Here is a 55,542-nt window from a genome sequence, read left to right as displayed (position 1 = left end):
CGCGTTCTGGCGGAAGCCGACGATCATCCCGATGTCGAGGAACTGTATCGCCGCTGCGTTGCGGTGGATGACAAGATCTCGATCTCGACGGTGTATCGCACTGTGAAGCTGTTCGAAGACGCCGGCATCATCGAGCGTCATGATTTTCGCGAAGGCCGCGCGCGCTACGAGACGATGCGTGACAGCCATCACGACCATCTGATCAACTTGCGTGACGGCACCGTTATCGAATTCACGTCTGAAGAGATCGAGAAATTGCAGGCTGAAGTCGCCGCAAAGCTCGGTTACAAGCTGGTCGATCACCGGCTGGAGCTGTACTGCGTGCCGCTCGACGAGGACAAAACCACCAAGTGAGCGAATCAACCAAGTGAGTTCAGTTTCTTCGCGCTTCGATCTCGTCATCTTCGATTGTGACGGCGTGCTCGTCGACAGTGAGTCCCTCGCCTGCGTCGTCCACGCGGATGTCCTGACCCAGTTCGGTTATCCCATCACCGCCGATCAGGTGCATGAGCGTTTCCTCGGCCGGTCCGCGCGCGAGGCGCGCCTGGAAGTCGAGACCGAGCTCGGCCGCGTGCTGCCCGATGACTACACCGCGACGCTGAAAGCCACGATCGACGAGGTGTTCGGCGCGAAGCTGCAGCCGATCCCGCATATCGCCGAGACACTCGCAATATTGTCACAGCCGGTTTGCGTAGCGTCCTCGGGCACACCGACACGCATTCGCAGCAGCCTCACCACGACCGGGCTGCTCGATCGTTTCGATCCGCATCTGTTTTCCGCTCTGCAGGTCGAGCGCGGCAAGCCGCAGCCCGATCTGTTTCTGTTTGCCGCCGCGCAAATGAATGCCGCACCCGAGCGCTGCGTGGTGATCGAGGACAGCATTCCCGGCGTTACGGCGGGCGTCGCCGCCGGCATGACCGTGTTCGGCTATCACGGCGGCGGCCATTGCAGCCCAGCCACCGCGGCAGCCCTGACGGCCGCTGGAGCCCATCTCGTATTCGACGATATGCGGCAGCTCCCTGGCCTGGTGGTCAGGGGCGCACTGGCTGGCGAGCCCGTCGGCCTCGCCTAAGCCATTGCGAGCACTTATATTTTGCAGAAATGCTGGATTTTCCGAGCGTTAGCCTATAATTGAGCGCTGCGCAGCAAGCGCATTTCCAGCCCATTGCAGGTTCCATGACCGCGCCGCGCAAGCTGCATATCAAATCCTACGGCTGCCAGATGAACGTCTACGATGCCCAGCGCATGGTGGACACGCTGGCGCCGGAAGGCTTCGTCGAGACGGCCAATGTCGACGACGCGGATCTGGTGATCCTCAACACCTGCCACATCCGCGAGAAGGCGTCCGAGAAGGTCTATTCGGAGCTCGGCAAGCTGCGCGTGGCCAAGGCAGAAGCCGCGCAGGCCGGACGCAAGATGAACGTGGTCGTCGCCGGCTGCGTCGCGCAGGCCGAGGGCAACGAGATCATTCGCCGCGCGCCTGTTGTCGATGTCGTGGTCGGGCCGCAGAGCTATCACAACCTGCCTGAGCTGCTGAAGCAGGCGAAAGCCGGCGGCCGCGCGCTCGACACCGAATTTCCGGTCGAGGACAAGTTCGGCTTCCTGCCGCCGCCGAAACCGGCAGCGATTCGCGCCCGCGGCATTTCCTCTTTCGTGACCGTGCAGGAAGGCTGCGACAAGTTCTGCACCTTCTGCGTGGTGCCCTATACCCGTGGCTCCGAAGTCTCGCGCCCTGTGGCGAAAATCATCGACGACGTGCAGCGGCTCGCCGACAACGGCGTGCGCGAGATCACGCTGATCGGCCAGAACGTCAACGGCTATCACGGCGAGGGTCCCGACGGCCGCCCGTGGGCGCTGGGCACACTGCTTTATCGCCTCGCCGAGATTCCCGGCATCGCGCGGCTGCGCTATTCCACCAGCCATCCCCGCGATGTCGAGGACACGCTGATATCGGCGCATCGCGATTTGCCGGAGCTGATGCCCTTCGTGCATCTGCCGGTGCAGTCGGGTTCCGACCGGATTCTGGCGGCCATGAACCGGAAACATACAGCCGAAGATTATCGCCGCGTCATCGACCGTTTTCGCGACGCGCGGCAAGACATTGCTTTTACTTCTGATTTCATCGTGGGCTTCCCGGGCGAGACCGAGGAAGATTTTGCAGCCACGCTCGCGCTCGTCACACAAATCGGATACGCTGGCGCTTATTCGTTCAAGTATTCGCCGCGTCCGGGAACGCCGGCCGCGGATTTGCAGGAGACGGTGTCACAGGCTGACATGGACGAGCGATTGGTGCGGCTTCAGAACCTGATCGACAGCCAGCAATCGGCCTTCAACGCGGCCACGATTGGACGCACTGTGGATGTGCTGTTCGAACGCAAGGCGCGCAATCCCGGCCAGATCGTCGGTCGCACCGCTTACCTGCAGCCGGCCCATGTGATGGCTTCTGACGACATCATCGGCCAGGTGCTTTCGGTCACCATTGAGAGCCTTGAGCGCTACAGCCTGCTCGGCAGCCTCGCATCATCTCCAATTGCTAGTTCTCCAGTACCACCAGTGTTGCAGCCAGTCCGTTCTCACACCGTCACGGGAGCCTGAATTCTTGGCCAAAAGCGCATCGGATTCGTCTACGCTCGCTGTTCGCAAACTCGATACTCCACCGCAGGCCGAGACGCAGGTCGTCATCGACTTTGATGACAACCGGGCGGCCTCTTCGCTGGTCGGGCCTTATGGCCAGAACCTCGCGATCATCGAACGCCGGCTGAATGTCGTCGTCGATTCCCGCGGCAACCACATCACCCTCACCGGTACCCGCGACGCCTGCGATGCCGCCCGGCGCGTGCTCGAAACGCTCTATGCGCAGGCAGTGCAGGGCCATGACCTTGCCCCCGGCGATGTCGAAGGCACGATCCGCGCGACGCTGGCGCAAGGCACGCTGTTTCCGTTCGATCCCAAGGGGTCGAAAGCAGCCGCCTCGAATTTCGACACCATCAATCTGCGCAAGCGCCCGGTGCGTGCCCGCACCGCGACGCAAGACGCCTATATCCGCGCGCTGAGAAGCAACGAGCTGGTTTTCGGCATCGGCCCCGCCGGTACCGGCAAGACCTGGCTTGCGGTTGCGCAAGCGGCGATGCTGTTCGAGCGCAAGGAAGTCGATCGCATCATCCTGTCGCGTCCGGCGGTGGAAGCCGGCGAAAGGCTCGGCTTCCTGCCCGGCGATATGCGCGAGAAGGTCGATCCCTATCTGCGCCCTATCTATGACGCATTGTATGACCTGATGGACGGGCGCATTGTCGAACGCGCGTTGCAGACCGGCGAAATCGAAATCGCGCCGCTTGCGTTCATGCGCGGTCGCACGCTGACCAATGCCGCAATCATTCTCGACGAAGCGCAGAACACCACCTCAATGCAGATGAAAATGTTTCTGACGCGTCTGGGCGAGAACAGCCGCATGATCATCACTGGAGACCCCTCGCAGGTCGACTTGCCCAACGGCCAGACCTCGGGTCTCGCCGAGGCCGCGCGTCTGCTCGACGGCGTGCAAGGCATCTCGCAGGTGAAATTCACCGGCGAAGACGTGGTCCGCCACGAACTCGTGGCCCGCATCGTCGCCGCCTACGAAGGAACGCCGCAGAAGGCGGTCGCTACAAAGACCTGATGACACACTCATACGCTGACGACGGACCCGGGATCGGGTCCGTTCGTGAAAGAAGTTCGATACCGATGCCGACCTATTCATCTCCCGCGACAGAGGTTCTTGTTGTCGCCGATTGCTGGTCCGCGGAGGCCGATGCCGACGCCGTGATTCACCGCGCCATCGAAGCCGCCGCCGCCATGGTCGATACCGATACGGCCGACGCCGAACTCGCCATCATGCTCACCGACGACGCCGGCATTCGCACGCTGAACCAGAACTGGCGTGGCATCGACAAGCCGACCAACGTCCTGTCATTCCCGGCGCTGCAGCCGCCGGAAGGCGCGGACGAGCCCGATGACATGCCGCGCATGCTCGGCGACATCGCCATTGCCTACGAGACCACGCGCCGCGAGGCTGACGAAGAAGAGAAGAGCTTCGCCAACCATCTCAGCCATCTCGCCATTCACGGTTTTCTGCATCTGGTCGGTTACGATCATGAGAAGGACGACGAAGCCGAAGAGATGGAAGCGCTGGAGCGCGAGATCCTGGCAACGCTCGGGATCCCGGACCCCTATGCAGATCAGGAACGGGTGACCTGAGATGCCGGACGGCGACACTAGAAGCGATCATTCGAAGACCTCAAGCAATCTGCCTGCGGTGGTTCACGACGGCGAGGTCATGCGCCCGACGTCGGAGACCTGGCTGACCCGCGCGATCCGCTCGCTGTTCGGCTGGAAGCCGGGCTCGGTGCGTGCCGACCTGCAAGTCGTGCTCGACGCCTCCGCGCCGGACGAGACCGGCTTCTCCACCATCGAGCGCACGATGTTGCGCAATATTTTGGGACTCAACGAGCGCCGCATCGCCGACGTCATGGTGCATCGCGCCGATATTATCGCGGTGAAGCAGGACATCTCGCTCGGCGAATTGATGGGCCTGTTCGAGAGCGCGGCGCATTCGCGCCTGGTCGTATTCAACGAAACCCTCGACGATCCCGTCGGCATCGTTCATATCCGCGACCTGCTGGCATACATGACCGTGAAGGCGCGCAACGTCGTGCCGTCGACAGCCAAGAAGAAGAAAGTGTTTCCCGCGGGCCTCGACCTGCGTTCGGTCGATCTGGCGCAGACCGTCGTTGACACCGGCATCATCCGCAAGCTGCTCTACGTGCCGCCATCGATGCGCGCCATCGATCTGCTCGCGCAGATGCAGGCAGCACGCATCCATCTCGCACTCGTTGTCGACGAATATGGCGGCACCGACGGCCTCGTCTCTATCGAGGACATCGTCGAGCAGATCGTCGGCGAGATCGATGACGAACACGACAGCGACGAGCCGCCATCCATTGTCAGGCAGGGCGACAGCTTCATCGCCGATGCACGCGCCAGCCTCGATGACGTGCGCGCCATGATCGGTGAAGAATTCGAGACCGGCGAGGACGGCGAGGAAGTCGAAACGCTCGGCGGCTACCTCGTCACCCATGTCGGCCGTTTGCCCGTGCGCGGCGAAGTGATTTCCGGCCCTGGTAATTTCGAGATCGAAGTGCTCGATGCCGATCCGCGCCGCGTCAAGCGATTGCGCGTCGGCCCCCGCAAGGAGCGGCCTGCGCCGCGCACCCGCGAGCCGCGCCGCCGCGATACGACGTCAGACACAGGCGCAGCACCGTCCAATGACAATGTGAATACGCCTCCATCAGGCGACAGCGCGGGAACGCCGTGACATCACGCAGCCTGCGCTCGGTCGCACTCAGCATCATTCTCGCTTGGGGTTGGAAGCGCGCAGGCATCGCGCTGCTGGCCGGCGCGGTATCGTCGCTGGCAATGGCGCCGTTCAACGCCTGGCCGGTACTGTTCATCACGTTCCCCGTCGTCGTCTGGCTGATCGATGGCGCCGCCGCCGGCAAGATGCGCGGCATTCCCGCGGCCGCCATGGCGGGCTGGTGGTTCGGCTTCGGTTATTTCGTGCCGGGCCTGTACTGGATTGGCTACGCGTTCCTCGTCGACGCGCAGACCTTCGCATGGCTGTTGCCCGCCGCGATCTGCGGCCTGCCCGCCTATCTCGCGCTGTTCACCGCGATCGGTTTCGCGCTAGCGCGCTTGCTCTGGACCAAGGATGCCAGCCGCATCTTCGCGCTCGCCGCCAGCCTGACGATCGGCGAATGGCTGCGCGGCCACGTGCTGACGGGCTTTCCCTGGAATGCGTTCGGCTATGCACTCACCGAACCGCTCGCGCTGGCGCAGAGCGCATCGCTGGTCGGCCTCTGGGGACTGACATTTATCACTGTAGCGATCTTTGCATCGCCTGCGGTTCTGATCGACGGACGCTCGCGCACGCAGCGGCCGTGGCTAACGCCGGCGCTTGCGCTGGTGCTGCTCGTCGTGATGGGCACCTATGGCATGGCCCGGCTATCGCGCACCCCGACGCAGCTCGTCGCCAATGTGAAGCTGCGCATCATGCAGCCGAACCTGTCGCAAGACACGCGCTTCAACTATTCCGCCAAGGCGGATGTCATGAGCAGATATCTTGCGCTATCGGACCGCGCGACCGGTCCGCAGAATTCAGGCGTCGGTGCAGCCAATATCCTGATCTGGCCGGAATCCGCATTCCCGTTCTTCCTGTCGCGCGAACCCGATGCGATGGCGCAGATCGCCAATCTGCTGCCGAAGGGCACCGTGCTGGTCACCGGCGCGGTGCGCCCGCCGGATGCGCCGCTCGGCGTACGCATCACGCAGGCCTATAATTCCATTTACGTGATCGACCATGACGGCAGCATCCTGTCGACCTACGACAAACTTCATCTGGTGCCGTTCGGCGAGTATCTGCCGTTCCAGAGCTTCATGGAGAAGATCGGCTTCCAGCAATTGACCAAAGTCCATGGCGGCTTCATTCCCGGCACGCGCCGGAAGCCAATGGACATTCCCGGCGCGCCGCGCATGCTGCCGCTGATCTGCTACGAGGCGGTTTTCCCGGACGATATCACCACGCGCAACGATCGGCCGGGCTGGATCGTCAATCTCACCAATGATGGCTGGTTCGGGATTTCCACGGGCCCCTATCAGCACCTGCAGCAAAGCCGCGTCCGCGCCATCGAGGAAGGCCTGCCGCTGGTTCGCGCTGCGAACACCGGCATTTCCGTCGTGGTCGACCCTGTCGGCCGCCTGATCGCGCGGCTCGATCTCGGTGTCGAAGGCGTGCTGGATTCGGGATTACCAGCGGCCATTTCGCCGACGGTCTACTCGAAAATCGGCGATATTCCCGCCGCGATGTTTGTCGCGCTCGCGATCATTTTCGCCGTTCGGCGGCGTACGCCGGTACGTCACTAGCTTGATACTTGAAGCATTTGATATAGCTTGCAAGCTAGCTTTCGCCGCCTACCGAACAACCCTCTCGATGTGATTGCTTTTTAAGCTAGCTTTGTAAGCTTTATTTCTCACCTATTGAGAAATAAAGGTGCAGTGGCTTAAATTTTCCGCTTAGGAAAATTTGCGCGGTTGTTATAATCCACTAGGATACCTTTGGTTACAACCGAAGCCGCCCTAAATGACGGATTGCCACGCATGATCCGTCTCCCTTGATGTGATCCAGGAGTAATTGAGATGTCGACGAAAGCGCCCAATCCTGTTGACAAATATGTCGGCAGCCGTGTGCGCATGCGGCGCATTATGCTCGGCATGAGTCAGGAAAAGCTGGGCGAAGCCCTCGGTCTGACGTTTCAGCAAGTTCAGAAATACGAGAAGGGCACCAACCGCGTCGGCGCCAGCCGGCTGCAGCAGATTTCGGAAATCCTGCAGGTCCCCGTCTCGTTCCTGTTCGAAGGCGGCCCCGGCGCGATCCATAACGGCGAAGGCTTCGCTGAAGCGTCCTCGCCTGCCTATGTCTCCGACTTCCTCGCCACCTCCGAAGGCCTCGCTCTGACCCGCGCCTTCACGCGCATCACCGATGCCAAGCTCCGCCGCAGCATCGTCGACCTGGTCGAACAGATCGCTTCGCGCGAAGCCCCGGATCAGCGCTAAAATCACGGTACTTTCAACGGAAATTCGTCATCGCGCCTGATGGCGCCGATGGCGTTTCGGCTGTATCACTCGCGCGCGATGACCACAGCCAATTCCAATCATAACGATCACGATGCCCCCGCTGATGCGGGTGCGTCCACGCCTGCCGAGAGCGGCCATTACACCGGCTCGTTCTTCGGACGCCGCAAGGGCCACAAGCTGCGCGACCATCAGGCCGACCTGATGGCGACGCTGCTGCCGGCGCTCACCGTCGACATCGCACACGCGGCACCTGACGATATCCGCACGCTGTTCGGCACTGATGTCGAGACCGTGCGTCTGGAGATCGGCTTCGGCGGCGGCGAACATCTGGTAGCGGAAGCGCTGGCGCATCCCGACATCGGCTTCATCGGCTGCGAGCCCTATATCAACGGCATGGCGAAGATTCTGACGCAGATCGAGGCGCAGAACATCGGCAATATCCGCCTCGTCGCCGGCGACGCCGCTGAACTTCTCACATGGGCACCGGCCCAATCGCTGTCACGCATCGACCTGATCCATCCGGATCCGTGGCCGAAGAAGCGTCACTGGAAGCGCCGCTTCGTACAGGACGCAACACTGGCTGCGATGGCGCGCGTGCTGAAGCCGTTAGGCGAATTTCGTTTCGTGCATGACATTCCGGATTACGTTGCGTGGACACTCTGGCATGTGTCGCGATCGCCGGATTTCATCTGGACCGCAGAGCGCGCCGATGACTGGCGCCTGCCATGGCCGAACTACACCATGACGCGCTACGGCCGCAAAGCCACGCGCGAGGGCCGCATCGCGGCCTATCTCATCTTCAAGCTGATCTCGTAAGATAAGCGGCGAGCGTAAGCGCTTCGCCTCACAGCATGTTCGGAAGCACACGATCCGGCGGCTTGTGATTGTCGAGGAAGGCACGGATGTTGATGATGACTTTCTCGCCCATCTCGACACGGCCTTCGATCGTCGCCGAGCCCATATGCGGCAACAATACCACCTTGCCGGCGCGCGCGAGCCGCACCAGCTTCGGACTCACCGCGGGCTCATGTTCGAACACGTCGAGCGCGGCACCGGCAATGTCGCCCGACTCGATCAGCTTGATCATCGTCTCTTCGTCGATCACCTCGCCGCGCGCGGTGTTGACGATATAGGCGTCCTTGCGGATCAGCTTGAGACGGCGTGCTGACAACAGGTGGAACGTCGCCGGCGTATGCGGACAGTTCACCGAGATGATGTCCATGCGCGCCAGCATCTGGTCGAGCGAATCCCAATAGGTCGCACCGAGTTCTTCGGCGATCTTCGGGGCGACGGGTTTGCGGTTGTGATAGTGGATCTGTAGCCCGAAAGCGCGGGCGCGGCGCGCGACGGCCTGGCCGATGCGGCCCATGCCGATGATACCGAGCCGCTTGCCGCCAAGCCGCTTGCCCAGCATCCAGGTCGGCGACCAGCCCTGCCAGTCCTTGCCTTCGGTCAGGATCGAGGCACCTTCGATCAGCCGGCGCGGCACTGCGAGGATCATCGACATGGTCATGTCGGCGGTGTCTTCAGTGAGCACCTTCGGCGTGTTGGTGACGGTGATACCGCGGGCATGGGCCGCGACGACATCGATATTGTCGACGCCGTTGCCAAAATTGGCGATCAGCCGGAGCTTGCAGTCGGGGTGCTCGAGCAGCTCTTTGGTAATTTCGTCGGTGACGGTCGGCACCAGCACATCGGCGGTGCGGGTCGCTTCAGCGAGTTGCTCGGGCGTCAGAGGCGTGTCGTCGAGATTGATGTGCGCATCGAACAGTTCGCGCATGCGGGTCTCGATCGAGTCCGGCAGCTTGCGCGTGACGATGACGAGAGGCTTTTTCTTGACCGACATGTCCTGCTCACTCGCGCTTTGGCTAATCCGTTCAGTCCGCATTAACCCGGTTGTTCGAAACTGCCGCAGCCGCGAATTCACCGTTTCCTCGGGTTCCCCGACACCCTTTTTGGTGCCTTGGCCTTCGGTCCTCTCTAGCAGAAGACCAAGCCAAAACAAGAACCCAACAGGCGCGTGCGGCGCGGCGGCACTTGCGTTCTTTGGATTGGGTTGAGGTGGGGTTGATGGCGTTCCGGCGATTTGCGTGTGCGATGTTGGCGATGGGTACTCTGATCGCGGCAGCAATCGATCCGGCTCTCGCTGCCAAGGACACGCCGCTGGGCGCCAGCGGCCTGCCGGTGCCGCGCTACGTCAGCCTCAAGTCGGATCACGTTAATGTCCGCGCCGGCCCCACCAAGGACAACGATGTCGCCTGGGTCTATACTCGCTCCGGCCTGCCGGTCGAGATCACCGCCGAATACGAGAACTGGCGCCGCGTCCGCGATTCCGAGGGCGCCGAGGGCTGGGTCTATCACTCGCTGCTGTCCGGCCGCCGCACCGCGGTCGTGACCATGAAATCCAAGGACGAACTCGCCTCGATCTACGACAATCCGGATGCGACCAGCGCCGTCGCAGCGCGGTTACAGGCGGGTGTCGTGGCGCAGGTAAAGCGCTGCAATAATGGCTGGTGCCGGGTGATCGGCAACGGCTTTGATGGCTGGATCGAACAGCAACGGCTATGGGGCGTCTACGCCGACGAGAAGGTGAACTGAGCACATCCCGCATCGGGAGCCTGGCCTGCGCCGGCGCAGTGGTCGCCATGGCAGCGCTGTCATGGTCCGGCCCGGCTCGTGCGCAATCCGCCACTGAGACGTGTCTGGCTGTGGATCAGCGGCTGTCTGGTGATGCGACCCTTCCGCGCACCGTGGCTGCGCTCAAAACCGGTGGCCCGCTCAAGATCGTCGCCATGGGCTCGTCCTCGACGCTCGGCCTGTGGCAATCCGACCCCGCCAAAACCTATCCCGGCATGCTGCAGAGCGAGCTGCAACACCTGAAGCCGGGACTGCGGCTGGAGGTCATCAATAGTGGGCGGAACGCCGACACGATCCCCGGCAATATCGCCCGCTTCGACCGCGATGTGCTGGCGCATCGCCCGGATCTCGTGATTTGGCAGATCGGCACCAATGACGTGACCTGGCTGCAAAGCGCTGACAGCCTGACCGGCAGGATCGTCGAGGGCATCCGCCTGCTGAAGGCTGACGGCGCCGACGTGATCCTGATGGATCAGCAATACGCGCCGGTCATTCTCGCATCGCAATATTCCAAGATGCAGGCGAGCATAGCTGACGCCGCCCGGCAGGAACGCGTACCGCTGTTCTCACGCTTCGAGCTGATGCGCCGTGCAGTAGACGCAGGGCTCTCCATGGGAGCGCTAACGGCCTGGGACGGACTACACAATTCCGCAGCCGGCTACGAATGCACCGGCCGCTCCCTTGCCCGCGCGATCGTGGCGACGACTGCAGCTGGCGAGCAAACGCCGCCGAAAACGGTTCGGCGACGCAAATAACTTCAGAATTTGGATAAAGCCGTTAGCGCTTTTTGCGCAGACGAACGACCATGTCGATGCGGCTGATCTCGAAGCCCTCGGGGACTTCCGGCATCTTGGTCAGCACGAGGTTCTGGTCCGGAATATCGACCAGCTCGTGGTTGTTCTCGAGATAGTAGTGGTGATGCGAGGTCACATTGGTATCGAAATAGGTCTTCGTACCATCGACGCTGACCTGACGAAGCAGGCCGGAATCCGTGAGCTGATTGAGCGTGTTGTAAACGGTCGCCAGCGACACCGGCACCTTGGCGAGGGTCGCTTCCTCGTAGAGCATTTCCGCGGTGAGATGACGCGCGCCCTTGCCGAACAGCAGCCAGCCCAGCGCCATGCGCTGACGAGTGGGACGCAGACCGACTGATTGCAGCATCTCGTTGACGTCATGCCACGGGCAACCAGTCAAAGCCGGCTGGCGGCCGTGATTGATTTCCGCAACCGCAGCTGCGTCATCCAGAACTGAAACGCTGTCGCTCATATCCACGTCAGTAATCCTGCCGTTCACACTCAAAAAGAACACTGAATTAGCCTTCTATTATAGAAAGGCGGGGCCTCAGATGCAAGGTTTTCGCAACTAGGAGCCATGCATCAGAAGGGATGCTTCCGCAGTGCATCGCAACATGGTCAATAACCCGCCAAAAGCAGGCGATCCGCCGCTTTGCCGCCCCATAAGCCTATGATAGAGAGCGCCCAGCCGGGGCAAGTTCCCGTGTCATTTGGAACAATTCTATATGTGGCGACTCGACCCGGGCAGCCACCACCATCGATGGACCCAGAAAGCCGGCATGATCCAGGAACAACGCAACAGCTACGCATATGAAGACCTGCTGGCCTGCGGCCGCGGCGAGCTGTTCGGACCCGGCAATGCGCAATTGCCGCTGCCGCCGATGCTGATGTTCGACCGCATCACCGAGATCACGGCTGATGGCGGCGAATTCGGCAAGGGTCTCGTGCGCGCTGAACTCGACGTCAATTCGGACCTCTGGTTCTTTGCCTGCCACTTCAAGGGCGATCCGGTCATGCCGGGCTGCCTCGGCCTCGACGCCATGTGGCAGATGGTCGGGTTCTTTCTGGGCTGGTCGGGCGGCATCGGCCCCGGTCGCGCGCTCGGGCTCAGCGAGCTGAAGTTTTCCGGCCAGGTTCTCCCGAACGTCAAAAAGGTCGTGTACACCATCGATATCAAGCGCGTGATGCGTTCAAAATTGTGGTTGGGGATTGCCGACGGCTCGCTTTCGGCCGATGGCGAGATTATCTATCGCGCCAAGGACCTGAAGGTCGGCCTGTTCAAGCAGGAAGCACCTGCCGCATTGCAGCCGGGAACGTGATCTACCGGGTGCCATTCAACGGCGGTCTCCGAGGGGGCGACCGCCAGTTCCACAACAACGTAATTCAAAGGGCGAGGCGATCATGAGGCGGGTTGTCGTCACGGGGATGGGCATTGTCTCATCTATCGGAAACAACACTCAGGAAGTGCTTGCGAGCCTCCATGAGGCAAAGTCGGGCATCACGCGCGCCGACAAATACGCAGAGCTCGGTTTCCGTTCGCAGGTGCAGGGCGCACCGACCATCAATCCGGCCGATGTGATCGACCGCCGCGCGATGCGCTTCCTCGGCGAAGGCGCCGCATGGAATCACATCGCCATGGAGCAGGCGATTCAGGACTCGGGTCTCGAAGAGTCGGACATCTCGAACGAGCGCACCGGCATCATCATGGGCTCGGGCGGACCTTCCGCACGCACCATCGTCGAAGCCGCGGACATCACGCGAACGAAGGGTCCGAAGCGCGTTGGTCCGTTCGCGGTGCCGAAGGCGATGTCCTCGACGGCATCCGCCACGCTCGCGACCTGGTTCAAGATCAAGGGCGTGAACTATTCGATCTCTTCGGCCTGCGCGACCTCGAACCACTGCATCGGCAATGCCTATGAGATGATCCAGTGGGGCAAGCAGGACGTCGTATTCGCCGGCGGCTGCGAAGAGCTCGACTGGTCGCTCTCGGTGCTGTTCGACGCCATGGGCGCAATGTCCTCTAAGTATAACGACACCCCATCGACGGCCTCGCGTCCCTATGACGTCAGCCGTGACGGCTTCGTCATCGCCGGCGGCGCCGGCGTGGTCGTGGTCGAAGAACTCGAGCACGCGAAAGCACGCGGCGCCAAGATCTATGGCGAAATCATCGGCTACGGCGCCACCTCGGACGGCTACGACATGGTCGCTCCATCCGGCGAAGGCGCAGAGCGTTGCATGAAGATGGCGCTGGCCACCACCGGCGGCATCAAAATCGACTACATCAACCCGCATGCGACCTCGACACCCGCCGGCGATCCGCCGGAAATGCAGGCGATCCGCAACGTGTTCGGCACTGGCGAGAAATGCCCGCCAATCTCGGCGACCAAGGCCCTCACCGGCCACTCGCTCGGCGCCACCGGCGTGCAGGAAGCAATCTACTCGCTGCTGATGATGCAGAACGGGTTTATCTGCGAGAGCGGCAACATCACCGAACTCGATCCGGTGTTCGCCGACATGCCGATCGTGCGCAAGCGCATCGACAATGTGAAGGTCGGCACCGTGCTGTCGAACTCCTTCGGCTTCGGCGGCACCAACGCCACGCTGGTCTTCAAGCGGATGGACGCATAACGCGATGCCATCACTGATGCAGGGCAAGCGCGGATTGATCATGGGCGTCGCCAATGATCATTCGATCGCGTGGGGAATCGCCAAGGCCCTGCATGCGCAGGGTGCCGAACTGGCTTTCACCTATCAAGGCGATGCGCTTGGCAAGCGCGTCAAGCCGCTGGCGGAATCGCTCAATGCGGATCTGATCCTGCCCTGCGACGTCGAGGACATCACCAGCGTCGATGCTACGTTCTCTGCGATCAAGGAGAAATGGGGCAGGCTGGATTTCCTGGTCCACGCCATCGGTTTCTCCGACAAGAACGAACTCAAGGGCCGCTACGCCGACACCACGCGTGCGAACTTCTCGCGCACCATGGTGATCTCCTGCTTCTCCTTCACCGAAATCGCCAAGCGCGCGTCGGAAATCATGAAGCCCGGCAGCGCAATGATCACGCTAACTTTTGGCGGATCGACCCGCGTGATGCCGAACTACAATGTCATGGGCGTTGCCAAGGCCGCTCTCGAAGCCTCGGTGCGTTATCTCGCATCTGACTTTGGCCGCCAGGGCATTCGCGTCAACGCTGTGTCGGCTGGCCCGGTACGTACACTGGCCGGCTCGGGCATCGGCGATTCCCGCGCGATGTTCGCATTCCAGCAGAAGCATTCGCCGCTCGGCCGCGGCGTAACACTGGAAGAACTCGGCGGCACTGCGCTGTATCTGCTGTCGGATCTTTCCGGCGGCGTGACCGGCGAAACGCATTTCGTCGACTCCGGCTACAACATCATCTCGATGCCGCATCCGGATGCGTTGAAGGCAGACCCAAGCGAGTAATTCGCCTTACGTCTTTTCCCCCGATGCAAATTCCATTGCCCGCTGGAAGGCCGGACGAGCGCTGCAACGGTCGAGATAGCGCTCGAACGCCGGGCGCGACGGGACCATCTTGAAATTGCGCACGGCAAAGTTCAGTCCTGAACCGATCGCGATATCGGCGGCAGAGAATTGTGCGCCAAGAATCCATGGACCTTCATCAAGCGCGGCTTCGAGCACATCGAACACGCGCTGCGCATCGCCCCAGCCCGCGGCCACCGGATTCAGCTCCATCTTGGTCGCGATCTGTGCGATCGCCGGTTCGATACAGCCCGGCGCAAAGAACAGCCAATAGAGATATTTCGCGCGATGAGAATCGCCGAGTGGAGGTGCCAGCTTCGCCTCGGGGTAGCGTTCGGCAACATAAGCGCAGATGGCCGCAGCCTCGGCCATGGTGGCGTCGCCGTCCTGCAGAGCCGGCACCTTGCCCATCGGATTGACGGCGAGGAATTCCAGCGTGCGCTGCGCACCGGTGGAGATATCGGTCAGCACGCGCTCATAGGCGACGCCGGTTTCCTCCATCAGCCAAAGCGCCGTGAATGAGCGCGAGCGCGGCGACCAGTAGAGTTTCATCATCTGGAGATCCTCCGGAGAAACATTTTGCCATTTGTGCGGGGATTCGGAGAAAGCTGCAAGACGCAGAGCGCTCAGACTCTTTGAAACTCTCATCGCCGCGAAAGCGGGATCCAGTAACCGGCAGTGTCAGTGATGACAGTTGAGTATGACGCGGCGCGACAAGAAAAAGCCCCCGCGACATAGTCGCAGGGGCTTTCATATTCACGGTGGCGGGCCGAGGTTACTCAGCCGCCTGCAGTATCGGCCTCTCGACGAGATCGAAACGATCCGCGTTCATCACCTTGACCCAAGCCTTGACGAAGTCCTTCACGAACTTCTGCTTGGCGTCGGTGCTTGCATAGACCTCCGCGAAGGCACGCAGCTGCGAGTGCGAACCGAAAACCAGATCGGCGCGTGTACCGGTCCACTTGACTTCGCCGCTCTTGCGATCACGTCCCTCGTACACGTTGTTCGAGCCATCGACTGCCTTCCACTCCGTGCTCATGTCGAGCAGGTTGATGAAGAAGTCGTTGGTCAACGTCTCCGGTGTCTTGGTGAAGACACCGCGCACGGACTGCCCGGAATTCGCACCAAGTACTCGCAAGCCGCCGACGAGAACCGTCATTTCCGGAGCAGTCAGCGTCAGCAACTGCGCGCGATCCACCAAAGATACTTCGGCCGGTACGGCAGACGTGCCCTTAAGGTAGTTACGGAAGCCGTCCGCGACCGGTTCCATCACCTCGAAGGATTCCACATCGGTTTGCGCCTGCGAGGCGTCGCCACGTCCCGGAGAGAACGGAACGGTCACATCCAGGCCGGCATCCTTCGCGGCTTTCTCGACCGCCGCACTGCCGCCGAGGACGATCAGGTCGGCAAGCGAAACCTGCTTGTCACCGGATTGCGCCGCGTTGAACTCCTTCCGGATTCCATCGAGCACCTGCAACACCTTGGCTAGCTGAGCCGGCTGGTTAACCTCCCAGTCCTTCTGAGGGGCCAGACGGATGCGCGCGCCGTTGGCACCGCCACGCTTGTCGCCGCCACGGAAGGTGGAGGCCGAAGCCCAGGCCGTGCTGACCAATTCGGACACGGTCAGGCCCGATGCCAGCAGCTTGGCCTTGAGCGCAGAGACGTCGGTGTCGTCGATCACCGGATAGTCAACCGCAGGGATCGGATCCTGCCAGATCAACTCTTCCTTGGGCACTTCCGGACCGAGATAACGCACGCGCGGACCCATGTCGCGATGAGTCAGCTTGAACCAGGCCCGAGCAAAAGCTTCAGCGAAGGCCTGCGGATTCTGCAGGAAGCGGCGTGAGATTTTCTCATAGGCCGGGTCCAGACGCAGGGACAGATCCGTCGTGAGCATGGTCGGCTTGTGCTTCTTCGATGGATCATGCGCGTCGGGGATCACTTCCTCGGCGTCCTTGGCCTCCCACTGGATGGCCCCACCGGGGCTGCGGGTCTGCACCCATTCATACTTGAACAGGTTCTCGAAGAAGAAGTTGCTCCACTGCGCCGGCGTCTGCGTCCAGGTGACCTCAATGCCGCTACCAACGGCGTCTGCACCGGATCCAGTACCGTAGTTGCTCTTCCAGCCCAGGCCCTGCGCTTCCAGGCCGGCAGCTTCAGGCTCCGGACCCTTGTGGGACTCAGGCGCAGCGCCATGGGTCTTACCGAAGGTGTGACCGCCGGCGATCAGCGCCACGGTTTCCTCGTCGTTCATCGCCATGCGCTTGAAGGTCTCGCGGATGAAGCTGGCGGCCGCTACCGGATCGCCGCTGGCACCTGGACCTTCCGGATTCACGTAGATCAGGCCCATTTCCGTGGCACTAAGCGGAGCTTCGAACTTGTCGAGCGACCGGTGGGACAGCCACGTGGATTCGGGACCCCAATTCACGTCCTGATCAGGCTCCCAGACGTCGGCGCGACCGCCGGCGAAACCGAAGGTGCGAAAACCCATGGTCTCCAGCGCCACGTTGCCGGTCAGGATCAGCAGGTCGGCCCACGAGATCTTGTTGCCGTATTTCTGCTTGATCGGCCACAGGAGGCGGCGTGACTTGTCGATGTTGACGTTGTCCGGCCAAGAATTGAGCGGAGCGAAACGCTGCTGACCGCGACCGCCACCGCCGCGGCCATCGCTGAGCCGATAGGTGCCGGCAGCGTGCCACGACATGCGGATGAACTGCGGACCGTAATGTCCGAAATCAGCCGGCCACCAATCCTGCGAATCGGTCATCAGCTTGCGCAGGTCGTTTTTCAACGCCTCGTAATCAAGCTTCTTGAATTCCTCGGCGTAGTTAAACGCATCGCCCATCGGATCGGACAGCGACGAGTGCTGGTGGAGAATCGACAGGTCTAGCTTGTTCGGCCACCAGTCACGATTGGCCCGGGCAGCGGGGGCATGCGCAACGGGGCACTTGCCGGCACCATTCTCATTCGTCGTGTCCATCAGTCTCTCCTTCTGGCTGTTTGGAATATGAGCCGTCCAAGGCAACACCGACACACCGGATCGCCACCAAAAACCCGCTCAAATTTTCCAAAAGCTGTCTAATTTCAATTATCTGCCGAATTCCTCAGCGAGCCTGGCGCTCACCATAGTCGGACTTCGTGACGAGAGATTGGAAGAATTCTTAGATCAGGTCCAGTCGAATTGTCTTCGCTTCCCGATCAGTTTATCTGATGATCCATGATCACGCTCCGCCAGCTCCGCTATCTCGCCGCTCTTGCCAAACACGGCCATTTCGGCCGCGCGGCCGAGGCCTGCAACGTCACCCAGCCTGCGCTGTCAATGCAGATACGCGACCTCGAACGGACGCTGGGCGTCAAGGTGGTGGAGCGTCGGCCCGGCGAGGTGATGCTGACCGATGTCGGGCGCGAAGTGGCGCGGCGCGGCGAGGACGTGCTGGCGGCCTCGCGCGATCTGGTGGACTTTGCGCGGCATCGCGGCGGACTCCTGACCGGGCGGCTGACGCTCGGCGTGATCCCGTCGCTCGCGCCGTATCTGCTGCCGCGGATCCTGCCGGTGCTACAGAAACAGTTTCCGGAATTGCGGCTGGAGCTGCGCGAGACGCAGACCAAGCAACTGGTCGACGATATCAAGTCAGGCGCACTCGATGCCGCGATGCTGGCGCTGCCGCTTGGCGAGCCTGAGATCGATACGGCCAAGCTGTTCGACGATCTGTTCCTGCTCGCGGTGCCGGCAGACGATCCCCGCCCCGCCGAAAAACGCATCAAGGCGATGGAGATCGACCAGAGTCGATTGATCCTGCTGGAAGACGGCCACTGCCTGCGCGATCAGGCTCTGGCCTTCTGCGCCACCGCAGCGCGCGGCCATCAGTCCGGCAGCAACGGCATGGCCTTCGCTGCGTCCAGCCTCTCCACGGTGATGCAGATGGTCGCCAGCGGCTATGGCGTGACGTTGATCCCGCAGATCGCCGCCGATGTCGAACAACGCGACCAGCGCGTCAAATTCCTGCGGTTGGAGAATCCGCAGCCCGGCCGCACCATCGGCCTCGCCTTTCGCCGGACGTCTCCGCGCAAGGCGGACTTCGCCGCATTGGGCGATGTGGTGAAGGACAGCGTTATCGGCTGATCGTGATGGACCGCAAAAGAAAACGCACCGGCGCGGCTGCGCCGATGCGTTTCCGGACGAGCGAAGCGATCGCGCCTAGCTCTTCTGCTTGGCGATGACCTTGTCCTTGATGCCGTCATAGGTCTTCTCGGGCACGATCTTCTTCTGCACGAGTTCGTCCTTGCCCTTATACGGACGGCCTTTGACGATGGCCGCCGAATAGGCCTTGCCGATGCCGGGCAGAGCCTCGAGCGCCTCGACACTCGCCGAGTTGAGATCAAGCAATTCAGCCTTCGGTGCCGGAGCCATCTTCGATTCGCTGGCAGGCGCCATCTTGGATGTGGCGGCCGGAGCCATCTTGCCGGCGGGAGCAGCAGGCTGCGGCGACTGCGCCATCGACGGCGCGGATGCGAGCAGACCCAGAGTGAGAGCGGCAGCGGTCAAAGTAGCAAATTTGAAATGGCGCATCGTGGTGTCCCTCCAAGGACGGTTAAGTAACGCCATCAAGCTAGCTGCGGATTCATGGCGCCGCCATGGCGCGAAAATGAACCGCAGATAAAAGCTGAAGTTTATTTCGCGCGTACTTCGGGAGCGACCGGTTTCAAGTGTTGGAGCGGGAGCGGCGCGCCCGCCTTCAGCGTTTGAATCGCGATATTGCTCCGCACCTCGCGCACGATGGACAGGTTGAGAAGCTTGCTGACAAGGAAACGTTGATAGTCGGCCAGTTCGGGCACGACGACTTCAAGGAAGTAGTCGGACTCACCCGATACGAGATGGCACGCGACCACCTCGGGCATCTCCACGACGGCCTTCTCGAAAGCGATTGCACGCTTGTTGGCATGCCCGTCGATCTTCACACCAATGAAGGCTGTAAACCCCAATCCAACGCGCTCACGCCGCAACGCCGCACGGTATCCATCGATGTATCTCGCTCGCTCCAGGTTCTTGACCCGCCGCAAGCACGGCGATGGCGACAAGCCGACCCGATCGGCCAGTTCGATGTTGCTCAGGCGGCCGTCGGCCTGAAGCTCCGTGATAATTCGGCGATCAATATCGTCCAACTGGATTTCTGGCATGATCCACCAATCTAAGGTCAGTAAAGGACCATTCGTTGCGCGAGCGCGCTCGATATTAGCCAAGTTCGCAAGGACATGCGCAGGGGTCAAGTGTCATCGTCGGACTCACTCTCCCAACGAAAGAGCATCCCGATGCCCGACCGACTGATAACGCAATCACTGCTCGATGCCGTCGAATGCTACTTCGACCTGATGTTCGATAACGACGTCTCGCATTTCGATCAGGTATTTGCCGGAAGTGCACAACTGCATGGACTGCGCGCCGGCAGCCTACGTTTGCTGCCGGCCGCAGACTACAAGGCGATGCTGGCCTCTACACCATCGCCAAAGAGCAAGGGCGCGCCGCGCGAGCAGGCGGTGTTGCTGGTGGACTTCGCCGCACCGACCCAGGCGCTGGTCAAGGTTCTCGTTCGGATCGATACGCTCTGGTATTGCGACTACCTGTCCTATCATCACATCGGCGATGCCTGGCTGGTGACCGCGAAGTCGTTTCATATTGCCCGGCGGCTCGAGGCGACCGATCAATAGGCGTCAGGACCCTGCCTGCAGTGCCTTGTCGATCTCGACTTTCAGCACGCGCTCGTAATTTTCCTGCGTGATGCCACCAACCATCTTGTAGGCGATGCGGCCGTCGCGGCCGACGATGAAGGTTTCGGGCACGCCATAGACACCCCATTCGATCGCGGCGCGGCCGTTGCCGTCGACGCCAACGATGCCGAACGGATTGCCGTAACGACCGAGAAAGCGGCGCGCGTTGTCCGGTGCGTCCTTGTAGTTGATGCCGACCAGTTGCAGCCGTTTGTCCTTGCCGAGTTCTGTCAGCAGCGGTGCCTCCTCGTGGCACGGCACGCACCACGATGCCCAGACATTAACGAGACTGACCTTGCCCTTGAAGGCTGCGGGATCGAGACCCGGTACCGGCGCACCGCTATCGGTAAGGCCTTCCAGTGCCGGTAATGTCGTCTGTGGCGCGGCGCGGCCGATCAATGCCGAGGGCAGTTTCGCGGGGTCGGCTCCGAGCCGAAACCAGAACAGCCCTGCGAGCGCGGCAAAGATCAGCAGAGGCAGCGCGAGCATCCAGCGGCGCTTCGGAGTGGCTTGCGTGGTCATGTGAGATCCGTCGCACCACGACCCGAGCGCCGCGCCACGCCGGAGGATTCCAACTCATGCAGCCGCGCGCGGACGCGACGATGATCGATGGCGATCCACACGATGAGGATCAGCACCACCGCTGCGACCAGCGCGTAGGACGTGACGATGAAAGATGCGTAGGGACCAAGCGCCATCACGGGAGTGCCACCGGCTTTGAGGCCTGCAGCATCTGCAGCGCGCGCAGGCGGCGCCGCAGGATCTCGTTACGCATGGCCGCGAGATGCAGCGTGATGAACAGCAGTGAGAATGCCACCGCCATCACCAGCAGGGGAATCAGAAACGACTTGTCGAGCGACGAGCCGCCCATCTTCATCACCGACGCAGGCTGATGCAGCGTATTCCACCAATCGACCGAGAACTTGATGATCGGAATATTGATGGCGCCGACCAAGGTCAGCACCGCCGCGGCGCGCGCCGCCCGCGATGGATCTTCGACGGCGCGCCACAGCGCGATCAGGCCGAGATACATCAGAAACAGAATGAGCACCGAAGTCAGTCGGGCGTCCCATTCCCAATAGGTACCCCACATCGGCCGGCCCCACAGCGACCCCGTGACCAGTGCGAGAAAGGTGAAGGCCGCGCCGATCGGCGCCGCGGATTTGGCGGCGACATCGGCGAGCGGATGCCGCCACACCAGCGTGCCCAGCGATGCCACGCTCATGACCCCCCAGACGAACATCGATAGCCAGGCGTTCGGCACATGGATGAACATGATCTTGACGGTAGCACCCTGCTGGTAGTCATCCGGGGCCATGGCCGACTGATACAGGCCGATTGCGAGCAGAACGCCCGTCACTATCGCCAGCCACGGCAGGATGCGGGTGGCGAGCGACAGGAACCGGGTTGGATTGGCGAGTTCGGTCAGCGTCATGGCATTTCCAATAGTCGCGGCCCTGTCCGCGATCAATGCAACTTATTCTTGTTCAACATAGCTCGCGACGAGTTGACCCAGGTCAATCCAGTGTCTCAGCCTGTCGTGATCCATCCAACTGTCTCAATCCAGTCCATGCCGCAGGCTCGCCGCCGCCGCGAAAGGCCCGATCACGAGGCTCGCCAGCGATAGCGCGCAGAGGATCGAGAATGGCGTCGAGAATGACAACTGTCCGGCGATGGCCGCATTGGAGGCCGCAACGCCGAAAATCAGCACCGGTATCGATAACGGCAACACCAGCACCGCCAGCAAGAGCCCTCCGCGCTGCAGGGTCACCGCCAGCGCAGCCCCGATCATGCCGGTGAAGGTCAGCGCCGGCGTGCCCGCCAACAGCGTCAGGGCGACCGCCAGCGTCGCCGGTCCGTCGAGATTGAGCAGCAGCCCCAGCACTGGCGTCGCGACGATCAGCGGCACGCCCGCGGCCAGCCAGTGCGCAAGAGCCTTGGCGGCGCAGGCGAGTTCCAGTGGCGTCCGGCTCATCAGAATGAGATCCAGCGAGCCATCGTCGTGATCGGCGGTAAACAACCGGTCTAGCGTCAGCAGGCTCGCGAGCAGCGCCCCGAGCCATAGAATCGCCGGCCCCAGTCGTGCCAGCAGCGCTAGATCCGGCCCCAGCGCGAAAGGCATCAGCACGACAACCGTCAGAAAGAACAGCACACCGATCAGCGCCCCGCCGCCGACCCGGACGGCAATACGGATGTCACGGCGAATCAACGCGCCAAGGGCACTCACGCCTCGCCCCCGATGCGCAACTCCCGGGCGGGAATGCCGAGCGGACCATGGGTCGCGGCAATAACCAGCCCGCCCGATGCGAGATGATCTGTCATCAGCCCCGCAAACACTCGCTGGCTGGCGAGATCCAGCGCTGCGGTCGGTTCGTCGAGCAGCCAGATCGGCCGGCGGACGGTCAGCAATCGCGCAATCGACAGCCGGCGACGCTGGCCGGCCGACAAGAAACCCGCGGGCAATGCTGCGGCATGGGAGAGACCTACTGCTGCAATGCACGTGGCTGGATCGGCCGGCGTGCCACCGAGGAAGTCGGCCCAGAAGGTCAGGTTTTCCGTCACCGTCAAAGCCGGCTTCATGGCGTCGCGGTGGCCCAGGTAATGGGCCTGTTCGGCAACGGTCATTTCGCCGTCGCCTCCCTCGAGAGTGATGGAGCCCTCGGCGGGCGCCAGCAGGCCTGCGATCAACCGCAGCAATGAGGTTTTGCCTGCCCCGTTAGGGCCAATGACCGCCACGGCCGTGCCTGCCGTGGCATCGAAATCGAGCCCGGCGAAGACTTCGCGGCCCCCCCGCAGGCATCTCAAATTGCGCCCCGAGAGCCGCATCCTAACCCTTCCATGACCATCTGATTTGGTTCAGAGGTCGCCGCGGCGTTGTTGCATCATTTCGCAGGGCTGCAAACGATTGTCGATATGGCAGCGGTTCTAGAAAGATTCTATAAGTCGGAACTTGATGCAGCACACAATCGGCGCCTGCAAGCAAACCGGCCTTCTCCGCCGACGGTGTCTCGGTACCATTTTCCGGGTATCGGTCAACTGAATTGGGACCCCTTCACATGACCTCGCTCGACAGTTTCAGGTGCCAAAAAACCCTCAAGGTGGGCGCTAAAACTTACGTGTACTACAGCCTGCCGCTCGCTGAGAAAAACGGTCTGACGGGCATTTCGAAGCTGCCGTATTCGATGAAGGTCCTGCTCGAGAATCTGCTGCGCAACGAGGACGGCCGCAGCGTCAAGAAGGAAGACATCGTTGCTTTCTCGAAATGGCTGAAGAAGCGCAAGCTTGAGCACGAAATCTCGTTCCGCCCTGCGCGCGTGCTGATGCAGGACTTCACTGGCGTCCCCGCGGTAGTCGATCTTGCTGCCATGCGCAACGCGATGCAGGCGCTGAAGGGCGATCCCAAGAAGATCAACCCGCTGGTCCCGGTCGATCTGGTCATCGACCACTCGGTGATCGTGAACTTCTTCGGTGACAACAAGGCGTTCGGCAAGAACGTCGCCGAAGAGTACAAGCAGAACAAGGAGCGCTACGAGTTCCTGAAGTGGGGCCAGAGCGCGTTCTCGAATTTCTCCGTCGTGCCGCCCGGCACCGGCATCTGCCACCAGGTCAATCTCGAATATCTCGCCCAGACCGTCTGGACGAAGAAGCAGAAGATGACGGTCGGCAAGAAGACCGGCACCTTCGAGGTCGCCTATCCGGACACGCTGGTCGGCACCGACTCGCACACCACCATGGTCAACGGCCTCGCCGTGCTCGGCTGGGGCGTCGGCGGCATCGAGGCGGAAGCCGCGATGCTAGGCCAGCCGCAGTCGATGCTGCTGCCCGACGTGGTCGGCTTCAAGCTGTCGGGCGCACTCAAGGAAGGCGTCACCGCCACCGACCTCGTGCTCACCGTCACCCAGATGCTGCGCAAGCAGGGCGTCGTCGGCAAGTTCGTGGAATTCTACGGCCCCGGCCTCGACGCCATGTCGGTCGCTGACAAGGCGACAATCGGAAATATGGCGCCGGAATATGGCGCGACCTGCGGCTTCTTCCCGGTCGATGCCGCCACCATCGACTATCTGAAAACTTCGGGCCGCAAATCGGCGCGTGTCGCACTGGTTGCCGCTTATGCCAAGGCGCAGGGCCTGTACCGCACCGCCAAGTCGCCCGATCCGGTGTTCACCGAAACGCTGAAGCTCGATCTCGGCGACGTCGTACCCTCGATGGCCGGCCCGAAGCGTCCGGAAGGCCGCGTCGCACTGCCCGCCATCGCCGAAGGCTTCTCTGCCGCGCTAACCACCGAATACAAGAAGCCGGATAACCACAACGCGCGCTTCCCCGTCGAGGGCAAGAACTTCGATGTCGGCCATGGCGACGTGGTGATCGCTGCCATCACCTCCTGCACCAACACCTCGAATCCGAGCGTGCTGATCGCCGCCGGCCTGCTGGCACGTAACGCCGTGGCCAAGGGCCTCAAGACCAAGCCGTGGGTGAAGACCTCGCTGGCGCCGGGCTCGCAGGTCGTCGCTGAATATCTCGCCAATTCCGGCTTGCAGCTCGACCTCGACAAGATCGGCTTCAACCTCGTCGGCTTCGGCTGCACCACCTGTATCGGCAATTCCGGCCCGCTGCCGCCGGAGATTTCGAAGTCGATCAACGACAACGGCATCGTTGCCGCAGCGGTTCTTTCGGGCAACCGTAACTTCGAGGGTCGCGTCTCGCCGGACGTGCAGGCAAACTATCTCGCCTCGCCGCCGCTGGTCGTCGCGCACGCACTTGCCGGTACGGTGACCAAGAATCTCGCGATCGAGCCGATCGGCGAAGGTAAAGATGGCAAGCCGGTGTTCCTGAAAGACATCTGGCCGACCACGAAGGATATCAACGCCTTCATCAAGAAGTACGTGACGTCGACGATCTTCAAGAAGAAGTACGCAAACGTGTTCGACGGCGACGCCAACTGGCGCAAGATCAAGACGGTCGAGAGCGAGACCTACAAGTGGAACATGGGTTCGACCTATGTGCAGAACCCACCCTACTTCGAAGGCATGAAGAAGGAACCGGAGCCGACCACCGACATCATCGATGCGCGCATCCTGGCTCTGTTCGGCGACAAGATCACTACCGACCACATCTCGCCTGCCGGTTCGATCAAGCTCACCTCACCCGCGGGCAAGTATCTGTCGGAGCACCAGGTGCGCCCGGCCGACTTCAACCAGTACGGCACGCGCCGCGGCAACCACGAAGTGATGATGCGCGGCACCTTTGCCAATATCCGCATCAAGAACTTCATGATGCAGGGTGCTGACGGCAACGTACCGGAAGGCGGCATGACCAAGCACTGGCCCGATGGCGAAGCGATGTCGATCTACGACGCCGCGATGAAGTACCAGGCCGAACAAGTGCCGCTGGTCGTGTTCGGCGGTGCCGAATACGGCAACGGTTCGTCGCGCGACTGGGCTGCAAAGGGCACCCGTCTGCTCGGCGTTCGCGCCGTGATTACCGAAAGCTTCGAACGTATTCATCGATCCAATCTGGTCGGCATGGGCATTCTGCCGCTAACCTTCGAGAACGGCTCATCGTGGAAGAAACTCGGCCTCAAGGGCGACGAGAAGGTCACGATCCGCGGCCTGACCGGCGACATCAAGCCGCGCCAGCAGATGGTGGCGGAAATCGTGTCGGCCGATGGCTCACTCCACAAGGAGACGCTGCTCTGCCGCATCGATACGCTGGACGAGCTCGAATATTACCGCAATGGCGGCATCCTGCATTACGTGCTGCGTCAGCTTGCAGCCTGACGCCCATACGTGGTGTGACGTAGTGCCTCACCGCGAAGTGAGTGGCTAGTGAACAGAAGGCGGCCTATGAAGGGCCGCCTTCTGGCGTTTGAGGGCATGAACGTGTTAGCGACACCAATGTGCGACACCGTCTGTTATGTGTCTCACCTCGAGCGTGGCAAAACCTCATGAAATCCTTTGGTGGCATATCGCAGTGGACTGGCGCGCTCAGCGTGTGCGCCGCCATTGCAGCAAGCGGTAACGCGCTGGCCCAGCCTAGGGCCGTGGTGGAGCTGTTTACCTCGCAAGGTTGCTCGTCCTGCCCGCCTGCAGACAAGATCATCGGCGACCTCGCCAAAGACCCGTCCGTGATCGCATTGAGCATGCCGATCGACTACTGGGACTACCTGGGCTGGAAGGACACGCTGGCCGACTCGCGTTTCAGCGCGCGGCAGAAGGCCTATTCACAGATGCGCGGCGATCGTGACGTCTACACGCCGCAAGTCGTCGTCAACGGCGCCACTCAGGTGATCGGCAGCGATGCCGATCGTATCCAGGGCGCGATCAGCGAAACCAAGAAAGGCACCGTGATGACGGTGCCGGTGTCGATGTCCGTCTCTGGCAAACACGTCAACGTGTCCGTTGCCGCATCGAGCAATGCGCCCGATACAGCGCATGGCGAAGTCTGGATCTGTTCCGTGTCGAAGGCAGTGCCGATCACGGTCGGTCGCGGCGAGAATCGCGGCAAGCAACTGACCTACTACAATGTCGTCCGGAACTGGCTGAAGGTCGGTGACTGGACCGGCAACGCCGCCAACTGGACGCTGCCGCTGGAGAACATCTCCAGGGATGGTGTCGATGCCGCCGTCGTTTATGTGCAAGACGGCACGCGCGACAAGCCCGGCGCGATGCGCGGCGCGGCCTATACGTCGCTACAGTAAGTCTTCAGATTGATAACTTCGGTAGCTGCTGCGCTTACGCGCGGCATGCCTGCATCATTGTGAGCCCTCGGCGAAAACTGGATTCCTTCGTCGCTTCGCCTATCGCAATGACGCTTGATGGTCTCGCAAAAGCATCCACCAAAAAGAAAAGGACCAACTTGCGTTGGCCCAGTGGGGATTAACTTCCTGCGCAGGGTCCGATCCCAACGACCGCGGGGGGCTGGGGGCTGAGGAATCCGAGACCGGAAGAACCGAACCCGACGCAGTATCTTCTTGTCGCAATCCAGAAGGGCGCCCGATGGGCCAAAATTTGGCGGCAATAAGATTCACCTGACGTTCCCGTGACGGGAAATTTCTACCATCAACCCTGCGGATCGGCCCTTGCAGAGGACCGCGGTCGGCGCGATCATGTCGGCGATATGACAGGAGGCGCTGCATGAATGTGATTCCGGGAGATACTGAGCCCACCGAGAATCGCGCGGCGACGGGCTCTGCCGCCGCCGCGCCCGTCGTCAGCTTCAACCGCCTTGAGCTCAGCCGCATCCTCAATCTGTACGGCCGTATGGTCTCCGACGGCGAGTGGCGCGATTACGCCATCGACTTTCTGCGCGACCGCGCGGTGTTCTCGGTGTTCCGCCGCTCGTCGGAAGTGCCGCTCTATCGCATCGAGAAAGATCCGCGGCTGGCGCGCAAGCAGGGCATGTATAGCGTGATTTCGGCCAGCGGCATGATTCTGCGCCGCGGCCAAGAACTCGACCGCGTGCTCCTGGTGATCGATCGCAAGCTGGCGGTGGTGTAATCGATTCGCAGAGCGTCAGGGCAGCGTGCGGGCGCCGTCGCCAAGTGCGAGCTGCATCGAAACGGTATCAAGCCAGCGATCGAACTTGAACCCGACATCGGGATGCACCCCAACCATCTGAAACCCGGCATTGCGATGAACCGCGATGGAGCCGGCATTGGCGCTGTCACCGATCACGGCGACCATCTGGCGGTAGCCGCGGTTCTCGCATTCGGCGATCAGCCGCGCGAGAAGTTTGCCGCCAACGCCTCGCCGTTGGGCTTTCGGATCGAGATAAATCGAATTCTCGACGGTAAAGCGATAGGCCGGTCGCGGGCGATGCGCGCTGGCATAGGCATAGCCGACAACCCGGCCTTCCAGCACAGCCGCGAGATACGGATAGCCCCCGCTCACCATCCCCTCGAAACGCCGCGTCATCTCGGCCAAATCTGGCGGGATCAGTTCGAACGTGGCCGTGCCGAACTGCACCGCCTCGGCATAGATCGCGGTGATCGCGGGCAGATCTGCCGCCGTGGCGGGCCTGATTTCAATATCGGACATGGCGCTGAGACTATTTTTGCTCCACCCAAAAGAAAAGCCCCGGCCTTTCGGCCGGGGCTAAGATCTTCTTGATGTTCTGAAGCTTATTCGCGCTGTCCGAGCAGCTGCAGCAGCAGCGTGAACAGGTTGATGAAGTTCAAGTAGAGCGACAGGGCACCGGTGATCGCCGCGCGCTCGGCGATATCGCCGCCCTGCGAGGCGTAACCGTAGATGTAGTCGTTCTTCAACCGCTGGGTATCGTAGGCTGTGAGGCCTGCGAAGATCAGCACGCCGACAACCGACACAATGAACTGGAGCATCGACGACGCCACGAAGATGTTCACGACGCTCGCGATGATGATGCCGAACAGGCCCATCAGCAGGAACGAGCCCATGCCCGTCATGTCACGCTTGGTGGTGTAGCCGTAGAGGCTCAGCGCACCGAACGAGGCAGCGGTGATGAAGAACACCCGCACGATCGACGTGTGCGTGTATACTAGGAAGATCGACGACAGCGAGATGCCCATCAGAGCCGCGAAGGCCCAGAACAGCAGTTGCGCGGTGGCCGGCTTCAGCCGGTTGATGCCGAACGAGATGGCGAACACCATGACCAGAGGCGCCAGGATGAACACCCATTTCAGCGGGCTCACGAACATCGCATAGCCGAACGGCGTCAGGTAGGAGCTACCGATCCGGGCAGCAGCGCCCGACGGATCGGTCGTGACAGCCGCCATGTACACGCCGAGAGCAGCCAGGCCGGTGATGGCCAGACCGATCGTCATGTAGTTGTAGATGCGCAGCATGTAGGAGCGCAGTCCGGCGTCCACGGCAGCGGCATCGCGCGCGCCGGCCCGGCCGAAGGGGGAAGCATAGTTACGGTCTAGATCCGACATGGTCGAAACCTCGATGTTGTCCGGCTGATCGCAAAGGGTTCGCGTCGCCGGTTCAAATTATATCCCAGATATCTGCGCTTCCTGACACTAAACTCGATTTCATAAAAAATCGACGTCATCTGCACTCGATGTCTGACCCAAAGGGTATGTGGTAAACTAACACATTCGCTGCAAGCTTCCACGCGTGGCGGAATGTCGCTCCGATTTGCATTCAGGCAACCGGGTAAACTTTCAGCCTGACGCAAGCTTGGCGATTTCTCAGTCATTTTGCACGAATCAGCCCGCGCAAAGGCTGCTTCGTGTCAAAACAGGTCACAAATTCCGTAACACGGTGGCAGGCTTCTGGTTCAAGGCTACCAACGTACCCACCAGGCCCAGGCCCACTGTGACAATTAGCGCCGCCAGCACGACGCCAGCCGCGCTGCCAGCCTGCCAGACGAAGCTCAGCGTCATCAGGCGCGTGACGATCAGCCACGCCGCCACCGAGCCGGCGATGACCCCAAACACCGCCGTGGCCAGGCCGATCATCAGATATTCGAGTGCATAGGCACCCAGAAGCCGCGCACGCGTGGCGCCGAGAGTCTTGAGGATAACGGCGTCATAGACGCGATGCCGGTGACCGGCGGCCAGCGCGCCACCGAGCACGAGAATGGCCGAGAGCAGCGTCACCGCGCTGGTACCGCGGATCGCCAGCACGAGATTTGTGACAACCGATCCCACAGTGTCGAGCGCTTCCCGGACCCGGACGGTCGTGATCATTGGGAATGCGTCGGCCACCGCCTTGACCAGACCGGCGTCCTGGGAGGGATCGGACTTCGGTTCGGTCAGCGTGGCAATATGGGTATGCGGCGCACCGCGGAAGGTATTGGGCGAGAACACCAGCACGAAATTGATGCCGAGGCTCTGCCAGTCGACGGACCGCATATTGCCGATCCTGGCGGTGATATCGCGGCCGAGTACATTGACGGTGACCTCGTCGCCGAGCTTGAGCCCGAGCCCGTCGGCCAGCTTCTTCTCGAACGACACCAGTGGCGGCCCGCTATAGTCGGGTGCCCACCATTCGCCCTCGACCAGCTTGGAGCCACGCGGAACCTCGTTGGTGTAACTGAGGCCACGGTCGCTCTGCAGCACCCATTCGGCATCGGATGACGGTTTGAGGTCTTCCGCCTTGACGCCGCGCGCGGCAACGATCCGGCCGCGCAACATCGGCACATCCTCGACGGTCGACTGCGGCTGCTTCTCCTTGAGAAATGCGCTGAAGCGGTCTGCCTCGGTGGAGGGAATGTCGATGAAATAGAACGACGGCGCCTTCTCCGGCAGCGCTGCCATGAACTGCCGGCGCAGATTGCCGTCGATCTGGGTGACGGTCACCAGCACCGTCAGGCCGAGCCCGAGCGACATCACCACCGACGGCGTCAGCGCGCCCGGCCGGTAGATATTGGCAATAGCCAGCCGCAGCATGGTCATGCTCGGCCGCGGTAATTTGCGCGCAAAAGCCATCAATGCGCCGGCGATACCGCGCAGCAAGGCGAACACGACCATCGACGACACCACAAATACGGCAGCGACACGTTTGTCGTAAGCGAGCCCGACCACCACCGCGATCAGTAGCCCGACCACGAGTGCCATCCAGAGCATATAGCGCAGCTTCGGCCGGTGCGATTCCGTCAGTGCCGCATCACGAAACAGCGCCGCAACCGGCACGTCGTGTACGCGCGCCAAGGGCCATAGGCCGAAGGCCAGCGCCGTCAGCAGCCCGTACAGCAACGACAATGCCAGCTCACCGAGATGAAGCGCCGGCACCACCGGCAGCGGCAGCAGCTTGCCGAACAGGCCGACAATGGCAAACGGCAAGGACGCACCGACCACCATACCGATCAGCGAGCCGATCACCGCCAGCACCAGTACCTGGGTGAGGTAGATCGCGAATACGTCGCGGCCAGTCGCGCCAAGCGCTTTCAACGACGCGATGACATCGCGGCGGCGATCAATATGGCTCTTCACGGCATTGGCAACGCCGACGCCGCCGACCAGCAGGGACGCGAGGCCGACCAATGTCAGGAACTGGGTGAATCGCGTGATGGTACGCTCAAGCTGCGGCGACGCGTTGTCGCGCGAACGGATTTCCCAGCCGGCTTGCGGCAATTGGGCACGTGCATCGTCGGCCAGCGCCTTGGCAGCGCGATCGCCGGAAACGGTGTCCGGCAGGCGAACACGGTAGATCCAGCGCACCAGACTGCCGGGCTGCAGAAGCTTGGTGGCGCGCAGAGCGTCCTCACTGGTGAGGAAACGCGGCGCGAAACCGACACCGCCGGCGAGCTTGTCGGGCTCCGCTGAAATTTCGCTGCGAAGCTCGAACGTCGCATTACCGACCGTGAGGCGGTCACCAACCTTTAGGCCTAGCCGGGCCATCAATGTCGTATCCGTCGCGGCGCCATAGGCCCCGTCACGTTCGGCGAGCAGATCGCTCATCGGCATGTCCGGCGCCAGGGTCGCCTTGCCGAGCAAGGGATAGCTGCCATCGACGGCCTTGATCTCAACAAGCGCAAGATTGCCGTCCGGCGCGCGCGCCATGCCGCGCAGCGTTGCGGCAACCGACACTGCACCGCGTGCGCGCAAGAAGGCGAGTTCTTCCGGCTTGGCCTCACGCTGCATCAGCGAGAATGCCACGTCGCCGCCGAGCAGCGTACGGCCTTCGCGCGCCACGCCCTCGCCGAGACTTGCCGCGACCGAACCGACGCCGGCGATGGCCATGACGCCCAGCGCGATGCAGGCGATGAAAACGTAGAAGCCGCGCAGGCCGCTGCGCATCTCGCGGAAAGCGTAACGCAACGCCAGCGACGGGCCTCGGCTGTTAGGAATGGTCTCGGTGATAGTGGTCATCGGATCAGGCCGTCTCGACCCAGTTGCGCTCGGTGGCGGGCCCATCGATCCGACCGGAACGTAATCGCACCACGCGATCGCAGCGATGCGCCAGCGTATTGTCGTGCGTCACCAGCACCAGCGTCATGCCGCGCTGCGCGTGCTGCGCGAACAAGAGATCGACGATCTGGCCGCCAGTGGATTCGTCGAGATTGCCAGTCGGCTCGTCGGCGACCAGGATCGCGGGATCCGGCGCCAATGCGCGCGCCAGCGCGACGCGCTGCTGTTCGCCACCAGAAAGCTGGGTCGGATAGTGATGCAGACGGGCGCCGAGACCGACCGCTTCCAGCTCGCGCGCCGCACGGCCGGCTGGGTCGGGATGACCTGCCAGCTCCAGCGGTACCGCGACATTCTCCAGCGCCGTCATGGTCGGGATCAGGTGAAAGGACTGGAAGACGATGCCGACATGACGGCCACGAAACCGCGCCAATCCGTCCTCATCGAGATCATTGAAAGAGGTGCCATTGACCACCACCTGACCGGAGTCAGGACGCTCCAGCCCCGCCATCACCATCAGCAGCGTGGACTTGCCGGAGCCCGACGGGCCAATCAGCCCGATCGCTTCACCCGATCCGACGCGCAGGCTGATATCCTTGAGGATATGCACCCGCGCGGCGCCGGTGCCGAGCGAGAGGTTGATGTTAGAGATTGAAATGGTGTCCGGCGAAACGCCGGCCGATGATGAGGCTTCAATGAAAGTATCCATGCGAGCTTCATATGGCACTTCGTTTGCGGCGGTCGAGGGGCTGCTGCGCACGTTTATGTGGCTGGTCGTCGCCGGGCTGACGGTCGCACTTCCGATCCCCACCGCTACGGCGCAGACGGCCGCCACCGGCACGGCCAAGCCCGTCAAACTGGTCGTGCTCGGGGACTCCCTGAGTGCAGGTTATGGCCTGCCGGCGGCAGCCGCGTTTCCGGCCCGGCTACAAAAGGCCCTGAAGGACAAGGGGATAGAGGTCGAGATGATCAATGCCGGTGTATCCGGGGATACCACTTCGGGCGGCCTCGGGCGGCTCGACTGGTCGGTGCCCGAGGGGACGCAGGGCGTGATCGTCGAACTCGGCGCCAACGACGCGCTGCGCGGCACCGATCCGAAGGTCCCGCGTGCGGCACTCACCGAGATTCTGACGCGGCTGAAGGCCCGCAACATCGCCGTGCTTCTCTGCGGCATGGTGGCACCGCCGAACTACGGCGCCGACTATGCGGAAAAGTTCAATTCGATCTATCCGGATCTCGCCAAGCAATTTGGCGTGCCGCTCTATTCGTTCTTTCTCGAAGGCGTCGCCGGGGACAGCAAGCTCAACCAGGCCGACGCGATGCATCCGACAGCGGAGGGCGTGGACATCGTCGTGAAAAACATCCTGCCCAGCGTCGAGGCATTTGTCGGCACGATCGCTGGGCAACGCAGTTGAGAAACAGGCAGCCTCAACCTTAATGACGGTTTTTCACGGAACCTTCATGCACCGAGCGCGGCATCTGCTTCGCAGAGTCACAGAAGTCGGATAAAAAAAGACATCGGTGATTCGTCACCGGCTCGTTTGTTCGGGCATGATTTTCGCCGAGGGGTGCGGGCGTGCGTAAGCACACCGTAGTCAGCACCTTTCGGCGAAAATCGCGCCCCGGCAAAGAGGAGCTGACTATGCCGCGTTTGTTCGCCGGACTGGAGATACCAGCCGAGATCGGCCAGACATTGGCCAATTTGCGTGGCGGCCTGCCAGGCGCACGCTGGATCGATCCCGAAAATTATCATGTCACGCTTCGCTTCATCGGCGACATCGATGGCGTTTCCGCCAACGAAATCGCCGATCTGATGTCGCGCGTGGAACGCCGCCCCTTCGAGGTCGCGGTGCGCGGCCTGTCGAGCTTCGGCGGCAAGAAGCCCCGCGCTGTCGTCGCCTCGGTTGATCCGAGCCGTCCGCTGCTTGAACTGCAATCCGAACTGGAACGGCTGGTCCGCCGCTGCGGGCTCGAGCCCGAGGGCCGGAAATTCACGCCGCATGTCACGCTGGCCCGATTGCGCGACTCCTGCGACCGCGACGTCGCCGACTATCTTTCGGTGCGGGGCTACTTCCCGACGAAGATCTTCACCGCCTCGCGCTTCGTGCTGTTCTCCTCGCGGGCATCCACGGGCGGCGGCCCTTATCTGGTCGAGGATTCCTACGCGCTCTGCGCATGAGCGCATATCCGCTTCGACCAATTCGCATCTTGCATTTTCCGGGCGCATGGGGCCGTTAGGGCCCCATGTCGTCCAGCCCTCCTCAATCCTTCCGCGAACAATATCAAGCCCTCGTTGCCTCCGGCGCCATCGAGGCTGACCCGGCGCAGGCCGGCGCCGTCGAGGCCATCGCGGCGCTCGACGTTGCGCTGTTCACTTATAAGCCACCGCGCAAGCAGGGCTTCTTTGGACGCCTGTTCGGCGACAAGGATATGCAACCGCCGCGCGGTCTCTACGTCCATGGCGAGGTCGGCCGCGGCAAGACCATGCTGATGGACCTGTTCTTCGAAGCCAGCACAGTCACGCACAAGCGTCGCGCTCATTTCCATGAGTTCATGGCCGACACCCATGAGCGCATCTATAATTTTCGCCAGAAAATCGCGAGCGGCGAGCTCCCCGACGGCGATGTCATCGCGCTGACGGCGAATTCGATCTTCGACGAAGCCTGGCTCCTCTGCTTCGACGAATTTCACGTCACCGATATCGCCGATGCGATGATCCTCGGCCGACTATTCGCACGGCTGTTCGAACTCGGCACCGTCGTCTTCGCGACGTCAAACGTCGAACCCGTCAATCTCTACAAAGGCGGTCTCAACCGCGCGCTGTTTTTGCCGTTCATCAAACAGATCGAAGATCATATGGAAGTGCGCAAACTGGATTCGCGCACAGACTATCGATTGGAAAAGCTGGCCGGCGTAAAGAGCTGGCTGGTGCCGGACGATGATGCAGCAAAGGCCGCGCTCGACAAGGCCTGGGCAAAGCTCACGGGCGGCGCACCGGCAAGGTCGCGTGATATCTCGATCAAGGGCCGCACGCTGCGTGTTCCCCTGGAAGCGCAGGGCGTGGCCCGGTTTTCATTTGGCGACCTCTGCGAGAAGCCGCTTGGCGCGTCAGACTATCTGAAACTGGCGCACGACTATCACACGCTGTTCATCGAACATATTCCGATGATGGACTACGGCGACCGCAACGCCGCCAAACGCTTCATCGCACTCATCGACACGCTCTATGACAATGCCGTGAAGCTGATGGCCTCGGCGGCCGGCGAACCGCACGCGCTGTATCAGGCCAGCGAAGGTTTCGAGGCAATGGAATTCGCGCGGACCGCGTCGCGGCTGTTCGAGATGGGTTCAGAAACATATCTGGCCCTGCCCCATGGCCGCAGCGATTCCACGGCGTCAGGCGCCACCACGGGCCTTGTCGAAACCTGACGCGCGCGATTGGATCGATATCAAAGCGGAATCGGTACTTTCGCGAGCGATTCCAATTTCCGGTTTGCTCATAATAATTTGCATTGCAGGCCGGCGCTCGACAATTGGGCAGGCCCCGACTTGAACGGTGTCCGCGAAAGGGATAACCAGCCTGTCAGCATTTCCTGCTCCCTCCCTACCCCTTCGGGCTTAAAGGATAGATTTCCCATGGCGCGTAACAAAATCGCATTGATTGGTTCTGGTCAGATCGGCGGAACACTTGCTCACCTCGTCGGCCTGAAAGAACTCGGCGACGTCGTGATGTTCGACATTGCGGAAGGTGTGCCGCAGGGCAAATCGCTCGATCTCGCGCAGTCCTCACCGGTCGACGGCTTTGACTCCAAGCTGACCGGCGCCAACTCCTATGAGGCGATCGAAGGTTCGGACGTCATCATCGTCACCGCCGGCGTGCCGCGCAAGCCGGGCATGAGCCGCGACGACTTGCTCTCGATCAACCTCAAGGTGATGGAGCAGGTTGGCGCAGGCATCAAGAAGTACGCCCCGAATGCCTTCGTGATCTGTATTACCAATCCGCTCGATGCGATGGTCTGGGCGCTGCAGAAGGCCTGCGGTCTTCCGGCGAACAAGGTCGTCGGCATGGCCGGCGTGCTGGACTCGGCGCGCTTTCGCTACTTCCTGGCCGATGAATTCAATGTGTCGGTCGAAGACGTCACCGCTTTCGTGCTCGGTGGCCACGGCGACACCATGGTTCCGCTGGTCAAGTATTCGACCGTTGCCGGCATCCCGCTGCCCGACCTCGTGAAGATGGGCTGGACCTCGCAGGCTCGCATCGACGAAATCGTCGACCGCACCCGTAACGGCGGCGCCGAGATCGTCAACCTGCTGAAGACCGGTTCGGCCTTCTACGCTCCGGCCGCTTCGGCCATCGCGATGGCCGAGAGCTACCTCAAGGACAAGAAGCGCGTCCTGCCCTGCGCCGTGCACCTGAACGGTGAATACGGCGTCAAGGACATGTATGTCGGCGTTCCCGTCGTGATCGGCGCCAAGGGTGTCGAGCGCATCGTCGAGATCGAACTCGCCGGCAAGGACAAGGAAGGCTTCGACAAGTCGGTGGCTTCGGTGGTCGGCCTGATGGACGCCTGCAAGAAGATCGCACCCGATCTGCTCGGCTAAGATCAAGCTCACTTCACCGGCACCCTAGGGGTGCCGGTTTTGCATTTGACGACATTGGCAAACACTGCAACGAACCCCTCAGCCAATTCGTCCGTCACGCGGAATTATCGTCGGCTTTGACTTGCAGCATGCTTGGTATACGGTATGCCAGTTCAAAGAAAATGACGTGAATTCCAAGTTCACCATCCGGGGTTCGGGAGCAACTTATGAATATCCATGAATATCAGGCGAAGGCCGTGCTGAAGGAATTCGGCGTGCCCGTTTCCAAGGGCGTGCCCATCCTCAAGGCCGAGGAAGCGGAAGCTGCCGCCAAGCAGCTCGGCGGTCCGTTGTGGGTGGTGAAGAGCCAGATCCACGCCGGCGGCCGCGGCAAGGGCAAGTTCAAGGAAGCATCGGCCGGCGACAAGGGCGGCGTCCGCCTCGCCAAGTCGATCGACGAGACCAAGCAGTTCGTCAAGGAAATGCTCGGCGCGACCCTCGTGACCGAACAGACCGGCCCGGCGGGCAAGCAGGTCAACCGGATCTATCTGGAAGACGGTTCGGACATCGAAAAGGAATTCTACCTCTCGCTGCTCGTCGACCGTGAAACCTCGCGCGTTGCTTTCGTCGTTTCGACCGAAGGCGGCATGAACATCGAGGAAGTCGCGCACAACACCCCGGACAAGATCGTGACCTTCTCGGTCGATCCGGCCACCGGCGTGATGGGCCACCACGGCCGCACCGTGGCTCAGGCGCTGGGCCTCAAGGGCGATCTCGCCAAGCAGGCCGAAAAACTGGTGTCGCAGCTCTACACTGCGTTCATCGCCAAGGACATGGACATGCTGGAGATCAATCCGCTGATCATCTCCAAGCAGGGCGAGCTGAAGTGCCTCGATGCCAAGATGTCGTTCGACTCGAACGCGCTGTATCGTCACCCGGAAATCGTCGCGCTGCGCGACACCACGGAAGAGGACGCGAAGGAAATCGAGGCATCGAAGTATGACCTCGCTTACATCGCGCTCGACGGCACCATCGGCTGCATGGTCAACGGCGCGGGCCTCGCAATGGCTACGCTCGACATCATCAAGCTCTATGGCGAAAGCCCGGCCAACTTCCTCGACGTCGGTGGCGGTGCTTCCGAGGAGAAGGTGACCGCAGCGTTCAAGATCATCACTGCCGATCCGAACGTGAAGGGCATCCTGGTCAACATCTTCGGCGGCATCATGAAGTGCGATGTCATCGCTGCCGGCGTTGTCGCCGCAGTGAAGGCTGTCGGCCTCCAGGTGCCACTGGTTGTCCGCCTCGAAGGTACCAATGTCGAGGAAGGCAAGAAGATCATCCGTGAATCCGGTCTCAACGTTCTGCCCGCCGACGATCTCGACGACGCCGCTCAGAAGATCGTCAACGCCGTGAAGGGAAAGTAAGCCGATGTCCGTCCTGATCGACAAGAACACCAAGGTCATCTGCCAGGGCTTTACCGGCAAGAACGGCACCTTCCACTCCGAACAGGCGATTGCCTACGGCACCAAGATGGTCGGCGGCACTTCGCCGGGCAAAGGCGGCTCGACGCATATCGGCCTGCCGGTGTTCGACACCGTGGCCGAAGCCCGCGACAAGACCGGCGCCGATGCGTCGGTGATCTATGTGCCGCCGCCGGGTGCTGCGGACGCGATCTGCGAAGCCATCGACGCGGAAATCCCGCTGATCGTCTGCATCACCGAAGGCATTCCGGTGCTCGACATGGTGCGCGTCAAGCGTTCGCTGTCCGGCTCCAAGTCACGCCTCATCGGGCCGAACTGCCCGGGCGTCGTCACCGCCGGTGAATCGAAGATCGGCATCATGCCGGCCAACATCTTCAAGCCCGGCAGCGTCGGCATCCTGTCGCGCTCCGGCACGCTGACCTATGAAGCCGTGTTCCAGACCACCCAGGCCGGCCTCGGCCAGAGCTCGGCGGTTGGCATCGGCGGCGATCCGGTCAAGGGCACCGAATTCATCGACGTGCTCGAGATGTTCCTGGCCGACCCCAAGACCACCTCGATCATCATGATCGGCGAAATCGGTGGTTCGGCGGAAGAGGACGCGGCACAGTTCATCAAGGACGAAGCCAAGCGCGGCCGCAAGAAGCCGATGGTCGGCTTCATCGGCGGCGTCACCGCACCTCCCGGCCGTCGCATGGGTCATGCCGGCGCCATCGTGTCGGGCGGCAAGGGCGACGCCCAGTCGAAGATCGCAGCCATGGAAGCCGCCGGCATCCGCGTCTCGCCATCGCCCGCGCGCCTCGGCACCACGCTGGTGGATGTGCTGAAGGGCTAAGCTGAGCTCGAGGAGTTGAGAATAAGAAAGGCCCGCTCGCGAGAGCGGGCCTTTTGTTTTGACACTTTGACTGTCATCGCCCGGTCCAAGTGCGCGCTCGGCCGGGCGAGGACACTGGAGTTCTACGCCGCCTGCGCCTGCTTCTCGCCAACCAGCGGCAAACCTTCCTCGATTGGATACTTCGTATCGCGCGACCATTCGTTCCACGAACCAAAATACATCCGGACATCAGCCACGCCTGCGTTCTTCAGCGCGAGAAACGTGTTCGACGCCCGCGCACCCTTGAAGCAGTAGAGATACACCGTGGTCGACGGCGTGATGCCGACGGTCGCGCATTCGGCGAGGATCTCGTTCTTCGACTTGAAGCGCGGTCCTTCCGATGTCGGTTTCATCATGCGGTACCACTCGATCCAGACCGCACCGGGGATGCGGCCCATGCGCGGGCAGAAATCCTTGCCGTAAGGCGACGAGCTTTCGCCGATCCATTCATCGACATCGCGCACGTCGAGGATGGCGATCGACGGATTGCCGAGCGCGCCCTGCATAGTGCCCGCATCGATCAGGATCGAACCGGCTTCCGGCTTGATAACGAAGGATGCTGTTGTCGGCGTCGGAACATCCGTGGTGGTCGGCAGGCCCTTCATGGTCCAGGCTTCAAAGCCGCCATGCAGGACCTTGATCTTGGGATAGCCAAGAAACTCCAGCAGGAAGTAGCCGCGGCAGGACTGGCCGAAGCCCGAATTCATCGACTGTTCGTAGATCACCGCAGTCTCGTTGCCGGACAGGCCGGCACCGCCGAAGGCCGCAGCGAACTTCTTCTTCAACTCGTCCATACCTTCGGGCGTCGAGGTGGCGAGGAACGTAAAGATCTCATGGAGATTGACGGCGCCGGGGATATGCCCGGCCGCATAGGCGTCGGGATTGCGCGTGTCGATGATGACACAAGGTTCTGACTTCATGAACGTGACGAGGTCGTCTGCGGAAATGAGAACTTCAGCCATTGAAAGCCTCCACTGTGTTGAACCGTCGTTGTTGAGTCGTTTGTGCTGGATCGCCTGTCGTTTCACCGTGACTTAAGTCAATTCGCTTTCCGTTCGCGTGATCGGGATCATTTGCATGATCGGGATCACGCCCCGCCCTGGTCTCCCTGATATTCGCGCGCATTGTCTGCGAGCATTTTTCTGAGCTGCTTGGTGGCGGGGGTGACGATCGCCACGAAATAGGCTTCGCGCAGTCGGCGCTGGGCGCGGTGCGATTTGAGATAGCCGCGCGCGCCACAATGCAGCATCGCTGCATGGGCTGCGGCGACGGCGGCGTCGCCGGCGCGCAGACGCAGTTCGACGACGCTACGCCAATAGGCATTGCTCGTGTCAAAGGGTGTGGCGGCGAGCATCATCGTCTCGGCCTCCATTTTCGCGAGAAGCCCGGCGAAATCCTCGGGCTGCTGCGGCAGGAAGCAATTGACGTGGGCGAGCGACGGCTTGACGCTATGCATGATAGCAACGCAATCGCGCACCAGCCCGAGGCCCATGCCCATCTGCATCAGGATGAACCCGGCGCGAATTCTCTTCACGAAAGGCATCGCCGGCGCCGCGAGCACCTGATCGTCTGGAATGAAGACGTCGCGAAATTGCACGGCGTAGGTGCCGGTGCCATCCATCGCGAGGAACGGCTTGCATGGCGTCAGCGAGAGATTCTCGTCGGCGCATTCGGCGAGGAACATCACCTTCTCGCCGGAGCCGTCATCGAGTTCGAAGATGGTGCCGAACATATGGTCGGGGCCGAGATTCGACACCCATGGCAGCGCACCGCGCACGATATAGCCGCCATCCGTGCGGCGACCTTTCAGCTTGAGCTTCTCGATGCCAAAGAAGCTCTTCATCGGATTGGAGAGGCCGGTGCCGCCGAGCAGTTTGCCGCTTGCGGCATCGCTCAGATACTTCGCCTTCAGCGCGGCGTTGTCGGAGTTGAGAATGTACCAGACCAGCGTGTTCTGGCACCACGCCATGAAGGCCGTGGAGCCGCAGGTCTCGCCGATGGTGGTGATGCCCGCGATGGTTTCACCGAGATCAGCATGTGCGGACCAGGCACCGACCTCCCCGAGACGGCGCAGCGCCCGATCGGGATAGATCGTGCCTTCATCGATCTCCAAAGCGATCGGTGAAAGATCCGTGCGCGCGACGGCGGCCATTCGTTCGACAAGCGACGGCGTGTCATCCGTCACCTCAACATCATCCGATTTCCGCAGCACTGCCGTCGTGGTCATGTCGATCTCCGTCACGCGCAAGGAAGAGAGAAGTTGCGGCCGCATCGCTGCGACCGCGCGACCTCACATTCAGGCAGAGACTTCGAGATTGACCGGACGCGTGAAGGTGTTGGCGACGGGCGACCACTTCTTGACATGATCGATCAGCGCATCGATCTCGGCCTGCGGAACGCCTTCGCATTCCATGTCGACCTTGATACGCACATCGGTAAAACCGACCGGCTTCTCGCTGATATCGCCGGTGCCCCAGACAGCTGTGATGTTGAGATCGCCTTCGAGCTGCAGTTCGAGTTTGTTGACGGTCCAGCCACGATGCACGGCATTGGCGTGCAGACCGACGGCGATGCAGGAGCCAAGCGCCGCCAATGACGCCTCTGACGGATTCGGCGCAGTGTCGTCGCCGAGCAGCGCCGGCGGCTCATCGACGATGTAAGGCGGCAGGTTGCGGATGTAGTTGGCGTGGCGGAACTTGCCCTCGGCCACCGTCTTGCACTTCAGCGTCTTGATGACATTGGGATTGGCTTTGCCGTTGGCGATCAGCTGTTCGAGCCCGCCTTTGTCGATCGGCGCAAGGCAGCCGGTCAGGGCGGTTTTGGCGGCAACAGCAGTCATTTGGTTTCTCCCTTGGACAATGGATAGATACAGAACGTTCTGTAGCTTTGCAGAAAGCATGCCAGTGAGCGCGAAGCCTGAAAGCACGGCGATATCAGTTGGTTGGGTGAATGGCGCAAAATAGGTCGACGGCCAGACTGCCGCTTAACGCGCCAAGCCGGCGTTTGCCCGCTCGAATATTGGTCAGGAACCGATGATCGCTTGCACGTCGCGCGCGGCATGACATATGACAGGGCATGACCGATGCGATGCCGCAGGCCGTCGAAAGCAGTGTTCCGCAGGTGACGCCGCGCGAGCGGCTGATGGTCGCGGCGACAAGGCTGTTCTGCAAAAATGGCATCAATGCCACCGGTATCGACGCCATCGTCAGCGAGGCCGGCACGGCCAAAACCACGCTCTACAAGAACTTCAAATCCAAGGACGATCTGGTCGACGCCGTGCTCGGGGCTGAGAGCGAGACCTGGCGCGGCTGGTTCATTGCGGCCGTGGAACGCGCCAAAACCCCGCGCGAAAAGCTGGATTCGATCTTCCCCGCGCTGAAGAGCTGGTTTGCCGAAGAGACCTATTATGGCTGTGTTTTCATCAATGCAGTCGGCGAGCACGCCAAGGACGAGACCCGGCTGCGCGACATCACGATCCGGCATAAATCATTCATTCTCAAGCACATCTCCGGACTGGCCGAGGCCGCCGGCGCCAAGAAGCCGGACTTTCTCGCGCACCAGATCGGCCTCTTGATGGACGGCGCCATCGTCGCCGCCATGGTGACCCGCGATCCGACCGTGGCAGACGCCGCCGGCATGGCCGCCAATGCCCTGCTCGACGAGGCCTGCGGACCGCCCAAAATCCGCCGCACCCGACGCGCCGGACTGCAAGGCGGCGCCGCCGCTTTGGCCAAGGAAGACCTCAGTGTCGTCGACTGAAATCAGCGGACAAAATCTCGCGCACAAAGAATTGACGAAATATTCAGTTCTTCGTGCTTTTCAGGGCGCACATTCGGATTAAATAGGGTAGAAGCTCGCTCGACTTTAGGATGGTCCGGCAACCGGATCAGCCCTCGTTAAAATTTCCGCGCGATACCAAATCAGGACGCCATCATGTCTCGCCAGGACGCGAACGCCGCCTTTGCACTCTCCTCATTTCTGCAAGGCGCAAACGCCACTTACATCGACGAACTCTATGCCCGTTACGAAAAGGACCCCTCCTCGGTCGATGCCGAGTGGCAGGAGTTCTTCAAGAGCCTGAAGGACTCGCCCGCCGACGTTCAGAAGAACGCCGAAGGCCCGTCCTGGGAGAAGGCCAACTGGCCGCTGACGCCGAAGGACGACCTGACCTCCGCCATGGACGGCAACTGGGCCCAGGTCGAGAAGGTGATGAGTGCCAAGCTCGCCGCCAAGACCGCGCAGCCCGGTGCTGCCGCCCCGACCGGCGACATCAATCAGGCGACGCGCGATTCGGTGCGCGCCTTGATGCTGATCCGCGCCTTCCGCATGCGCGGCCATTTCCACGCCAATCTCGATCCGCTGGGCATCGAAGGCCAGAAGGATCACGAGGAACTCGATCCGCGCTCCTACGGCTTCACCGATGCCGACTACGACCGCAAGATCTTCCTCGATAACGTCATCGGCCTCGAATACGGCACGCTGCGTGAGATCGTTGCGATCCTGCAGCGCACCTACTGCCAGACCCTCGGCGTCGAGTTCATGCACATTTCCAACCGCGCGCAGAAGGCGTGGATCCAGGAACGTATCGAAGGCCCGGACAAGGAAATCAGCTTCACGCCGGAAGGCCGCCGCGCCATCCTCCAGAAGCTGGTCGAAGCCGACGGCTTCGAGAAGTTTTGCGACGTCAAGTTCACCGGTACCAAGCGCTTCGGCCTCGACGGCGGCGAATCACTGATCCCGGCGCTGGAACAGATCATCAAGCGCGGCGGCAGCCTGGGTGTCCGTGACATCGTCGTCGGCATGCCACATCGCGGTCGCCTCAATGTGTTGACCCAGGTGATGGGCAAGCCGCACCGCGCGCTGTTCCATGAATTCAAAGGCGGTTCGGCCAATCCGGACGAGGTCGAAGGCTCGGGTGACGTCAAGTATCACCTCGGCGCCTCGTCGGATCGCGAGTTCGACAACAACAATATCCACCTATCGCTGACGGCGAACCCGTCGCATCTTGAAATCGTCGATCCCGTGGTGCTCGGAAAGGTCCGCGCCAAGCAGGACCAGAATGGTGATCCACCGGACCAGCGTATTTCAGTGCTGCCGCTGCTGATGCATGGCGATGCGGCCTTCGCAGGTCAGGGTGTGGTTGCGGAATGCTTCGCGCTGTCGGACCTGAAGGGCTATCGCACCGGCGGTTCGATCCACTTCATCGTCAACAACCAGATCGGCTTCACCACCTATCCGCGTTACTCCCGTTCGTCGCCCTATCCGTCCGACGTTGCGAAGATGATCGATGCTCCGATCTTCCATGTGAACGGCGACGATCCGGAAGCGGTGGTGTTCGCCGCCAAGATCGCGATCGAGTTCCGGCAGAAGTTCCACAAGCCTGTCGTCATCGACATGTTCTGCTATCGCCGCCACGGCCATAACGAAGGCGACGAGCCGGCGTTCACCCAGCCGGTGATGTACAAGAAGATCGGCGCGCATCAGTCGACGCTGGATATCTATGCCAAGCGCATCATCGCCGATGGCGTGATGACCGAAGGCGAAGTCGACAAGGCGAAGGCCGACTGGCGCGCCCGTCTTGATGCCGAGCTCGAAGCCGGCGCCGGCTACAAGCCGAACAAGGCTGACTGGCTCGACGGCAAGTGGGCCGGCTTCAAATATGCCGACCAGGAGGAAGATCCCCGTCGCGGCGTGACCGGCGTCGACGTCAAGACGCTGAAGGAGATCGGCGCCAAGATCACCAAGGTGCCCGATGGTTTCCGCGTTCACCGCACGGTGCAGCGTTTTCTCGACACCCGCGCCAAGGCGATCGACAGTGGCGAAGGCATCGACTGGGCGACCGGCGAGGCGCTGGCATTCTGTACCCTGATGGAAGAAGGCCACCATGTCCGGCTGTCCGGCCAGGACTCGGAGCGCGGCACCTTCTCGCAGCGCCATTCGGTGCTGTTCGACCAGGAAGACGAAAGCCGCTACACGCCGTTCAACCACCTCAAGCCCGACCAGGGTCACTACGAGGTCATCAACTCGCTGCTGTCCGAAGAAGCCGTGCTCGGATTCGAATACGGCTACTCGCTGGCCGAGCCGAAGGCGCTGACCATCTGGGAAGCGCAGTTCGGCGACTTCGCCAACGGCGCACAGGTGCTGTTCGACCAGTTCATCTCCTCGGGCGAACGCAAGTGGCTGCGTATGTCGGGCCTCGTCTGCCTGCTGCCGCACGGCTATGAAGGCCAGGGCCCGGAGCATTCCTCCGCACGCCTTGAGCGTTTCCTGCAGATGTGCGCGGAAGACAACATGCAGGTGGTCTATCCGACCACTCCGGCCAACTACTTCCACATGCTGCGTCGTCAGTTGAAGCGTGAGATTCGCAAGCCGCTGATCGTCATGACGCCGAAGTCGCTGCTGCGCCACAAGCGTGCGGTGTCGAAGCTGAGCGAACTCGGCGCCGACACCTCGTTCCATCGCGTGTTGTTCGACGATGCGGAGAAGCTGCCGGACGAGAAGATCAAGCTCACTGCCGACAACAAGATCCGTCGCGTCGTGCTGTGCTCCGGCAAGGTCTATTACGACCTCTACGAGGAGCGCGAGAAGCGCGGCATCGACGACGTCTACCTGATGCGCATCGAGCAGCTCTATCCGGTGCCGCTGAAGACGCTGGTGCAGGAGTTGACCCGCTTCAAGGGTGCGGAATTCGTCTGGTGTCAGGAAGAGCCGCGCAACATGGGCGGCTGGCACTTCATCGAACCGTATCTTGAATGGGTGCTCAACCAGATCAACGCCACCCACAAGCGTCCGCGTTATGCCGGCCGCGCTGCTTCGGCAGCGACCGCCACCGGCCTGATGTCCAAGCATCTCGCCCAGCTCAAGGCCTTCCTCGACGAAGCGCTCGGCTAAGCCTCCATTCTATTGGCGAATGCCCCGCACCCGCGGGGCGTTCGCATATCCCCATCGATTTCAAGTTCAGGCAGGAATGACCGAGCGGGTCGCCACGCCACAAGAGGAAATAGACAATGACTGAAATTCGCGTTCCCACGCTCGGCGAATCCGTGACGGAAGCCACCATCGGCCGCTGGTTCAAGAAGGCCGGCGATGCCGTCGCCGTTGACGAGCCGTTGGTCGAACTCGAGACCGACAAGGTCACAATCGAAGTGCCCGCGCCGTCCGCTGGCGTGCTCGGCGAGATCGTTGCCAAGGACGGCGAGACCGTGGCCGTCGGCGCACTGCTCGGCCAGATCACCGATGGTGCCGTCGGCGCCAAGCCGGCTGCAGCTCCCGCGAAGCCCGCTGCCCCGGCTCCGGCCGCCGCACCCGCCGCTGCTACGCCTGCTCCCGCTCAAAAGTCTGCACCCGTCGATGCGCCGCTGGCGCCGTCGGTCCGCAAGATCTCGGCCGAGAGCGGCATCGATGCCGCCACCGTCCCCGGCTCGGGCAAGGATGGCCGCGTGACCAAGGGCGACATGCTCGCTGCGATCGAAAAGGCTGCGTCGGCACCCACGCCGATCAATCAGTCTGCCGCCGCCGTGCAGGTACGTGCGCCGTCACCCGCTGACGATGCTGCCCGCGAAGAGCGCGTGAAAATGACGCGCCTGCGTCAGACCATCGCGCGCCGCCTCAAGGACGTGCAGAACACCGCCGCGATGCTGACGACTTTCAACGAGGTCGACATGACCAACGTGATGGCGCTGCGCTCGCAGTACAAGGATGTGTTCGAGAAGAAGCACGGCACCAAGCTCGGCTTCATGGGCTTCTTCACCAAGGCCTGCGTGCAGGCGCTGAAGGATATTCCGGCCGTGAATGCCGAGATCGATGGCTCCGACCTGATCTACAAGAACTACTATCACGTCGGCGTTGCCGTTGGCACTGACAAGGGCCTCGTCGTTCCCGTGGTGCGCGACTGCGATACCAAGTCGATCTCCGACATCGAAAAGACCATTGCAGATTTCGGCAAGCGCGCCCGCGACGGCCAGCTCAAGATCGACGAAATGCAGGGTGGCACCTTCACCATCACCAATGGCGGCATCTACGGCTCGCTGATGTCGACGCCGATCCTGAACGCACCGCAGTCGGCCATCCTCGGCATGCACAAGATCCAGGAACGTCCGGTCGTGGTCGGCGGCAAGATCGAGATCCGCCCGATGATGTATCTGGCGGTGTCCTACGATCACCGCGTCATCGACGGCAAGGAAGCCGTGACATTCCTCGTTCGCGTCAAGGAAAGCCTGGAAGATCCGGCCCGTCTCGTTCTGGATCTCTAACCCGAGGTCGCCATGGCGTTCGGACCGAACCCTCCGCCAATTCAGGCCCACCTTTGCGTCAAGGGTGGGCTTGAAGCCATTGCCTTCTATGAGAAGGCGCTTGGCGCGAAGTGTTCGTTCCACGCAATGGCCGACGACGGCAAGCGGGTCATGCACGCCAATCTCGAAATGTTCGGCAGCGAAGTTATGCTGCATGACGAATTTCCCGAGTTTGGTGGCCACATCCTGTCGCCGCAGACCCGCGGCGGCGCCGGCATGACGATCAATATCAATCTGCCCAAGCCTGAAGATGTCGACGCCGCGATCGCCCGCGCGGAAACATCGGGAGCAGAAGTCGTGATGGCGCCTCAGGATGTTTTCTGGGGGGCCCGCTACGGCACCATTCGCGATCCGTTCGGACACATCTGGTCCTTCAACGCCGCACTCACCGGGAGCGACGCATGAGCGACAACGTCGTGATCATTACCGGCGGAAGCCGCGGCATCGGTCGTTCCACCGCGCTGCTGGCGGCCTCACGTGGCTTCAAGGTCGTCGTCGGCTATGCCAGCAACGAAGCCGCCGCCAACGAGGTCGTTTCGAAGATCGAAGCGACCAACGGCAAGGCCATCGCGGTGAAATGCGATGTCGGCTCCGAGGCTGACATTCTTGCGCTGTTCAAGGCAGCGGACGCCTTTGGTCCTCTCGGCGCCCTGGTCAACAATGCCGGCATTGTCGGCCCTTCCATCCGCGTCGATCAGATGACTGCCGAACGCATCGCCAACATGATGACGGTGAATGTCACCGGAAGCATTCTCTGCGCCCGCGAAGCCGTGAAACGGATGTCGACCAAGCATGGCGGCAAGGGTGGCGTCATCGTCAATCTGTCATCGGTAGCCGCCAAACTAGGTGCGCCGAACACCTATGTCGACTATGCCGCCTCGAAGGGCGCGATCGATTCCTTCACCATCGGATTGGGACACGAAGTCGCAGCCGAAGGCGTTCGCGTTGCCGGCATTCGGCCGGGTTTGATCGATACCGATATTCACGCGTCAGGCGGCGAGCCGGACCGCGCGCATCGTCTTTCCGTCAACGTACCGATGAAGCGCGTCGGCACTGCGGATGAAGTTGCCAATGCCATCGTCTGGTTACTGTTGGACGAGGCTTCTTACGTCACATCCACCATTATCGACGTGTCCGGTGGCCGCTGAGGCTCTGACACCCCATATCATCTGAAGACAATACAGGACTGCATCATGGCTTCTTACGACCTCGTTGTTATCGGCACCGGACCCGGCGGTTATGTCTGCGCGATTCGCGCGGCGCAGCTCGGCATGAAGGTCGCCGTCGTCGAGAAGAACAGCACGCTGGGCGGCACCTGCCTGAACATCGGCTGCATGCCCTCGAAGGCTTTGCTCTATTCGTCAGAGCTTTTTGAGGAAGCCGGCCACTCCTTCGCCAAGATGGGCATCAAGGTGTCCGCCCCGACGCTCGATCTTCCGGCGCTGATGAACTTCAAGCAGCAAGGCATCGACGGCAACGTCAAGGGTGTCGAATTCCTGATGAAGAAGAACAAGATCGACGTCGTGATGGGCACCGGCCGTGTGCTCGGCACCGGCAAGGTCGAAGTCAGCGGCGCCGACGGCAAGGCCCAGACGCTGGAGACAAAGAACATTGTCATCGCTACCGGCTCTGACGTCGCCAAGCTGAAGGGCATCGAGATCGACGAGAAGCGCATCGTGTCGTCGACCGGCGCACTGTCCCTCGACAAGGTGCCGGAGAAGATGATCGTGGTCGGCGCCGGCGTGATCGGCCTCGAACTCGGCTCGGTGTGGCGCCGCCTCGGCGCCGAAGTCACCGTCGTGGAATTCCTCGACCGTATCCTGCCCGGCATGGATGGCGAAGTCGCTAAGCAGTTCCAGCGCATGCTCGAGAAGCAGGGCATGACCTTCAAGCTCGGCGCCAAGGTCACCGGCGTCGATACGTCCGGTAAGAAACTGAAGGCGCAGATCGAGCCAGCCGCGGGCGGCGCTGCCGAGTCCATCGAAGCCGACGTGATTCTCGTGGCGATCGGCCGCGTCGCTTATACCGAAGCGCTTGGCCTCAAGGAAGCAGGTGTCGAGCTCGATGAACGCGGTCGCGTCAAGATCGACCATCACTTCTCGAGCAACGTGAAGGGCGTCTACGCTATCGGCGACGTCGTCGCGGGCCCGATGCTGGCGCACAAAGCGGAAGACGAAGGCGTTGCCTGCGCCGAGCTTCTCGCCGGCCAGGCCGGTCATGTGAACTATGACGTCATCCCGGGCGTCGTCTACACCACGCCGGAAGTCGCCGCCGTCGGCAAGACCGAGGAAGAGCTCAAGGCTGCCGGTATCGCTTACAATGTCGGCAAGTTCCCGTTCACGGCCAATGGCCGCTCCAAGGTCAACCAGACTACCGATGGTTTCGTGAAGATTCTCGCAGATGCGAAGACCGATCGCGTGCTCGGCGTACATATGATCGGCCGCGAAGTCGGCGAAATGATCCACGAGGCCTGCGTGCTGATGGAATTTGGCGGTTCCGCCGAAGATCTGGCCCGCACCTGCCATGCCCATCCGACCCGCTCCGAGGCGGTGAAGGAAGCTGCATTTGCAGTAGCCAAGCGCGCTATCCATATGTGAGTCACGGCCGGCGCGACGCCGGCTGGGAGACGAACGCCATGATGCGACGCGTGCTGCAGCCGCTATGGTTCTTCCTCGCTTTGATCTTCCTGATCGAAGCGTGGCTGTGGGATCATCTCGAACCGGTCGTCGCGCGCATCGTTGCAGCGATTCCGCTGCGCGCATTCAAGGAATGGCTGGCCGCGCGGATCGCGCGGCTGTCGCCGATGTTGACGCTGGCCGTGTTTGTTATTCCGGCGATCCTGCTATTTCCATTGAAATTGGCCGGCGCCTGGCTGCTTATGCATCAGTATTGGATCAGCGCTTTCGCGCTCATCGTGTTCAGCAAGTTTCTCGGCGTCGGCGTCGCTGCGTTCATCTTCGATGTGACACGGCCGAAGCTGTTGCAGATGAACTGGTTTCGGAAGCTCTACGAATTCGTTCTCGACATCCGCCGCCGGGCCGGCGAATTGGTCGCGCCTGTGACTGCAAGAATCAAGGCGACGATGGCGATGTTCCGCTCCAATTCATCATCACGTTGGATGCGGCTGGTACAACGGCTGCGTCATCGGGCGCATTCGGCGCGGTAGATCGAACGGGAGAGCAACCTGGCTGAACTGGCACGCATCCAAACTCCCCTTCTCGATATTGCTTATGAACATAGCGGACCGGATGGTGGCCTGCCCGTTCTGCTGATGCATGGTTTTCCCTATGACATCAGAGGCTATGACGACGCGGTCGCCATCATCAACGCTGCCGGCTTTCGTACCATCGTGCCCTATCTGCGTGGCTATGGGCCAACGCGGTTTCTTTCCAGTGCGACCATCCGCTCGGGGCAACAGGCTGCGCTCGGACAGGATCTGCTGGAGCTGATGGACGCGCTGCGTATCGGCAAGGCCCTGGTCGCCGGTTATGACTGGGGCGGGCGCGCGGCCTGCGTCGTCTCGGCGCTATGGCCCGAACGCGTGCACGGCCTCGTCAGTTGCACCGGCTACAACATCCAGGACCTGACGAATGCGGCGCGGCCGTCCGCTCCCGAGCAGGAAGCGCGACAGTGGTATCAGTATTATTTCCATACCGAACGCGGCCGCAACGGCCTGATCCAGAACCGCGACGCACTAGCCAAACTGCTCTGGAAGATGTGGTCGCCCAGCTGGGCATTCGATGACGCCACATTCGAGCGCTCGGCGTCGGCCTTCGACAACGATGACTTCGTCGATGTGGTCGTGCACTCTTATATGCACCGTACCGGCAGCGTCGCCGGCGATCCGAATTATGCTTTTCTGGAGACCCAGCTTGCGGCGCAGCCGAAGATCGATGTCCCGACTATCGTTCTGCACGGCGCTGACGATGGCATTGGACCCGTAAAGAATTCCGAGAATCACGGCCAGTATTTTACGGGCCCTTACGAGCGCCGCGTCATCGCGGGCGTTGGCCACAATGTACCGCAGGAAGCGCCCAAGGCGTTTGCCGAAGCGGTCCTGCAGCTATGCCGGACCGCTTCGGCTTAAGTCATTACATGAGATGAACCGCATGCGGCGCGAACAGGCCGATCGCGGTAAAGGCGACGCCGGCAATCGCCAGTGCACCTGATACCCAGGCCAGCGCGATCATGCCGGTGATGATCGTGGCCGATGCCAGCACGATGCCGATCTGGAATGCGGCGGAGGCCACTTCATAGTGATGATAACGCGCCATTGCGAGGTCGCGCGCATGCTCGGCTTCCTTGGCACGGGCAGCGAGCTGTTCGGAGCCTTCGCCGGTCTCCGGCTCGGAGCGATAACGATCCGCGGTCTTCTTCCAGTCGTCGATCTGCTTGGACAGTGCGGCCTTGGCGGCATCGTCACCCATCAGGCCGAGGCTGAGCCTGGCCTGATCTGACGTCGCCTGAACGACGGTGCGGCGGATGCTTTTGGCCTGGAAGAACGCCCAGAGGTTGGATGCCTCGACGTTCTTGCTGATAGATTCGGTTTGCGCACCCTTGCCGAGGGTTTCCGAGAACGCCAGAAACAGCGCGATCACGGCAATCAGTAGTGCAATATTCTTGTTCGAGCCGGATGCATGCTCGGCATGCTCCGCGTGCTCCATACTTTCGTGCGCGCCCATCGTAATCCCCTCCGGTTGGTCGATGTGTCGATTTGACCGAACCGCGGCGACTTCGCAAGGGGCAGCTCATGACACTTCTACTACAGCTGGGGCTTGCCTGGCCTACGCTCGCGGGTGTGCGGTCTTGTAGACCTCGAACAGCCGCTCGGTGTCGATGCCGGTATAGATCTGTGTGGTCGACAGCGAGGCATGACCGAGCAATTCCTGGATCGCGCGCAGGTCACCACCGCGGGTCAGCAGATGGGTGGCAAAGGAATGGCGCAGCGCGTGCGGCGTGGCGCTGTCGGGCAGGCCGAGCGCGCCGCGCATCCGCTCCATGGTCAACTGGATGATCCGAGGGCTAAGCGGCCCGCCGCGCGCGCCGACGAACATCGGGCCATCGGCAGGGAGCGGATGCGGACACTGCGCGGCGTAGTCGGCGATGAGCTCCAGCACATTATGCAGCACCGGCACCATACGGGTCTTGTTACCCTTGCCGTTGACGATCAGCACATCGCCCGCGCCGGCTGCCGGCACGTCGCGGCGCTTCAGGCCAAGTGCTTCGGAGATACGCAAGCCGGACCCGTAGAGCAGCGCCATCACCGCGGCATCGCGCGCCCAGATCCACGGATCGCGATTTTCGCCCGCGCGCTCATCCGCATCGGCCAGGCGTTTGGCCGAGACCATCTGCAACGGCTTCGGCAGGCTCTTGCCGATTTTGGGCGCGCGAACCGCGGACAACGCACCGACGTTGCCCTTGCCTTCGCGCTCTAGAAAACGACCGAATGACCGTAGACCGGCCAGCGCGCGCATCAGCGAGCGGCCGCCGATATCATCGCCGCGCCGCGCCGCCATGAAGGCACGGACATCGCTGGTCTCCAGCTTGGCGAAACGTGGCAGCGAGACGAGCGCGCCCCAGTGTTCGGCGAGAAATGTCAGAAACTGCCGGACGTCCCGCGCATAAGCCTCCAGCGTCTTCGGCGACAGCCGTCGCTCGGCACGCAAATGCGACAGCCAGTGCGTCATTTGCAGCGAGACATCAGCATCGGCGCAAATGAGATCGATAGGTGCGGGTGCGTTTGGTTTTTTGTCGGAAAGCTTGGCCATCGGAATGCCTTGCGGTTCGCCATGCGCGAACGGGCGGAGATTATCACACCCTGCTCGTTTCACTTTGGTGAACCGCCGGCATCGTCAATCCGGGAACCGCTTCAGGGGCTCCGCGACACCGGCCGGGAGGCCTGTTCGCGCTGCATTCATGGCCATGGCCAGGAAGGTGTAATAGCCATTGATCCCGAGCAGATCGATAACACCCTGCTCGCCGAATTTGGCGACGGCCTTGTTCCAGGTCGGATCACTCACGCGTTTGGTGCGCTGGATCTCGATCGACATGTCGTAGGCGGCCTCTTCGTCCTCGGCCATGCCAACAGGACGCCGGCCATCGGCAATCGCATCGGCGATGTCGTTGCGCAAGCCGGCCTTGATCGCGATGTCATGATGCGCAACCCACTCATATTGCTGGGTCCATTCGCGTGCGGTGATCAGGATGATCATTTCGCTGAGCCGCGGCGCCAGTGCGCTCTTGAACCTGAGATGATCGCCCATCGCCTTGGCGCGCAGCATGACTTCCGGGCTGCGAATCAGCGGCACGAAGGGGCCACGGACCTCGTAGCCCCGGCCGCCGGCGAACTCCTCGGCAGCTTTCTTCTGCGCTTCGGTGTATTTGTCGGCCGGGATCGGCGGCATCCGGTCCTGTGCCCGTGCGGGGATGGCGGTAACTGACAGCACGAGAAGTGAGGCTAGAGTCCCGGCGAGCTTGTGGCGCATGATGTTTCTCCCTGCGGGTTCTTGTTCTCGTTTCATTGTCGTGGCGGCCGATCGGTCATAAGACCGGCCATCCGGCGGACACTGGTCCGGACCGCACCGCGAGCTTAGGTTAGCGGATACCCCAATTCGAGTCTGATTCCGCCGATGGACGAAGCTGCGCGCACCAAAACATCGTCTGGCGTCGTTGACGTGCTGGTGCCGGTCGCGCTGAACCAGGCTTATTCCTATCGCGTGCCCCGTGGCCTCGACCTGCAGCCCGGCGATGTCGTCAGCGTACCGCTCGGCGCCCGCGAGGTGATCGGCGTGGTCTGGGCAGAAAATGCCAATCCCGACCCCCGCCTGCACAATCGCCTGAAAGAGGTTGGCGAGAAATTCAATGTCCCCCCGCTGAAGCAGGAATTGCGCAGCCTGGTCGACTGGGTGGCGAATTACACTTTGTCCGCGCGCGGCATGGTCATGAAGATGACTCTGCGGATGGGCGAGCACCTCGGCCCGGAGCGGGTGCGCATGGGCGTCCGCCTGGTCGGCGAAGTGCCCAAGCGCATGACCTCGGCACGCGCACGGCTGATCGAGATCCTGTCGGACGGCCTGCTGCACGCGAAGTCTGAGGCAGCCAAGGAGGCCGGCGTCAGCGCAGGCGTAATCGACGGCCTCGTCGATGAGGGCACGCTTGCTATTGAAGCCATGCCCCGCGCGCTACCGCCGCCAGCGCCTGATCCCACCTTCGCCGAACCGGACTTTTCAAACGATCAGGCCGTCGCGGCCGAGGCGATGCGGACCTTCGCCGCCAAGGGGGATTTTCACGCCGCTTTGCTCGACGGCGTCACCGGCTCCGGCAAGACCGAGGTCTATTTCGAGGCGGTTGCCGAGGTGATCAGGCGCGGCGAACAGGTGCTGATCCTGATGCCCGAAATTGCGCTGACGGGGCAATTCCTGGAGCGCTTCTCAAAACGCTTCGGCGTGCGGCCGCTGGAGTGGCATTCCGAACTGACACCGCGCACCCGCGCGCGCAACTGGGCGTCGATCGCCAATGGCGAGGCCCATGTCATCGTCGGTGCGCGTTCGGCGCTGTTTCTGCCTTACGCGAAACTCGGCCTGATCATCGTCGATGAGGAACATGACCAAGCCTACAAGCAGGACGAAGGCGCGCATTACCACGCCCGCGACATGGCAGTGGTGCGGGCGTCGATCGCCAAAATTCCCATCGTGCTGGCCTCGGCGACACCGTCGGTCGAGTCCGAGGTCAACGCGCGCAAGGGACGCTATCAGCGCATCGCGTTGCCCTCACGCTTCGGCGGTCAGCACATGCCGCATATCGAGGCCATCGACCTGCGCCGCGAAGGGCCGATGCGCGGCCGCTTCATTGCGCCGCGCCTCGCCGAAAAGATCCAGATCGCCATCGAGCGCAAGGAACAGGCGCTGCTGTTCCTCAATCGCCGCGGCTATGCGCCGCTGACGTTATGCCGCGGCTGCGGACACCGGTTTGCCTGCACGATCTGCGATGCGTGGTTGGTCGATCATCGCTTTCGGCAGCGGTTGGTGTGCCACCACTGCGGTTTCTCGATGCATCGCCCGCATCAATGCCCGCATTGCCAGGCCGAAGAATCGCTGGTCGCCGTTGGCCCGGGCGTCGAGCGCTTGCAGGAGG

General features: G+C 61.9%; 55 protein-coding genes (2 of these 55 only partly in view). 34 read left to right on the top strand and 21 right to left on the bottom strand.

The features are described from left to right. The 9 genes from AB8A23_RS05950 to AB8A23_RS05910 form a co-directional block, all read left to right on the top strand. Positions 1–354: the 3' portion of a Fur family transcriptional regulator gene (locus AB8A23_RS05950; RefSeq protein WP_068730031.1), read on the top strand. Its footprint begins 99 nt before the window's first position; 354 of the gene's 453 nt are visible here — the last part of the coding sequence; the start codon falls outside the window, past its left edge; its stop codon occupies positions 352–354. A 13-nt stretch (positions 355–367) separates the two neighbouring features. After that, positions 368–1,072 carry an HAD family hydrolase gene (locus AB8A23_RS05945; RefSeq protein WP_320446012.1) on the top strand — a complete coding sequence of 235 codons (705 nt, stop codon included), beginning with the start codon at positions 368–370 and terminating at the stop codon, positions 1,070–1,072. Between the two features lie 104 nt (positions 1,073–1,176). After that, positions 1,177–2,595: a tRNA (N6-isopentenyl adenosine(37)-C2)-methylthiotransferase MiaB gene (miaB, locus tag AB8A23_RS05940; protein WP_439060155.1), complete on the top strand. Its 1,419-nt coding sequence runs from the start codon at positions 1,177–1,179 to the stop codon at positions 2,593–2,595. A 4-nt stretch (positions 2,596–2,599) separates the two neighbouring features. Continuing rightward, positions 2,600–3,655: a PhoH family protein gene (locus tag AB8A23_RS05935; protein WP_068730036.1), complete on the top strand. Its 1,056-nt coding sequence runs from the start codon at positions 2,600–2,602 to the stop codon at positions 3,653–3,655. 65 nt (positions 3,656–3,720) lie between these two features. Then, the gene (gene ybeY / locus AB8A23_RS05930) at positions 3,721–4,233 is read left to right on the top strand and encodes an rRNA maturation RNase YbeY (RefSeq protein WP_439060156.1); all 513 of its coding nucleotides are present in this window, start codon (positions 3,721–3,723) and stop codon (positions 4,231–4,233) included. 1 nt (position 4,234) lies between these two features. Further along, positions 4,235–5,350, top strand: a complete 1,116-nt coding sequence (locus tag AB8A23_RS05925) for a hemolysin family protein (RefSeq protein WP_439060157.1) — start codon at positions 4,235–4,237, stop codon at positions 5,348–5,350. Next, positions 5,347–6,954, top strand: coding sequence for an apolipoprotein N-acyltransferase (lnt, locus tag AB8A23_RS05920; RefSeq protein WP_439060158.1), 1,608 nt, complete (start codon positions 5,347–5,349; stop codon positions 6,952–6,954). Before AB8A23_RS05925 ends, lnt begins: the two co-directional genes overlap by 4 nt. Positions 6,955–7,227: 273 nt before the next feature. Then, positions 7,228–7,644 carry a helix-turn-helix domain-containing protein gene (locus tag AB8A23_RS05915; protein ID WP_068730045.1) on the top strand — a complete coding sequence of 139 codons (417 nt, stop codon included), beginning with the start codon at positions 7,228–7,230 and terminating at the stop codon, positions 7,642–7,644. 78 nt (positions 7,645–7,722) lie between these two features. Continuing rightward, positions 7,723–8,481 carry a tRNA (guanine(46)-N(7))-methyltransferase TrmB gene (locus AB8A23_RS05910; RefSeq protein WP_439060568.1) on the top strand — a complete coding sequence of 253 codons (759 nt, stop codon included), beginning with the start codon at positions 7,723–7,725 and terminating at the stop codon, positions 8,479–8,481. A 28-nt stretch (positions 8,482–8,509) separates the two neighbouring features. On the opposite strand, the gene AB8A23_RS05905 is transcribed toward AB8A23_RS05910, so the two are convergent. After that, positions 8,510–9,511 (bottom strand): 2-hydroxyacid dehydrogenase, encoded by a 1,002-nt coding sequence (locus AB8A23_RS05905; protein WP_068730047.1) that lies wholly within the window; start codon positions 9,509–9,511, stop codon positions 8,510–8,512. A gap of 224 nt (positions 9,512–9,735) precedes the next feature. Between AB8A23_RS05905 and AB8A23_RS05900 the strand changes: the two genes are divergently transcribed. Beyond that, positions 9,736–10,263, top strand: a complete 528-nt coding sequence (locus AB8A23_RS05900; RefSeq protein ID WP_068730049.1) for an SH3 domain-containing protein — start codon at positions 9,736–9,738, stop codon at positions 10,261–10,263. Between the two features lie 47 nt (positions 10,264–10,310). Continuing rightward, positions 10,311–11,057, top strand: coding sequence for an SGNH/GDSL hydrolase family protein (locus tag AB8A23_RS05895; protein ID WP_439060159.1), 747 nt, complete (start codon positions 10,311–10,313; stop codon positions 11,055–11,057). Between the two features lie 22 nt (positions 11,058–11,079). Here the strand turns inward: AB8A23_RS05895 and irrA are convergent, their stop codons facing one another. Further along, the gene (gene irrA / locus AB8A23_RS05890; RefSeq protein ID WP_089263317.1) at positions 11,080–11,568 is read right to left on the bottom strand and encodes an iron response transcriptional regulator IrrA; all 489 of its coding nucleotides are present in this window, start codon (positions 11,566–11,568) and stop codon (positions 11,080–11,082) included. Positions 11,569–11,875: 307 nt separating this feature from the next. Between irrA and fabA the strand changes: the two genes are divergently transcribed. From fabA to fabI, 3 genes are all read left to right on the top strand, one after another. Next, positions 11,876–12,415, top strand: a complete 540-nt coding sequence (gene fabA, locus AB8A23_RS05885) for a bifunctional 3-hydroxydecanoyl-ACP dehydratase/trans-2-decenoyl-ACP isomerase (protein WP_210269351.1) — start codon at positions 11,876–11,878, stop codon at positions 12,413–12,415. Between the two features lie 82 nt (positions 12,416–12,497). Continuing rightward, a complete protein-coding gene (fabB, locus tag AB8A23_RS05880) occupies positions 12,498–13,724 on the top strand; it encodes a beta-ketoacyl-ACP synthase I (protein WP_068730055.1) in 1,227 nt (408 codons plus the stop codon). A 4-nt stretch (positions 13,725–13,728) separates the two neighbouring features. Further along, a complete protein-coding gene (gene fabI / locus AB8A23_RS05875; protein WP_439060160.1) occupies positions 13,729–14,535 on the top strand; it encodes an enoyl-ACP reductase FabI in 807 nt (268 codons plus the stop codon). A gap of 6 nt (positions 14,536–14,541) precedes the next feature. Here fabI and AB8A23_RS05870 read toward each other — a convergent pair whose 3' ends face one another. Beyond that, positions 14,542–15,147 (bottom strand): glutathione S-transferase family protein, encoded by a 606-nt coding sequence (locus tag AB8A23_RS05870; protein WP_089263313.1) that lies wholly within the window; start codon positions 15,145–15,147, stop codon positions 14,542–14,544. Between the two features lie 220 nt (positions 15,148–15,367). Then, a complete protein-coding gene (gene katG, locus AB8A23_RS05865; RefSeq protein WP_439060161.1) occupies positions 15,368–17,572 on the bottom strand; it encodes a catalase/peroxidase HPI in 2,205 nt (734 codons plus the stop codon). Positions 17,573–17,809: 237 nt separating this feature from the next. Between katG and AB8A23_RS05860 the strand changes: the two genes are divergently transcribed. Continuing rightward, positions 17,810–18,715 (top strand): LysR substrate-binding domain-containing protein, encoded by a 906-nt coding sequence (locus AB8A23_RS05860; RefSeq protein WP_439060162.1) that lies wholly within the window; start codon positions 17,810–17,812, stop codon positions 18,713–18,715. Positions 18,716–18,790: 75 nt separating this feature from the next. On the opposite strand, the gene AB8A23_RS05855 is transcribed toward AB8A23_RS05860, so the two are convergent. Next, positions 18,791–19,162 (bottom strand): ComEA family DNA-binding protein, encoded by a 372-nt coding sequence (locus tag AB8A23_RS05855; RefSeq protein WP_089263307.1) that lies wholly within the window; start codon positions 19,160–19,162, stop codon positions 18,791–18,793. 101 nt (positions 19,163–19,263) lie between these two features. Further along, the gene (locus tag AB8A23_RS05850; protein WP_439060163.1) at positions 19,264–19,770 is read right to left on the bottom strand and encodes an Lrp/AsnC family transcriptional regulator; all 507 of its coding nucleotides are present in this window, start codon (positions 19,768–19,770) and stop codon (positions 19,264–19,266) included. Between the two features lie 132 nt (positions 19,771–19,902). Here AB8A23_RS05850 and AB8A23_RS05845 point away from each other — a divergent pair, with 132 nt between their 5' ends. Beyond that, on the top strand, positions 19,903–20,298 hold the full coding sequence (locus AB8A23_RS05845; protein WP_439060164.1) for a nuclear transport factor 2 family protein: 396 nt from the start codon (positions 19,903–19,905) through the stop codon (positions 20,296–20,298). A gap of 3 nt (positions 20,299–20,301) precedes the next feature. On the opposite strand, the gene AB8A23_RS05840 is transcribed toward AB8A23_RS05845, so the two are convergent. The 5 genes from AB8A23_RS05840 to ccmA form a co-directional block, all read right to left on the bottom strand. Continuing rightward, positions 20,302–20,880 (bottom strand): DsbE family thiol:disulfide interchange protein, encoded by a 579-nt coding sequence (locus AB8A23_RS05840; RefSeq protein ID WP_439060165.1) that lies wholly within the window; start codon positions 20,878–20,880, stop codon positions 20,302–20,304. Beyond that, positions 20,877–21,056 (bottom strand): heme exporter protein CcmD, encoded by a 180-nt coding sequence (ccmD, locus tag AB8A23_RS05835; RefSeq protein ID WP_068730071.1) that lies wholly within the window; start codon positions 21,054–21,056, stop codon positions 20,877–20,879. The genes AB8A23_RS05840 and ccmD overlap by 4 nt, the downstream gene beginning before the upstream one ends. After that, on the bottom strand, positions 21,056–21,793 hold the full coding sequence (locus AB8A23_RS05830; RefSeq protein WP_439060166.1) for a heme ABC transporter permease: 738 nt from the start codon (positions 21,791–21,793) through the stop codon (positions 21,056–21,058). The genes ccmD and AB8A23_RS05830 overlap by 1 nt, the downstream gene beginning before the upstream one ends. A gap of 123 nt (positions 21,794–21,916) precedes the next feature. Further along, the gene (gene ccmB / locus AB8A23_RS05825; RefSeq protein WP_089263299.1) at positions 21,917–22,585 is read right to left on the bottom strand and encodes a heme exporter protein CcmB; all 669 of its coding nucleotides are present in this window, start codon (positions 22,583–22,585) and stop codon (positions 21,917–21,919) included. Further along, positions 22,582–23,184: a heme ABC exporter ATP-binding protein CcmA gene (ccmA, locus tag AB8A23_RS05820; protein WP_120287613.1), complete on the bottom strand. Its 603-nt coding sequence runs from the start codon at positions 23,182–23,184 to the stop codon at positions 22,582–22,584. The genes ccmB and ccmA overlap by 4 nt, the downstream gene beginning before the upstream one ends. Positions 23,185–23,414: 230 nt before the next feature. On the opposite strand from ccmA, the gene acnA reads away from it, so the two are divergent. The 3 genes from acnA to AB8A23_RS05805 all read left to right on the top strand — a co-directional run bounded on the left by acnA (position 23,415) and on the right by AB8A23_RS05805 (position 27,854). After that, positions 23,415–26,135, top strand: a complete 2,721-nt coding sequence (gene acnA, locus AB8A23_RS05815) for an aconitate hydratase AcnA (protein ID WP_439060167.1) — start codon at positions 23,415–23,417, stop codon at positions 26,133–26,135. Between the two features lie 167 nt (positions 26,136–26,302). Further along, entirely contained in the window at positions 26,303–27,055 is a 753-nt protein-coding gene (locus tag AB8A23_RS05810; protein WP_439060168.1) for a DUF1223 domain-containing protein, read from the top strand. A 436-nt stretch (positions 27,056–27,491) separates the two neighbouring features. Continuing rightward, entirely contained in the window at positions 27,492–27,854 is a 363-nt protein-coding gene (locus tag AB8A23_RS05805) for a DUF2794 domain-containing protein (RefSeq protein ID WP_089263291.1), read from the top strand. 15 nt (positions 27,855–27,869) lie between these two features. On the opposite strand, the gene AB8A23_RS05800 is transcribed toward AB8A23_RS05805, so the two are convergent. From AB8A23_RS05800 to AB8A23_RS05785, 4 genes are all read right to left on the bottom strand, one after another. Next, entirely contained in the window at positions 27,870–28,394 is a 525-nt protein-coding gene (locus AB8A23_RS05800; RefSeq protein ID WP_439060169.1) for a GNAT family N-acetyltransferase, read from the bottom strand. 83 nt (positions 28,395–28,477) lie between these two features. Then, on the bottom strand, positions 28,478–29,266 hold the full coding sequence (locus AB8A23_RS05795) for a Bax inhibitor-1/YccA family protein (protein ID WP_089263288.1): 789 nt from the start codon (positions 29,264–29,266) through the stop codon (positions 28,478–28,480). A gap of 312 nt (positions 29,267–29,578) precedes the next feature. Further along, entirely contained in the window at positions 29,579–32,149 is a 2,571-nt protein-coding gene (locus AB8A23_RS05790; RefSeq protein ID WP_439060170.1) for an ABC transporter permease, read from the bottom strand. A gap of 4 nt (positions 32,150–32,153) precedes the next feature. Further along, a complete protein-coding gene (locus tag AB8A23_RS05785; RefSeq protein WP_089263284.1) occupies positions 32,154–32,894 on the bottom strand; it encodes an ABC transporter ATP-binding protein in 741 nt (246 codons plus the stop codon). Here AB8A23_RS05785 and AB8A23_RS05780 point away from each other — a divergent pair. From AB8A23_RS05780 to sucD, 6 genes are all read left to right on the top strand, one after another. Next, entirely contained in the window at positions 32,893–33,600 is a 708-nt protein-coding gene (locus AB8A23_RS05780; RefSeq protein WP_439060171.1) for an arylesterase, read from the top strand. The genes AB8A23_RS05785 and AB8A23_RS05780 overlap by 2 nt on opposite strands. A gap of 227 nt (positions 33,601–33,827) precedes the next feature. Beyond that, entirely contained in the window at positions 33,828–34,364 is a 537-nt protein-coding gene (gene thpR / locus AB8A23_RS05775) for an RNA 2',3'-cyclic phosphodiesterase (protein WP_231078692.1), read from the top strand. Positions 34,365–34,429: 65 nt separating this feature from the next. Continuing rightward, a complete protein-coding gene (gene zapE / locus AB8A23_RS05770; protein WP_439060172.1) occupies positions 34,430–35,614 on the top strand; it encodes a cell division protein ZapE in 1,185 nt (394 codons plus the stop codon). 207 nt (positions 35,615–35,821) lie between these two features. After that, the gene (mdh, locus tag AB8A23_RS05765; protein WP_184512450.1) at positions 35,822–36,787 is read left to right on the top strand and encodes a malate dehydrogenase; all 966 of its coding nucleotides are present in this window, start codon (positions 35,822–35,824) and stop codon (positions 36,785–36,787) included. A gap of 206 nt (positions 36,788–36,993) precedes the next feature. Then, positions 36,994–38,190 carry an ADP-forming succinate--CoA ligase subunit beta gene (sucC, locus tag AB8A23_RS05760; protein WP_089263274.1) on the top strand — a complete coding sequence of 399 codons (1,197 nt, stop codon included), beginning with the start codon at positions 36,994–36,996 and terminating at the stop codon, positions 38,188–38,190. Positions 38,191–38,194: 4 nt separating this feature from the next. Beyond that, positions 38,195–39,079, top strand: coding sequence for a succinate--CoA ligase subunit alpha (gene sucD / locus AB8A23_RS05755; protein WP_093757749.1), 885 nt, complete (start codon positions 38,195–38,197; stop codon positions 39,077–39,079). Between the two features lie 122 nt (positions 39,080–39,201). Here sucD and AB8A23_RS05750 read toward each other — a convergent pair whose 3' ends face one another. From AB8A23_RS05750 to AB8A23_RS05740, 3 genes are all read right to left on the bottom strand, one after another. Next, a complete protein-coding gene (locus AB8A23_RS05750; RefSeq protein WP_309941730.1) occupies positions 39,202–40,080 on the bottom strand; it encodes a sulfurtransferase in 879 nt (292 codons plus the stop codon). Positions 40,081–40,205: 125 nt separating this feature from the next. Next, complete coding sequence (locus AB8A23_RS05745) at positions 40,206–41,345, bottom strand: acyl-CoA dehydrogenase family protein (protein WP_158596731.1); 1,140 nt, start codon at positions 41,343–41,345, stop codon at positions 40,206–40,208. A gap of 69 nt (positions 41,346–41,414) precedes the next feature. After that, positions 41,415–41,957 carry an OsmC family protein gene (locus AB8A23_RS05740; protein ID WP_120287621.1) on the bottom strand — a complete coding sequence of 181 codons (543 nt, stop codon included), beginning with the start codon at positions 41,955–41,957 and terminating at the stop codon, positions 41,415–41,417. A gap of 236 nt (positions 41,958–42,193) precedes the next feature. On the opposite strand from AB8A23_RS05740, the gene AB8A23_RS05735 reads away from it, so the two are divergent. From AB8A23_RS05735 to AB8A23_RS05700, 8 genes are all read left to right on the top strand, one after another. Then, positions 42,194–42,877 (top strand): TetR/AcrR family transcriptional regulator, encoded by a 684-nt coding sequence (locus AB8A23_RS05735; RefSeq protein ID WP_439060174.1) that lies wholly within the window; start codon positions 42,194–42,196, stop codon positions 42,875–42,877. Between the two features lie 174 nt (positions 42,878–43,051). Continuing rightward, positions 43,052–46,009 (top strand): 2-oxoglutarate dehydrogenase E1 component, encoded by a 2,958-nt coding sequence (locus AB8A23_RS05730; protein ID WP_120287623.1) that lies wholly within the window; start codon positions 43,052–43,054, stop codon positions 46,007–46,009. Positions 46,010–46,125: 116 nt separating this feature from the next. After that, positions 46,126–47,370, top strand: coding sequence for a 2-oxoglutarate dehydrogenase complex dihydrolipoyllysine-residue succinyltransferase (odhB, locus tag AB8A23_RS05725; protein ID WP_120287624.1), 1,245 nt, complete (start codon positions 46,126–46,128; stop codon positions 47,368–47,370). A 12-nt stretch (positions 47,371–47,382) separates the two neighbouring features. After that, the gene (locus AB8A23_RS05720) at positions 47,383–47,814 is read left to right on the top strand and encodes a VOC family protein (RefSeq protein WP_120287625.1); all 432 of its coding nucleotides are present in this window, start codon (positions 47,383–47,385) and stop codon (positions 47,812–47,814) included. Further along, on the top strand, positions 47,811–48,557 hold the full coding sequence (locus AB8A23_RS05715) for an SDR family oxidoreductase (RefSeq protein ID WP_439060176.1): 747 nt from the start codon (positions 47,811–47,813) through the stop codon (positions 48,555–48,557). The genes AB8A23_RS05720 and AB8A23_RS05715 overlap by 4 nt, the downstream gene beginning before the upstream one ends. Positions 48,558–48,602: 45 nt before the next feature. Beyond that, positions 48,603–50,006: a dihydrolipoyl dehydrogenase gene (gene lpdA / locus AB8A23_RS05710; protein ID WP_309941714.1), complete on the top strand. Its 1,404-nt coding sequence runs from the start codon at positions 48,603–48,605 to the stop codon at positions 50,004–50,006. Between the two features lie 38 nt (positions 50,007–50,044). Then, entirely contained in the window at positions 50,045–50,575 is a 531-nt protein-coding gene (locus AB8A23_RS05705) for a hypothetical protein (protein ID WP_089263684.1), read from the top strand. Positions 50,576–50,602: 27 nt separating this feature from the next. Next, on the top strand, positions 50,603–51,496 hold the full coding sequence (locus AB8A23_RS05700) for an alpha/beta fold hydrolase (RefSeq protein ID WP_439060569.1): 894 nt from the start codon (positions 50,603–50,605) through the stop codon (positions 51,494–51,496). A gap of 4 nt (positions 51,497–51,500) precedes the next feature. On the opposite strand, the gene AB8A23_RS05695 is transcribed toward AB8A23_RS05700, so the two are convergent. From AB8A23_RS05695 to AB8A23_RS05685, 3 genes are all read right to left on the bottom strand, one after another. Then, positions 51,501–52,091, bottom strand: coding sequence for a DUF4337 domain-containing protein (locus AB8A23_RS05695; protein ID WP_068730131.1), 591 nt, complete (start codon positions 52,089–52,091; stop codon positions 51,501–51,503). A 102-nt stretch (positions 52,092–52,193) separates the two neighbouring features. Beyond that, positions 52,194–53,177, bottom strand: coding sequence for a tyrosine recombinase XerC (locus tag AB8A23_RS05690; protein WP_439060178.1), 984 nt, complete (start codon positions 53,175–53,177; stop codon positions 52,194–52,196). Between the two features lie 84 nt (positions 53,178–53,261). Beyond that, complete coding sequence (locus AB8A23_RS05685) at positions 53,262–53,894, bottom strand: carboxymuconolactone decarboxylase family protein (protein WP_439060180.1); 633 nt, start codon at positions 53,892–53,894, stop codon at positions 53,262–53,264. Positions 53,895–54,038: 144 nt separating this feature from the next. Between AB8A23_RS05685 and AB8A23_RS05680 the strand changes: the two genes are divergently transcribed. Beyond that, positions 54,039–55,542, top strand: partial view of a primosomal protein N' gene (locus AB8A23_RS05680; protein WP_439060181.1) — the 5' portion only. 695 nt of this gene lie beyond the right edge of the window; only the first 1,504 of its 2,199 coding nucleotides appear in the window; it begins with the start codon at positions 54,039–54,041; its stop codon lies beyond the right edge, outside the window.

The organism is Tardiphaga sp. 619_E2_N8_4 (assembly GCF_051810905.1).
GTDB lineage: Bacteria > Pseudomonadota > Alphaproteobacteria > Rhizobiales > Xanthobacteraceae > Tardiphaga > Tardiphaga robiniae.
The sequence above is the reverse complement of the archived record's forward strand: the minus strand, read 5'-3'. Positions and strand labels throughout refer to the sequence as shown.

What these genes read in the sequence shown, in the direction of transcription:
- AB8A23_RS05830 (WP_439060166.1), bottom strand. Translation starts at nt 21,793, where the DNA reads ATGACGCTGACCGAACTCGCCAATCCAACCCGGTTCCTGTCGCTCGCC.
- fabI (WP_439060160.1), top strand. Translation starts at nt 13,729, where the DNA reads ATGCCATCACTGATGCAGGGCAAGCGCGGATTGATCATGGGCGTCGCC.
- AB8A23_RS05715 (WP_439060176.1), top strand. Translation starts at nt 47,811, where the DNA reads ATGAGCGACAACGTCGTGATCATTACCGGCGGAAGCCGCGGCATCGGT.
- AB8A23_RS05870 (WP_089263313.1), bottom strand. Translation starts at nt 15,147, where the DNA reads ATGATGAAACTCTACTGGTCGCCGCGCTCGCGCTCATTCACGGCGCTT.
- thpR (WP_231078692.1), top strand. Translation starts at nt 33,828, where the DNA reads ATGCCGCGTTTGTTCGCCGGACTGGAGATACCAGCCGAGATCGGCCAG.
- AB8A23_RS05860 (WP_439060162.1), top strand. Translation starts at nt 17,810, where the DNA reads ATGATCACGCTCCGCCAGCTCCGCTATCTCGCCGCTCTTGCCAAACAC.
- mdh (WP_184512450.1), top strand. Translation starts at nt 35,822, where the DNA reads ATGGCGCGTAACAAAATCGCATTGATTGGTTCTGGTCAGATCGGCGGA.
- AB8A23_RS05695 (WP_068730131.1), bottom strand. Translation starts at nt 52,091, where the DNA reads ATGGGCGCGCACGAAAGTATGGAGCACGCGGAGCATGCCGAGCATGCA.
- AB8A23_RS05925 (WP_439060157.1), top strand. Translation starts at nt 4,235, where the DNA reads ATGCCGGACGGCGACACTAGAAGCGATCATTCGAAGACCTCAAGCAAT.
- AB8A23_RS05850 (WP_439060163.1), bottom strand. Translation starts at nt 19,770, where the DNA reads ATGCCAGAAATCCAGTTGGACGATATTGATCGCCGAATTATCACGGAG.
- AB8A23_RS05785 (WP_089263284.1), bottom strand. Translation starts at nt 32,894, where the DNA reads ATGGATACTTTCATTGAAGCCTCATCATCGGCCGGCGTTTCGCCGGAC.
- AB8A23_RS05905 (WP_068730047.1), bottom strand. Translation starts at nt 9,511, where the DNA reads ATGTCGGTCAAGAAAAAGCCTCTCGTCATCGTCACGCGCAAGCTGCCG.
- odhB (WP_120287624.1), top strand. Translation starts at nt 46,126, where the DNA reads ATGACTGAAATTCGCGTTCCCACGCTCGGCGAATCCGTGACGGAAGCC.
- ccmD (WP_068730071.1), bottom strand. Translation starts at nt 21,056, where the DNA reads ATGGCGCTTGGTCCCTACGCATCTTTCATCGTCACGTCCTACGCGCTG.
- AB8A23_RS05855 (WP_089263307.1), bottom strand. Translation starts at nt 19,162, where the DNA reads ATGCGCCATTTCAAATTTGCTACTTTGACCGCTGCCGCTCTCACTCTG.
- lpdA (WP_309941714.1), top strand. Translation starts at nt 48,603, where the DNA reads ATGGCTTCTTACGACCTCGTTGTTATCGGCACCGGACCCGGCGGTTAT.
- zapE (WP_439060172.1), top strand. Translation starts at nt 34,430, where the DNA reads ATGTCGTCCAGCCCTCCTCAATCCTTCCGCGAACAATATCAAGCCCTC.
- AB8A23_RS05795 (WP_089263288.1), bottom strand. Translation starts at nt 29,266, where the DNA reads ATGTCGGATCTAGACCGTAACTATGCTTCCCCCTTCGGCCGGGCCGGC.
- ybeY (WP_439060156.1), top strand. Translation starts at nt 3,721, where the DNA reads ATGCCGACCTATTCATCTCCCGCGACAGAGGTTCTTGTTGTCGCCGAT.
- AB8A23_RS05750 (WP_309941730.1), bottom strand. Translation starts at nt 40,080, where the DNA reads ATGGCTGAAGTTCTCATTTCCGCAGACGACCTCGTCACGTTCATGAAG.
- AB8A23_RS05915 (WP_068730045.1), top strand. Translation starts at nt 7,228, where the DNA reads ATGTCGACGAAAGCGCCCAATCCTGTTGACAAATATGTCGGCAGCCGT.
- fabA (WP_210269351.1), top strand. Translation starts at nt 11,876, where the DNA reads ATGATCCAGGAACAACGCAACAGCTACGCATATGAAGACCTGCTGGCC.
- miaB (WP_439060155.1), top strand. Translation starts at nt 1,177, where the DNA reads ATGACCGCGCCGCGCAAGCTGCATATCAAATCCTACGGCTGCCAGATG.
- fabB (WP_068730055.1), top strand. Translation starts at nt 12,498, where the DNA reads ATGAGGCGGGTTGTCGTCACGGGGATGGGCATTGTCTCATCTATCGGA.
- sucD (WP_093757749.1), top strand. Translation starts at nt 38,195, where the DNA reads ATGTCCGTCCTGATCGACAAGAACACCAAGGTCATCTGCCAGGGCTTT.
- AB8A23_RS05900 (WP_068730049.1), top strand. Translation starts at nt 9,736, where the DNA reads ATGGCGTTCCGGCGATTTGCGTGTGCGATGTTGGCGATGGGTACTCTG.
- AB8A23_RS05790 (WP_439060170.1), bottom strand. Translation starts at nt 32,149, where the DNA reads ATGACCACTATCACCGAGACCATTCCTAACAGCCGAGGCCCGTCGCTG.
- AB8A23_RS05805 (WP_089263291.1), top strand. Translation starts at nt 27,492, where the DNA reads ATGAATGTGATTCCGGGAGATACTGAGCCCACCGAGAATCGCGCGGCG.
- katG (WP_439060161.1), bottom strand. Translation starts at nt 17,572, where the DNA reads ATGGACACGACGAATGAGAATGGTGCCGGCAAGTGCCCCGTTGCGCAT.
- acnA (WP_439060167.1), top strand. Translation starts at nt 23,415, where the DNA reads ATGACCTCGCTCGACAGTTTCAGGTGCCAAAAAACCCTCAAGGTGGGC.
- irrA (WP_089263317.1), bottom strand. Translation starts at nt 11,568, where the DNA reads ATGAGCGACAGCGTTTCAGTTCTGGATGACGCAGCTGCGGTTGCGGAA.
- ccmA (WP_120287613.1), bottom strand. Translation starts at nt 23,184, where the DNA reads ATGCGGCTCTCGGGGCGCAATTTGAGATGCCTGCGGGGGGGCCGCGAA.
- sucC (WP_089263274.1), top strand. Translation starts at nt 36,994, where the DNA reads ATGAATATCCATGAATATCAGGCGAAGGCCGTGCTGAAGGAATTCGGC.
- AB8A23_RS05810 (WP_439060168.1), top strand. Translation starts at nt 26,303, where the DNA reads ATGAAATCCTTTGGTGGCATATCGCAGTGGACTGGCGCGCTCAGCGTG.
- AB8A23_RS05745 (WP_158596731.1), bottom strand. Translation starts at nt 41,345, where the DNA reads ATGACCACGACGGCAGTGCTGCGGAAATCGGATGATGTTGAGGTGACG.
- AB8A23_RS05845 (WP_439060164.1), top strand. Translation starts at nt 19,903, where the DNA reads ATGCCCGACCGACTGATAACGCAATCACTGCTCGATGCCGTCGAATGC.
- AB8A23_RS05735 (WP_439060174.1), top strand. Translation starts at nt 42,194, where the DNA reads ATGACCGATGCGATGCCGCAGGCCGTCGAAAGCAGTGTTCCGCAGGTG.
- AB8A23_RS05895 (WP_439060159.1), top strand. Translation starts at nt 10,311, where the DNA reads ATGGCAGCGCTGTCATGGTCCGGCCCGGCTCGTGCGCAATCCGCCACT.
- AB8A23_RS05780 (WP_439060171.1), top strand. Translation starts at nt 32,893, where the DNA reads ATGCGAGCTTCATATGGCACTTCGTTTGCGGCGGTCGAGGGGCTGCTG.
- AB8A23_RS05730 (WP_120287623.1), top strand. Translation starts at nt 43,052, where the DNA reads ATGTCTCGCCAGGACGCGAACGCCGCCTTTGCACTCTCCTCATTTCTG.
- AB8A23_RS05910 (WP_439060568.1), top strand. Translation starts at nt 7,723, where the DNA reads ATGACCACAGCCAATTCCAATCATAACGATCACGATGCCCCCGCTGAT.
- AB8A23_RS05740 (WP_120287621.1), bottom strand. Translation starts at nt 41,957, where the DNA reads ATGACTGCTGTTGCCGCCAAAACCGCCCTGACCGGCTGCCTTGCGCCG.
- AB8A23_RS05685 (WP_439060180.1), bottom strand. Translation starts at nt 53,894, where the DNA reads ATGCGCCACAAGCTCGCCGGGACTCTAGCCTCACTTCTCGTGCTGTCA.
- AB8A23_RS05840 (WP_439060165.1), bottom strand. Translation starts at nt 20,880, where the DNA reads ATGACCACGCAAGCCACTCCGAAGCGCCGCTGGATGCTCGCGCTGCCT.
- AB8A23_RS05705 (WP_089263684.1), top strand. Translation starts at nt 50,045, where the DNA reads ATGATGCGACGCGTGCTGCAGCCGCTATGGTTCTTCCTCGCTTTGATC.
- AB8A23_RS05800 (WP_439060169.1), bottom strand. Translation starts at nt 28,394, where the DNA reads ATGTCCGATATTGAAATCAGGCCCGCCACGGCGGCAGATCTGCCCGCG.
- AB8A23_RS05720 (WP_120287625.1), top strand. Translation starts at nt 47,383, where the DNA reads ATGGCGTTCGGACCGAACCCTCCGCCAATTCAGGCCCACCTTTGCGTC.
- AB8A23_RS05690 (WP_439060178.1), bottom strand. Translation starts at nt 53,177, where the DNA reads ATGGCCAAGCTTTCCGACAAAAAACCAAACGCACCCGCACCTATCGAT.